Raw genomic sequence first — 57,671 nt, forward strand, 5'->3', positions numbered from 1 at the left:
GACAACGTGTCGATCACCGTCAAGCTGATCAACCCCATCGCCATGGAAGAAGGCCTGCGCTTCGCTATCCGTGAAGGCGGCCGTACCGTGGGCGCTGGCGTCGTGGCCAAGATCATTGCTTAAAGCGTGTTCATAGGGGTATAGCTCAATTGGCAGAGCGTCGGTCTCCAAAACCGAAGGTTGTAGGTTCGATTCCTACTGCCCCTGCCACTTGAATGTGGTCAAAAACAAGCCCGCCAGCATTGGCGGGCTTCGGTGTCTTGGGCGATACCGAAAATTGAAGCAGGAAAATTAAGACATGGCCACTACACAAGTTGAAACTGTCAATACGGGGGCGGACAAGGCCAAGCTCGCTGCAGTCGTGGCGTTGGTGATTGCCTCTGTGGCGGGTTTCTATTTGCTGGGCAAACAGGGGCCGATCGTGCAATGGGCTGCATTGCTGCTGGGCCTCGTTGTTGCAGCGGCTGTCTTTCTGGTTTCCGAACCAGGACGTCAGTTTGTTGCCTTCGCACGAGATGCTTGGCGTGAAGTCAAAAAGGTGGTCTGGCCGACGCGCAAGGAAACACTGCAGATGACTGCTTACGTGTTTGCTTTTGTCGTCATCATGGCATTGTTCTTGTGGTTTACCGACAAAACCCTTGAGTGGGTTTTGTATGACCTGATTTTGGGCTGGAGGAAGTCATGACAAGCGTTGTGGATTTGGCTGGGGCCGATGCCTCTGGTGCTGCGTCTTCCAATCCTGATCTGCGGTGGTACATCGTCCATGCCTATTCGGGGATGGAAAAAGCGGTCGAGCGCAACATTCTTGAGCGCATTGCGCGCTCCGGCATGGAGGGCAAGTTTGGCCGCATTCTGGTTCCCACTGAAGAAGTGGTTGAGATGAAGAACGGTCAGCGCAAAACGACAGAGCGCCGGTTGTTTCCTGGTTATGTGTTCGTCGAGATGGTCATGGATGACGATACCTGGCACCTGGTCAAACACACCAACAAGGTCACCGGATTCGTGGGTGGGGCGAAGAATCGCCCTGCGCCCATCTCGGAAGAAGAGGTGCAGAAGATCGTCAGCCAGATGCAGGAGGGCACCGAAAAGCCTCGGCACAAGGTTGAGTTCATGGTGGGTGAGCTGGTTCGTGTCAAGGAAGGTCCTTTCACGGATTTCAATGGATCGGTGGAAGATGTGAATTACGAAAAGAGCCGTGTGCGCGTTTCCGTGATGATCTTCGGTCGCTCCACCCCTGTGGAACTGGAATTTGGGCAGGTCGAAAAAACCTGATCCATGGAGTTTTGGGCATCACACTTTTCGACTCGGTGTGAATGCATTTGGTGAGTCGTTAACCCCGGGGAGCCTTGTCTTGCCTCAGCAAGTCAGGCGTTATCACCCGCAAGGAGTAAAGCATGGCGAAGAAAATCGTCGGTTTTATCAAGCTGCAAGTGCCAGCTGGTAAGGCCAATCCATCCCCACCCATTGGTCCTGCGCTCGGTCAGCGCGGCCTCAACATCATGGAGTTCTGCAAGGCATTCAATGCGCAGACCCAAGGTGTCGAGCCTGGTCTGCCTCTGCCTGTGGTCATCACGGCTTTTGCAGACAAGAGCTTCACCTTCATCATCAAGACGCCGCCTGCGACGGTTTTGATCAAGAAGGCGATCAAGCTGGAAAAAGGTTCGCCAAACGCCCTGAGCACCAAGGTCGGCAAGATCACTCGCGCACAGCTCGAAGAAATTGCCAAGACCAAGTTGAAGGACATGAATGCTGCCAATGTGGACGCTGCAGTTCGCACGCTGGCTGGCTCTGCGCGCTCCATGGGCGTGACGGTGGAGGGTTTGTAAATGGCCAAGCTGACAAAGAAACAAAAGGCCCTGCAGGGCAAAGTGGACAGCACCAAGCTCTACGCTTTTGCAGAAGCCATCGCCATCGTCAAGGATGCGGCAACTGCCAAGTTCGACGAGTCGATTGATGTGGCCGTGCAATTGGGCATTGACGCAAAGAAGTCCGATCAGGTTGTGCGTGGCGCTGTAGTGCTGCCTAACGGCACCGGCAAAACCACTCGCGTGGCCGTGTTTGCCCAAGGTGCCAAGGCAGAGGAAGCCAAGGCCGCTGGCGCCGACGTGGTCGGCATGGACGACCTGGCCGCCATGGTAAAGGCTGGAGACATGCCTTTCGACGTGGTGATCGCTGCCCCTGACGCCATGCGCGTTGTGGGTACTTTGGGGCAGATCCTGGGTCCCCGTGGCCTGATGCCTAATCCCAAGGTGGGCACGGTGACACCGGATGTCGCCACGGCGGTCAAGAATGCGAAGGCTGGCCAGGTGCAATTCCGCGTCGACAAGGCTGGAATCGTGCATGGCACGATTGGTCGTCGCTCGTTCGACAACGACAAGCTGCAGGGCAACCTGGCTGCACTGATCGATGCGTTGAACAAGGCCAAGCCTGCTTCGAGCAAGGGCCTGTATCTGCGCAAGGTTGCTGTTTCGTCGACGATGGGCCTGGGCGTCCGCGTGGATACCCAGTCCATCGCAGCGTAATTGCAAAAAAATCTTCAGGCCCGTCAGAAGGCCTGATGTGGTGGGCTGAAAGCGCTCTGGTGTTTTCAGGCCATCCAAGACCGTTGGTGTGCAGGATATTCGCACTTAAACCCCTGGGGGCCAACGCAGATGGCGATCCCGCTGCAGATGGAATGTTTTCCTGAACACAGTTGGTCGCTGCAACAAGAGCGCGCATGAGGCCTGTGCCGATTGCGCATTTTAAGGAGTAGACCTTGAGTCTTAATCGCAGTGAGAAAGAAGCGGTCATCAGTGAAGTGACCAGCCTCGCCGCAAAAGCTCAAACGCTTGTGATCGCGGAATACCGTGGCATCACGGTCGCCGACATGACCAAACTGCGTGTTGATGCCCGCAGCAAGGGCGTGACCCTGAGTGTTCTGAAGAACACCCTGGCTCGCCGTGCTGTGGCTGGCAGCGCATTTGACGTGGTGGCAGACCAGATGACCGGTCCGCTGATCTATGGCTTCTCCGAAGACGCTGTGGCCGCCGCCAAGGTGGTGGCCGATTTCGCGAAAACCAACGACAAGTTGGTGATTCGCGGTGGCGCTTTCGGTGGCAAAGCCCTGGATGTCAACGGCGTTAAGCAACTGGCCAACATTCCCTCCAAGGAAGTTCTGTTGGCCCAGATTTGTGGCTTGCTTATGTCCCCCATGTCGCGTACGGCCGTTGTGCTGGGCGCACTGGCGGCGAAAAAAGGCGAAGGCGCTGCCGCACCGGCCGCCGAACCTGTCGCGGCTTGATGGCCGGGCAGTTAACCAACAAAATTGTTAGGAAATCAAAATGGCATTCGATAAAGACGCATTTTTGACCGCGCTGGACAGCATGACGGTTCTGGAACTCAATGACCTGGTGAAGGCCATTGAAGAGAAGTTTGGCGTGAGCGCTGCAGCCATGGCTGCTCCTGCTGCCGCTGGTGGTGGCGCTGGCGCTGCTGCTGCCGAAGAAAAGACGGAATTCAATGTGGTGCTGACCGAAGCTGGCGCCAACAAGGTGTCCGTCATCAAGGCAGTGCGCGAAATCACCGGCCTGGGCCTCAAGGAAGCCAAGGACCTGGTGGACGGCGCTCCCAAGAACGTCAAGGAAGGCATTGCCAAGGCCGACGCCGAAGCAGCCGTCAAGAAGCTGGTGGAAGCCGGCGCCAAGGCCGAACTCAAGTAATTCGATCTTGCTCAAGGGCTGGAGTGTTCCTCAGAGGGCCTCCAGCCTTTGGTGCTTCAGAAAGCACCCGAAAGCGACCTCCTGAAAAGGGGCTTTCGAGTGTCTTCTGACAACCCCGACAGCAGAAGACGCCTTGGTTCGGGTGATGTGCAATGCATCACCGTCCGCCATGGTTGGTAGTGGCCAACCGCCAAGCCCGTGAGGACACATCTCCTTGCGGGTCAGTCGTCGAAGACCCAGGACTCATGTCTTTGCCCGGAGATCTCATGGCCTATTCCTACACCGAACGCAAGCGAATTCGCAAAAGTTTCGGCACCCGCGACAGCGTGCTCGAAGTTCCTTACCTGCTGCAGATGCAGAAGGATGCGTACACCGCTTTCCTGCAGGCTGATAAAGCACCCCAGAAAAGAACCATCGAAGGCCTTCAGGCTGCATTCGACGCTGCCTTCCCCATCGTCTCCCACAATGGTTTTGTGGAGATGAAGTTCATCGAGTACAACCTGGCCAAGCCGGCTTTCGACGTGCGCGAATGCCAGACCCGGGGGCTGACCTTCGCCTCGGCCGTGCGCGCCAAGGTGCAGCTGATCATTTATGACCGCGAGTCCTCGACTTCGCAGTCCAAGGTGGTCAAGGAGGTGAAGGAGCAAGAGGTCTACATGGGCGAAGTGCCGCTCATGACCGACAAGGGCTCGTTCATCATCAACGGTACCGAGCGCGTGATCGTGTCGCAGCTGCACCGTTCACCCGGCGTGTTTTTCGAACATGACAAGGGCAAGACCCACAGCTCGGGCAAGCTGCTGTTCTCCGCGCGCATCATTCCCTACCGTGGCTCCTGGCTGGATTTCGAGTTTGATCCAAAGGACATTCTGTACTTCCGCGTGGACCGTCGCCGCAAGATGCCGGTCACGATCCTGCTCAAGGCCATCGGCCTGAACCCCGAGTCCATCCTGGCGAACTTCTTCGTCAACGACAACTTCCGTCTGATGGACAGCGGTGCGCAGATGGAGTTCGTCTCCGAGCGCCTGCGCGGCGAAGTCGCACGCTTCGACATCACCGACAAGTCCGGCAAGGTGGTGGTGGCCAAGGACAAGCGCGTCACGGCCCGCCACACCCGCGAACTGGAGCAGTCCGGCACCACGCACATCAGCGTGCCCGAAGACTTCCTGATCGGCCGCGTGGTCGCCCGCAACATCGTGGATACCGACACGGGTGAAATCATTGCCAAGGCCAACGACGAGCTGACCGAAGCACTGCTCAAGAAGCTGCGCAGCGCTGGCGTGCAGGACGTGCAGTGCATCTACACCAATGAACTCGACCAGGGTGCGTACATGTCGCACACCCTGCGCATCGATGAAACGGTGGACGAGTTCGCTGCGCGCGTGGCCATCTACCGCATGATGCGCCCCGGCGAGCCGCCAACGGAAGACGCGGTGCAGGCCCTGTTCCAGCGCCTGTTCTACAACCCCGACACGTACGACCTGTCGCGCGTGGGCCGCATGAAGTTCAACGCCAAGATCGGCCGTGACGAATCCACCGGCCCCATGGTGTTGTCCAACGAAGACATCCTGGCCGTGGTCAAGATCCTGGTGGACCTGCGCAACGGCAACGGCGAAGTCGATGACATCGACCACCTGGGCAACCGCCGTGTGCGCTGCGTGGGCGAACTGGCCGAAAACCAGTACCGCACCGGTCTGGCCCGTATCGAGAAGGCCGTGAAGGAGCGTCTGGGCCAGGCCGAGCAAGAGCCGCTGATGCCCCACGACCTGATCAACAGCAAGCCGATCTCGGCTGCGTTGAAAGAGTTCTTCGGTGCCTCGCAGCTGTCCCAATTCATGGACCAGACCAACCCGCTGGCGGAAATCACGCACAAGCGCCGTGTGTCGGCCCTCGGTCCGGGCGGTCTGACCCGCGAACGCGCAGGCTTCGAAGTGCGCGACGTGCACGTGACCCACTACGGCCGCGTCTGCCCTATTGAAACGCCTGAAGGCCCGAACATCGGTCTGATCAACTCGCTGGCCCTGTACGCCCGCCTGAACGAGTACGGTTTCATCGAAACGCCGTACCGCCGCGTGGTGGATGGCAAGGTGACGAACGAGATCGACTACCTCTCGGCCATCGAAGAAGGCAAGTACGTGATCGCGCAGGCCAATGCGCAGCTCGACAAGGACGGCCGCCTGACAGGGGACTTGGTCTCCGCCCGTGAAAAGGGTGAATCCATCCTGTGCGGTGCCGACCGCGTGCAGTACATGGACGTGTCGCCCGCGCAGATCGTCTCGGTGGCCGCCTCGCTGGTTCCGTTCCTGGAGCACGACGACGCGAACCGCGCGTTGATGGGCGCCAACATGTCGCGCCAGGCCGTGCCTGTGCTGCGTCCCGAGAAGCCCCTGGTGGGCACGGGTATCGAGCGTGTGGCTGCTGTGGATTCGGGTACCGTGGTCACTGCCACCCGTGGCGGTATCGTGGACTACGTCGATGCGACCCGCATCGTGGTGCGTGTGAACGACGAAGAAGCCGTGGCCGGTGAAGTGGGTGTGGACATCTACAACCTCATCAAGTACCAACGTTCCAACCAGAACACCAACATCCACCAGCGCCCCATCGTGAAGAAGGGCGACAAACTGGTCAAGGGCGACGTGGTGGCCGACGGCGCATCGACGGACTTTGGCGAAATCGCCATCGGCCAGAACATGCTGATCGCCTTCATGCCCTGGAACGGTTACAACTTCGAAGACTCGATCCTGATCTCCGAGCGCGTGGTGGCGGAAGACCGCTACACCTCGATCCACATCGAGGAGCTGGTGGTGATGGCCCGCGACACCAAGCTGGGCGCCGAAGAAATCACGCGCGACATCCCGAACCTGTCGGAGCAGCAGCTCAACCGCCTGGACGAGTCCGGCATCATCTACGTGGGCGCCGAAGTGCAGCCCGGCGATACGCTGGTCGGCAAGGTCACGCCCAAGGGCGAAACCACGCTCACGCCCGAAGAGAAGCTCTTGCGCGCCATCTTCGGCGAGAAGGCTTCCGACGTGAAGGACACCTCGCTGCGCGTGGACCAGGGCTCGTCGGGCACCGTGATCGACGTGCAGGTGTTCACCCGTGAAGGCATCCAGCGTGACAAGCGCGCCCAGCAAATCATCGACGATGAACTCAAGCGCTTCCGCCTGGACCTGAACGACCAGCTGCGCATCGTGGAGGCCGACGCGTTCGACCGTATCGAAAAGCTGCTGACCGGCCGCGTGGCCAACGGCGGCCCGCAGAAGCTGGCCAAGGGCACGAAGATCGACAAGGCTTACCTGGCTTCCGTCGAGAAGTTCCACTGGTTCGACATCCGCCCCGCGGAAGACGAAGTCGCCACCCAGCTCGAATCCATCAAGAACGCGCTGGAGCAAACCCGCCACAGTTTCGACCTGGCTTTTGAAGAAAAGCGCAAGAAGCTCACGCAAGGCGACGAGCTGCCTGCTGGCGTGCTCAAGATGGTCAAGGTCTACCTGGCCGTCAAGCGCCGCCTGCAGCCTGGTGACAAGATGGCCGGCCGCCACGGTAACAAGGGTGTGGTGTCCAAGATCGTTCCGGTCGAAGACATGCCTTACATGGCCGACGGTACCCCTGCCGACATCGTTCTGAACCCGCTGGGCGTGCCCTCGCGGATGAACATCGGTCAGGTGCTGGAAGTCCACCTGGGCTGGGCCGGCAAGGGCATTGGTCAGCGCATTGGCAACATGCTCCAGGAGCAGGCCAAGGCGTCCGAGCTGCGTACCTTCCTCGAAGAGGTGTACAACTCGCGCGGCCGCAAGGAAGACCTGTCGCAACTGAGCGACGATGACCTGATGGCCATGGCGGAGAACCTGACGAGCGGCGTGCCTTACGCCACCCCAGTGTTCGATGGTGCTTCGGAAGAAGAAATCAAGGACATGCTCAAGATCGCCTACCCGGACGACATCGCGGAGCGCAAGGGCCTGACACCGACCCGCACGCAGGCTTACCTGTTTGATGGCCGCACGGGCGAGCGCTTCGAGCGTCCGACCACCATCGGCTACATGCACTACCTGAAGCTGCACCACCTGGTGGACGACAAGATGCACGCTCGCTCGACCGGTCCTTACTCGCTCGTCACGCAGCAGCCGCTGGGCGGCAAGGCCCAGTTCGGTGGCCAGCGTTTCGGTGAAATGGAAGTGTGGGCGCTGGAAGCCTACGGCGCCGCCTACGTGCTGCAGGAAATGCTGACCGTGAAGTCCGACGACGTGGTGGGCCGTACCAAGGTGTACGAATCCATCGTCAAGGGCGAACACGCCATCGAAGCCGGTATGCCGGAATCGTTCAACGTGCTGGTCAAGGAAATCCGTTCGCTGGGCCTGGACATCGAGCTGGAACGTTCGTGAAGCCTTGCGGGATAGACCGGCGCGCCGCGCCGCTCTGTCCTCAACAGATTAAAAAGGAAAGAGTCACATGAAATCGCTACTCGACCTGTTCAAGCAATTCACGCCGGACGAGCATTTCGATGCCATCCGCATCGGCATGGCTTCGCCCGAAAAGATCCGTTCGTGGTCTTTCGGCGAAGTGAAGAAGCCCGAAACCATCAACTACCGCACGTTCAAGCCCGAGCGCGACGGCCTGTTCTGTGCCAAGATTTTTGGTCCCATCAAGGACTACGAATGCCTGTGCGGCAAGTACAAGCGCCTCAAGCACCGCGGCGTGATCTGCGAGAAGTGCGGCGTTGAAGTCACCCAGACCAAGGTGCGCCGCGAGCGCATGGGTCACATCGACCTCGCCGCGCCCTGCGCCCACATCTGGTTCCTGAAGTCGCTGCCATCGCGTCTGGGCCTGGTTCTCGACATGACGCTGCGCGACATCGAACGCGTGCTGTACTTCGAAGCCTATGTGGTGACCGACCCCGGCATGACCCCGCTGAAGAAGTTCAGCATCATGTCCGAGGACGACTACGACGCCAAGCGCAAGGAATACGGTGACGAGTTCATCGCCAAGATGGGCGCAGAAGGCATCAAGGACCTGCTCGAATCCATCGACATCGACCTGTCGATCGAGAAGCTGCGTGGCGACCTGACCGGCTCTGAAGTCAAGGTCAAGAAGAACGCCAAGCGCCTGAAGGTGCTGGAAGCCTTCAAGAAGTCCGGCATCAAGCCCGAGTGGATGGTGCTGGAAGTGCTGCCCGTGCTGCCCCCGGACCTGCGTCCGCTGGTGCCGCTGGACGGCGGCCGCTTCGCCACGTCCGACCTGAACGACCTGTACCGCCGCGTCATCAACCGCAACTCGCGTCTGCGCCGCCTGCTGGAGCTGAAGGCCCCAGAAATCATCGCGCGCAACGAAAAGCGCATGCTGCAGGAAGCTGTCGACTCGCTGCTGGACAACGGCCGCCGTGGCAAGGCCATGACGGGCGCCAACAAGCGTGCCCTGAAGTCGCTGGCCGACATGATCAAGGGCAAGTCGGGTCGTTTCCGCCAGAACTTGCTGGGCAAGCGCGTGGACTACTCCGGTCGTTCCGTGATCACCGTAGGCCCAACGCTCAAGCTGCACCAGTGCGGTCTGCCCAAGCTGATGGCGCTGGAGCTGTTCAAGCCCTTCATCTTCTCGCGCCTCGAAGCCATGGGCATCGCGACGACGATCAAGGCCGCCAAGAAGGAAGTCGAATCCGGCACCCCCGTGGTGTGGGACATCCTGGAAGAGGTCATCAAAGAGCACCCCGTGATGCTGAACCGTGCGCCTACGCTGCACCGTCTGGGCATCCAGGCCTTCGAGCCCATCCTGATCGAAGGCAAGGCCATCCAGCTGCACCCCCTCGTTTGCGCGGCCTTCAACGCCGACTTCGACGGTGACCAGATGGCTGTCCACGTGCCGCTGTCGGTGGAAGCGCAGATGGAAGCCCGCACGCTGATGCTGGCCTCCAACAACGTGCTGTTCCCCGCCTCGGGCGAACCCTCCATCGTGCCTTCGCAGGACGTGGTGCTGGGCCTGTACTACGCCACCCGTGATCGCATCAACGGCAAGGGCGAAGGCCTGGTGTTCGCCGACACCGGTGAAGTGCAGCGTGCCCTGGACGCTGGCCAGGTCGAGCTGGCCGCCAAGATCACGGTGCGCATGACCGAGTGGACCAAGAACAAGGAAACCGGCGAGTTCGTGCCTTCCACCTCGCTGGTGGAAACCACCGTGGGCCGCGCACTGCTGTCCGAGATCCTGCCCAAGGGCCTGCCGTTCTCCAACATGAACAAGGCGCTCAAGAAGAAGGAAATCTCGCGCCTGATCAACGTGTCCTTCCGCAAGTGCGGCCTGAAGGAGACGGTGGTGTTCGCCGACAAGCTGCTGCAAAACGGCTTCCGCTTGGCCACGCGCGCCGGTATCTCGATCGCCATCGACGACATGCTGGTGCCGCCGCAAAAGGCCGGCATCATCGAGCGCTCCGAGAAGGAAGTCAAAGAGATCGAGCAGCAGTACGTGTCCGGTCTGGTGACGTCTGGCGAGCGCTACAACAAGGTGGTGGACATCTGGGGCAAGGCCGGCGACGAAGTGTCCAAGGTGATGATGGCCCAGCTGTCCAAGCAGAAGGTCATGGACCGCCACGGCAAGGAAGTGGACCAGGAGTCGTTCAACTCCATCTACATGATGGCCGACTCCGGCGCCCGCGGCTCCGCCGCCCAGATCCGCCAGGTGGCCGGTATGCGGGGTCTGATGGCCAAGCCAGACGGCTCGATCATCGAGACACCCATTACCGCGAACTTCCGCGAAGGTCTGAACGTGCTGGAGTACTTCATCTCCACCCACGGTGCCCGCAAGGGTCTGGCCGACACGGCGCTGAAGACCGCCAACTCGGGTTACCTCACCCGCCGTCTGGTGGACGTGACGCAGGACCTGGTCGTGACCGAAGAGGATTGCGGTACGGCCAATGGTTCGCTGATGCGCGCCATCGTCGAAGGCGGTGAAGTGATCGAATCGCTGCGCGAACGTATCCTGGGCCGCACGGCGGCCGAAGACGTGCTGCACCCTGAAACGCGTGCCGTGCTGGTGCCTGCCGGCGTGATGCTGGAAGAAGACCTCATCGAGGAAATCGAAGCCGCTGGCGTGGATGAAGTCAAGGTGCGCACCGCCCTGACCTGCGAAACCCGCTACGGCCTGTGCGCCAAGTGCTACGGTCGCGACCTGGGCCGCGGCGGCCTGATCAACCTCGGCGAAGCCGTGGGTGTGATCGCTGCCCAGTCCATCGGCGAACCCGGCACGCAGCTGACCATGCGCACCTTCCACATCGGTGGTGCCGCTTCGCGCGCAGCCATCGCGTCGAGCGTGGAAGCCAAGTCCAACGGCGTGATCGGCTTCAATGCCACGATGCGCTACGTGAGCAACACCAAGGGCGAGCTGGTGGTGATTGCGCGTTCGGGTGAAATCGTCATCCAGGACGAGCATGGCCGCGAGCGCGAGCGCCACAAGGTGCCCTACGGCGCCACGCTGACGGTGAAGGCAGACCAGACCATCAAGGCTGGCACCATCCTCGCCAACTGGGATCCGCTGACGCGCCCCATCATCACCGAGTTTGCTGGCCAGGTGAAGTTCGAGAACGTCGAGGAAGGCCTCACGGTGGCCAAGCAGGTCGACGAAGTGACCGGTCTGTCCACGCTGGTGGTGATCGATCCGAAGCGCCGTGGTGCCGCCAAGGTCGTGCGTCCGCAGGTGAAGCTGATCGATGCCCAGGGCAACGAAGTGAAGATCCCTGGCACCGACCACTCGGTGACCATCGGCTTCCAGGTCGGCGCCCTGATCCAGGTGCGTGACGGCCAGGACGTGGGCCCCGGCGAAGTGCTGGCGCGTATTCCGGTCGAAGGCCAGAAGACCCGCGACATTACCGGCGGTCTGCCCCGTGTGGCGGAGCTGTTCGAAGCCCGCACGCCCAAGGACAAGGGCACGCTGGCCGAAATGACCGGTACCGTGTCGTTCGGCAAGGAAACCAAGGGCAAGGTCCGCCTGCAGATCACCGACCCCGAAGGCCGCGTGTTCGAGGAACTCGTGCCCAAGGAAAAGAACATCCTGGTGCACGAAGGCCAGGTGGTCAACAAGGGCGAGTCCATCGTGGACGGCCCGGCCGATCCGCAGGACATCCTGCGCCTGCTGGGCATCGAAGAGCTCTCGCGCTACATCGTTGATGAAGTGCAGGACGTGTACCGCTTGCAGGGTGTGAAGATCAACGACAAGCACATCGAGGTGATCGTTCGCCAGATGCTGCGCCGCGTCGTGGTCGAGAACATCGGCGAGTCCAGCTACATTGGCGGCGAGCAGGTCGAGCGCTCCGAGATCCTCAACACCAACGATGCGCTGCAGGCAGCGGGCAAGATTCCCGCGACCTACAGCAACCTGCTCCTGGGTATCACGAAGGCCTCGCTGTCGACCGATTCGTTCATCTCGGCCGCTTCCTTCCAGGAAACCACCCGCGTGCTCACCGAGGCTGCCATCATGGGCAAGCGCGACGAGCTGCGTGGCCTGAAGGAAAACGTGATCGTGGGTCGCCTGATTCCTGCCGGTACCGGTATGGCCTACCACCAGGCGCGCAAGGCCAAGGACGCCATGGACGACGCCGAGCGCCGCGCCATTGCCGAAGCGGAAGCCGCCGAAATGGAGGCTTCGGCAGAAACCTCCGTGACAGAAGGTGCCGCTCCTGACGCGGCTGCCGACTAAGCCCCCGGGCCGTCACTGATGCGCTCCCGCCCTGTCTCCTGACGGGCCGGGAGCGTTTTTTCTGGAACTCTCACGGACCGGGCCGCATGCTGCATGCGGTGCCGGTGTTAGCGCATGTGGTCATCGCCGCTCAGCTGGATAGTCATTGCGATCGCTCTTTTCTGGGCCGTTGGCGCATACAACCGCCTCGTGCGTCTGCGCTCGGCGGTGGTGCAGGCCTTTGGCAGTCTGGATGCCCATCTGGTCCGATGGCTTGCCATGGTGGGGGAGTTCGACGCCGCTCAGGTCACCGCCGGGGCCCTGGACCGCGAGGCGCACAGCACCCTGCAAGGGGCCTCCACACAATTGACAGTCTCTTTGGCCGTGGCGCGGGCGCGACCGTTGCAGGGGGAGCCCGTGGCGGCGCTGTCTGCCGCGTGCGCGGTGCTGGATGCAGTGTGGCTGAATCTGCAGCCTGGCGCTGATGCCGAAGATGCCCGCCGCAAGGTGGCGCATTGGCGTGCCCGGTGGGACGAATTGCGCAAGCCTAACGAACAGGCGGCACAGATCTTCAATGATGCGGTGCTCCATTACAACGCCGCACTCGGGCAGTTTCCTGCATTGATGCTGGCCTGGGCCTTCGGGTTCACTCCAGCGCGCGTACTGTCCATTGCGCCAGAAAGCCATTCATGACACCAGCTGGTTCACACCACCGACCCCGCACCGCGCTTGCGCCTGGAAGCCGCGATTCCTTGCCGCCACGGCGCAGCGCCGACCCCCATGGAGCGTCCGGGGTTGCGCTGTGGGAGCAACTCGCGGGCGTCGCCACGGCGTTGCAGGCCATTTGTGCCGGCCAATCGGGTACGGCGGCGATGGCCGCCGTGGATGCTGGCTTGCGGCCGGGGGTGCAGGCGCTGCTTTTTCAGGTGTTGCGCACGCTGGGCCGGGCACAGGCACTGCGGCGTCAGCTGGTGTCCCGCACGCCGCCCCCCGCTGCCGATGCGTTGCTGTGCACGGCTTTGGCACTGTCGTGGCGGGCCGACGAGGCGCCTTACGAACCCTTCACCCTGGTCAACCAGACCGTGGAAGCGGCCAAACGCAGCATGGCCACCCGTGCGCAGGCCTCTTTCATCAATGCCTGCCTGCGCCGCTTTTTGCGGGAGCGCGAAGCCCTGGTCGCCGCGACCGATGCCGACCCTGTGGTCCGCTGGAACCACCCGCTGTGGTGGGTGAAGAAGCTGCAGAAAGACCACCCGGCGCAATGGCAGCAGATCCTGCAGGCCAACAACGCCCAAGCGCCCATGGTCTTGCGGGTAAATGTGCGAAAAGGCACGGTAGCGCAATACCAGAAAGCGCTAGCTGCTATGAATATTGATTCAGCCGTGGTCGGTGAGCAGGGCCTGATCCTGCGCCAGCCCCTGCCGGTGGCGGAATTGCCGGGATTCGCCCAGGGGATGGTTTCGGTGCAGGATGCCGCTGCGCAGCAGGCAGCACCGTTGCTGCTGCAAGGGCTGGATCTCGCGCAGCCCTTGCGGGTGCTGGATGCCTGCGCCGCGCCGGGAGGCAAGACCGCCCACCTGCTGGAATACGCGGGCGCATCCAGTCCCATCCAGGTGACCGCGCTGGAGGTGGATGCCGTGCGCAGCACACGCATCCACGAAACCCTGGATCGCCTGGGCCTGCGCGCGCAGGTGCTGGTGGCTGATGCGGCGCAGCCGCAGGACTGGTGGCGGCAGCACTGCGCCGGCGCCTTGTTCGATGCGATCTTGCTGGATGCTCCGTGCACGGCATCGGGCATCGTCCGCCGCCACCCGGATGTGCGCTGGCTGCGCCGCGAAACCGATATTGCCCAGCTGGCCGCCCAGCAGGCACGCCTGTTGGCGGCCCTGTGGCCGCTGGTGAAGCCGGGCGGGCGCCTGCTGTACTGCACCTGTTCGGTGTTCCGTGCCGAGGGCGATGCGCAGGTCCAAACGTTTCTTGCGCACAACACCGATGCCCGATTGCTGCCATCCCCAGGGCATTTAATTCCTGGCAATGGAAACAATCGCGGAGCAGTCCCGGACAATGCAACGGGTGAGCACGACGGATTTTTTTACGCACTGTTGCATAAAGCCCCCGGGTGAGCGCCGCATGGTCCGCTCGATCGTCTGTTGGGTGCTGGCCTGGCTGTGCATGCTGGCCGGGCCGCTGCAGGTGCAGGCGCAATCGCATGCGAGCGAAGTGACCGATCTGCGCCTGGAGCGCGCGGACGATGGCGTGTACCTCAGCGCCAGCTTGCAGTTGGCACTGCCCGAACTGGCCGAAGACGCCCTCTACAAGGGCATTCCCATTTTCTTTGTGGTCGAAGCCCAGGTGCTGCGGGAGCGCTGGTACTGGTCAGACCGCCAGGTGGCCACTGCCACCCGCCATCTGCGCCTGAACTATCAGCCCCTGACCCGGCGCTGGCGTCTGAGTACGTCGTCCGTGCCGTTTTCCCACACCGGGCTGGGGGTGGCGCTGGGACAGAATTTTGACGACCTGCGCGATGCCGTGTCGGCCATGCAGCGGATTTCGCGCTGGAAGATTGCGGAGGATGGTGAAATTGACGCAGATGCTGTGCACACCGTCAATTTCCGGTTTCGGCTGGACATGACGCAATTGCCACGTCCCCTCCAGATCGGGGCGGTGGGCAGCGCGGGCTGGAGCCTGGCGGTCGCCCGGAACCAGCGCCTGGCGCCGGAGATCACACGGTGAGTAAGCGCAAACTTTCGGCAGAATCGGCGTCGAATCAGGCGTTGGGTCGGCAGTCGCGGGCGGTGCGCTGGACCGTCGGGGTGGGTGCCGCCATCATGTCGGCCATCGGCATGGTGCTGCTTTTCATGCTGACGCTGGCCACCAACAACCGGGCGCTCTACGAGCGCAATTACGCCTGGCTGTTCGGGGTGAACGTGCTGGTGGCCGTGCTGCTGCTGGCGGTGCTGGTATGGGTAGGCGTGCGGCTGGCCGTGCGGTTGCGGCGCGGGCGCTTTGGCAGCCGCCTGCTGGTCAAGCTGGCCGCCATTTTTGCACTGGTGGGTCTGCTGCCCGGGTTGCTGATCTATGTGGTGTCGTACCAGTTTGTCACCCGGTCCATTGAAAGCTGGTTTGACGTGAAGGTGGAGGGTGCCCTGGTGGCGGGCGTGAATCTGGCACGGGTGTCCCTCGACTCCATGGCCGAAGACATGGCCAGCAAGGCGCGGGCAGCCAGCGTGCAGCTGGCCCAGGTGCCCGATGCCGCAGCCGGGCTGGTGCTGGAGCGCATCCGCGACCAGCTTTCGGCCAGCGACGTGATCTTGTGGAACGCCTCCGGGCATGCCGTTTCCAGCGCTGGCCAGTCGCGTTTCAACCTGAGCCCGGAGCGCCCTGGCGCAGCGCAGCTGCGCATGGTGCGCCAGCAGCGCACCCTGGCACAGATCGAGGGGCTGGACGACATTACCGACCCTGCTGCCACGCAGAGCGCCCGGGTGAAGGTATTTGCGCTGGTCGCAAGCCCCAGCGTGGGCTTGCTGCTGGAGCCGCGTTTTTTGCAGGTCACCATGCCCCTGCCGCCGGCACTGGTGGCCAATGCGCTGGCGGTGCAGGAAGCCAATCGGGAATACCAGGAACGGGCCCTGGCCCGCGAGGGCCTTCGCCGCATGTATGTGGGCACCCTGACGCTGGGCTTGTTCCTGGCCGTTTTTGGCGCCGTCCTTCTGGCCGTATTGCTGGGCAACCAGCTGGTGCGGCCGCTTCTGGTGCTCGCGGAGGGGGTGCGAGAGGTGGCGGCGGGCAATCTCAGTCCCAAGGCCGCGCTGCAAGGCAAGGATGAGCTTGACGGACTCACGCGCTCCTTTGCCACCATGACCCAGCAGATTGCGGACGCGCAGGGGGCGGTGGAGCAGAGCATGGGCGAGGTGGATGCAGCGCGTGCCAAGCTGCAGACCATTCTGGACAATCTCACCGCAGGCGTGGTGGTCCTCGACCAGCAAGGCGTCATCCTGTCCTTCAATCCGGGCGCCACGCGCATCCTGCGCGCCCCCATGGCGGCCTACGCGGGTCAGCCGCTGGCAGCGGTGCCGGGGCTGGCCGCTTTTGCCGCGGCAGTGCAACAGCAGTTCGACGAATTCCTGGGTGATCTCCACCACCACGGACTGGACCATTGGCAGCAGCCGTTTGAACTGCATGGTTCCGCCAGTGGCACTGCGCACCACGCGACAAGCCTGGTCATGCGGGGTGCCGAGCTTCCAGATGCGTCGCGGTTGTTGGTTTTTGACGACATTTCGGAAATTGTTTCGGCACAGCGTGCCCAGGCCTGGGGTGAGGTGGCGCGGCGCCTGGCCCATGAGATCAAGAACCCCCTTACCCCCGTCCAGCTGTCTGCCGAGCGCCTGGAAATGAAGCTCACCGGCAAGCTGCCGGCGCCGGAGCAGGCCATCTTGACCAAGTCGGTCCGGACCATCGTGGAGCAGGTGGATGCGATGAAGCGGCTCGTCAACGAGTTCCGCGACTATGCACGCCTGCCCGCTGCCGAATTGCAAACGCTGGACCTGAACACGTTGGTGACCGACGTGCTCTATCTGTATGGGGCCGAAAACGCCACGGTACCCGTGGAATCCGAGCTGGATCTGCGCTGCCCGCCGATTGCCGGCGACGCACAGCAGCTGCGCCAGGTTGTGCACAACCTGCTGCAAAACGCCCAGGACGCCACCGTGCAGGCTCGTGCGGGGAGCTCCGAGCCGATGCTGCCGGTGCGTATCAGCACCCGCTGGAGCGAGTCATCGCACCGTGTTCGCCTGACCGTGACCGATAGTGGCCCAGGCTTTCCCGCGCACATTCTGCAGCGGGCATTTGAACCCTATGTCACCACCAAACCACGGGGCACCGGACTGGGCCTGGCCGTGGTGAAGAAGATTGCCGACGAGCACGGTGCCCGGATCGAGTTGTCGAACCGGCTTGACGACGGCGTGGTGCGGGGGGCACAAGTGTCGTTATCATTCGCCACTTACCCATCGGTGGTGTCATAACAACACCCACCGCAGCATCCAAGGCGTTTCATACACATGGCAAACATTCTGGTGGTTGATGACGAACTCGGTATTCGTGACCTCTTGTCGGAAATCCTGAATGACGAGGGACACAGCGTGGACCTCGCCGAGAACGCCACACAGGCGCGGGTGGCGCGTGCGGCAGGTGCGTACGACCTGGTGTTGCTGGACATCTGGATGCCGGACACGGACGGCGTCTCGCTGCTCAAGGAGTGGGCCACGGCTGGAGCGCTCACCATGCCCGTCATCATGATGAGTGGACACGCCACCATAGATACCGCCGTGGAAGCCACGCGGATCGGCGCTTTCTCGTTCCTTGAAAAACCCATCACCTTGCAAAAGCTGCTCAAGGCGGTGGAACAGGGTCTGGCACGCAACGCGGCCCAGCAGTTGGCTCCCGTGGCCGCCCAGCAGCCCGCCGTGGCGCCCATGGAGGGCGGCTTTGTGCCGGCTCCGATCGTCACCACCGCCATGCTGGGAGAGTCCGGCCCCCACGCGCATCAGGGGTTCGATCTGGACCGCCCCCTGCGTGAAGCCCGCGACGGCTTTGAAAAGGCCTACTTTGAATTCCATCTGGCCCGCGAAGGCGGCTCCATGACCCGTGTCGCAGAAAAAACCGGACTCGAGCGCACCCACCTGTACCGCAAGCTGCGCCAATTGGGCGTGGATCTCGGTCGCGGAAAGCGGAATTAATCTTGGGGTCGTTGGTGATTTGGTCGGAAATTCAGGTATATAATCTAAGGCTCAGGCCCGGTAGCTCAGTCGGTAGAGCAGAGGATTGAAAATCCTTGTGTCGGCGGTTCGATTCCGTCCCAGGCCACCAAAAATGAAAGCCCTTGGTTCGTAAGAATCAAGGGCTTTTCCTATTGGCGTTCCGGGCCCAGCAGGGGCTGGGGGCACACGCTGGTACCGGCGATGTTGCACGAAGTCGCCGTTCCGTATTTTCCGAGGCGGCCGTCATTCCGGTTCTCTCTCTATCTCTCTATTTTCACGATGGCAGTTCTGACGGACACGACCCTGGGCATTGACTTTGGCACCTCCAACTCGGCAATGGCCGTGCGCCAGGGGGATTCGCCCGCGCGCATGTTGCGCCTGGAAGGCGAGAGCAACACCTTGCCAACAGCACTGTTCTTCAATGCCGAAGACCACAGCACCCACTATGGGCGCGATGCGGTGGAGCAGTATCTTGCCGGCACTGAAGGGCGGCTCATGCGTTCGCTCAAAAGCCTGCTGGGCAGTTCGCTGCTGCAGGACAAGACGGCGGTGCACAACGCGCTGGTGAGCTACCAGGACATCATCAGCCTGTTCCTGCGCATGCTGGCCAGCCAGGTGCGGGACACCCTGGGTGGCATGCCGGGCCGGGTGATGCTGGGGCGGCCCGTGCATTTCGTGGATGGTGACGCCGCGCGGGATCGACAGGCCGAAGATGCCCTGCGGCAGGCGGCGCAGGACGCGGGGTTTGTGAACATCGCGTTCCAGCTGGAGCCCATCGCCGCGGCGCTGGACTATGAGCAGCGCATCGAGCGCGAATCGCTGGTGCTGGTGGTGGACATTGGCGGTGGTACCTCCGATTTCACCGTGGTGCGCCTGGGGCCGGACCGGCGGGCGCGCACCGATCGCAGCCGCGACATTCTGGCCACCACCGGTGTGCATGTCGGCGGCACCGATTTCGACCGGCGCCTGAGCCTGGCACTGCTGATGCCCCTGCTGGGCCTGGGCCACACCGGGCCTGCGGGGCGCGAGGTGCCGAGCCGGGTGTTCTTCGACCTGGCAACCTGGCACCTGATCCAGTGGCTGTATGCGCCGCGGGCACTGCGCGATGCGCAGGCCCTGCGCCCCGACTATGCGCAGCCCCAGCTGCATGATCGCCTGATGACGGTGCTGCACCAGCGTCTGGGGCATCGTTTGGCCAACACGGTGGAGCAGGCCAAGATTGCGGCGTCTGTCGATGCTGCGGAAGCGCCGATGGCGCTGGACTGGGTCGAGCCGGGTCTGAACGCACTCATGACCCCCGACGGCCTGGCCCGCCACCTTGCCGGGCCCTTGCAACAGGTGGTGAACTGCGCCACCGAATGCCTGCAGCGGGCCGGGCTGGTGCCCCAGGATTTGCAGGCCATCTATCTCACCGGGGGATCGTCGGCACTGCGCCCGCTGCGCCAGGCGCTGCGCGTGGCGTTTCCTGACACCCCGCAGGTCGAAGGCGACCTGTTTGGTGGCGTCGCAGCAGGGCTGGCGGTTTGCGCCCCTTGATCCGCAGCGCGGCGGTGGAAGTGCTACTTAAATAGTAGCTGCATGCGCTTGTCAAAAAGCGCTTTAGGCATATCTGATTCAAAAGTGCTTCATTCGTCCCCGCTTTCGGGGGCCCCGCGTTTCCATGCCAGTGCCGTGTCGTACAGGCTGTTGCGGGATGCGCCCGTGACTTCCGCGGCCAGGCGCACTGCGGTCTTGAGGGGCAGTTCCTGCAGCAGCAGGCGCAGAACGCGCAGGCTGTCGCCGTCGTCGGTGGTGGGTGCCGTGGGGTGCAGCAGCACCACGAATTCACCGCGCGACCGCTGGGGCGAGCCTTCCAGCCAGGCCGGCAGATCCCGGGCCGGTTGGGTAGCGATTTCTTCGAATTGCTTGGTGAGTTCGCGCGCCAGTGTGACCGTGCGATCCCCCAGTATCGACAGCGCCTGGGCCAGCTCGCCAATGCGGTGGGGGGCTTCGAGCAGCACCACGCAGCGGGGTTCGCTGGCCAGCTGCTGTACGGCAGCGGCCCGCTCGGCATGCTTCACCGGTAAAAAGCCGGCGAAGAGAAAACCCCCGCTTTCCGTGCTGTGCGCCACGGCGCCCGCCACGCTCAAGGCCGTGGTGATGCTGCTGGCGCCCGGCAGCGGCAGGGCGCGCAGGCCGGCCGCCTGCACGGCGGCCACCAGGCGTGCGCCGGGGTCGCTGACGCCCGGTGTGCCGGCATCGCTCACGTAGGCAATGCGCTGGCCTTGCTGCAGTCGCTGCACCACCGCCAAGGCGGCTTCGGCTTCGTTGTGCTGGTGTACCGCCAGCAGTTGCACGCTGGTCTTGTCGATGCCATAGGCGCGCAGCAGTGCCTGGGTGTGGCGCGTGTCCTCGCAGGCTATGGCATCGGCCAGCTGCAGCACATGCAGCGCGCGCAACGTGATGTCGGCCAGGTTGCCGATGGGCGTGGCCACGACATACAGCGCACCCTGCGGATAATGCTGTGCAGCCGCTGCATCGCGTGCGGCGTTCAGGGCAGATGCGAAAGAGGCGCTCAATGAATTTCCTTGGAAAAAAACCAGCCCGTGCGAGCCCTTCGGGCCCGGATGTCGCCAGCGGCAGCACCACACGGCAGCGGGGCAATGCGGCCGAGGACCAGGCGCTGGCCTGCCTGCAGGCCGGGGGCCTGAAGTTGCTGGAGCGCAATTATCGGACGCCCGGGCGCGGCGGAGGCGAGATTGATCTGGTGATGCGCGATCGCGACGGCACCGTGGTGTTTGTCGAGGTGCGCAGCCGCGCCAGCAATGCCTTCGGTGGGGCCGGTGCCAGCATTGGCGCCACCAAGCAGCGGCGTATCGTGTTTGCCGCACGCCATTACCTGATGCGCATGTCCACGCCACCGCCGTGCCGCTTCGACGTGATCCTGGTGGATGCATCGGTGCAATGGCTCAAGGCGGCCTTCGACGCCCAATAAGCGCGGACCACCCAAAGCCTTGTGCGCCACGCCGACGACTACGGTTTGCTACAAAACTGATAACAGGCCGCGGGTATCATCGGGCTCCCATGCTTGAGCAACGCATCCAACAGCACTTCATCGACAGTGCCGACCTGAAATACCAGGCGGCGCAGGCCCTCAGCACGCCCATCGCCGCAGCCGTGCAGGCCATTCTGGCCTGCGTCACCAGCGGCGGCAAAGTGCTGGCCTGCGGCAATGGCCCTTCGGCCGCCGAGGCGCTGCAGTTTGCGGCATTCTGCGTAGCAGGATTCGAGCGTGACCGGCCCGAACTGGCTGCGCTCGCGCTGACCTGCGACAGCGCCCTGCTCACGGTGGTCGGGGGAAGCAGCGACGTGGACCAGCAATTCGCTCGCCAGGTGCGCGCGCTCGGCCAGGCCGGCGATGTCTTGCTGGCGCTGTCCGTCACGGGCAGCGATGCGAACGTGATCGCAGCCACCGAAGCCGCGCACGAGCGTGACATGACCGTGGTGATCCTCAGCGGTCGCACCGGCGGCAAGCTCGCTGCCATGGTGCGCGAGACCGACGTGCTGATCAGCGTGCCGCACGACCGTGCCGCGCGGGTGCGCGAGGTCCATGCCCTGGTGTTGCACTGCCTGTGTGACGGCGTGGATGCCCAGTTACTTGGAGAACAGGAAATACCGCTATGAAGCTGACCATGAACCGTACGGCCTGCACCTTGCTGGCTGCCGCTGCACTTGCTGCAGGCCTGTCTGCCTGCGCGCCTCTGGTTGTCGGGGGGGCGATGGTGGGTGGCTTGATGGCCACGGACCGCCGCACCACCGGCACCCAGGTGGAAGACGAAGGGATCGAGCTGCGTGCCGCCAACCGCATCCGCGAGGTGCTGGGCGATCGTGCGCATGTCAACGTCACCAGCTTCAACCGCCAGGCCTTGCTGACCGGCGAGGTGCCGACGGCGCAGGACCGTGCCACGGTGGAGAAGATCGTGACGGAGGTGAACAATGTGCGTGCGGTGGTGAACGATCTGGGCGTGATGCCCAACTCTTCGCTGGGCCAGCGTTCCAGCGACACCCTGACCACCGGCAAGGTGCGGGCGAGTTTCGTGGATGCCAAGGATGTTTTTGCCAGCGCCTACAAGGTGGTGACCGAACGCAACGTGGTCTACCTGATGGGGCTGGTGACGCAGCGCGAGGCCACGCGCGCCACCGAAATTGCGCGCGGTGTGAGCGGCGTGAGCAAGGTGGTGCGGGTCTTCGAGATGATCACTGAGGACGATCTGCGCCGCGCCAGCACGACCCAGTCGCCCGCGCCCGTGACCACCGACCAGCCCGCGTCAAAGAGCAACTGACAATTAACGGCGTATGGCGGCAGGCGGCGGCACAGCCCGCCGCCTCGCTGTCAGGTCAGGCGCTTGACCAGGCTGGATGTATCCCAGCGGTTGCCACCCATTTTCTGCACGTCGGCATAGAACTGGTCCACCAGCGCGGTCACCGGCACGCGCGAACCATTGCGGCGGGCTTCGTCCAGCACCAGGCCCAGATCCTTGCGCATCCAGTCCACGGCAAAGCCGAAGTCGAACTGGTCGTCCACCATGGTCTTGCCACGGTTGTCGAGCTGCCAGCTTTGGGCGGCGCCCTTGCCGATCACATCCAGCACCTGCTTCATGTCCAGCCCGGCATTCTTGCCAAAGGCCACGGCTTCGGACAGGCCCTGCACCAGGCCCGCGATGCAGATCTGGTTGACCATCTTGGCCAGCTGGCCCGAGCCGCTGGAACCCAGCAGCGTGAACGCCCGCGAGAAGGCCATGGCCACCGGCCGGGCGGCGTCAAAAGCCGCCTGGTCGCCGCCGCACATCACCGTGAGCTGGCCGTTTTGTGCGCCCGCCTGGCCCCCGGAGACCGGGGCATCGACAAAGTGCAGTCCCAGTGCGCGCGCGGCGGCATGCAGCTCGCGCGCCACTTCGGCCGAGGCCGTGGTGTGGTCCACGAAGACGGCGCCCGGCTGCATGCCGGCGAAGGCGCCGTCCGCGCCCAGCGTCACCGAGCGCAGGTCGTCGTCGTTGCCCACGCAGCAGAACACCAGATCGGCACCCTGGGCGGCCTCACGCGGTGTATTGGCATGTTTTGGGGCTTTTGCGCTGGCGTATTCTGCACACCATGCTATTGATTTTGAAGTGGTGCGGTTGTAGACCGTGACTTCATGGCCCGCCAGGGCGAGGTGGCCGGCCATGGGATAGCCCATGACGCCCAATCCCAGAAAGGCGATTTTGCGGGCGGGGGTGCTGTCGTAGCTGCGGGGGTTGGTGCTTGACATAGAGGTGGTTCCTGTAAAAAAGGTTGCCACAGGGGCAGCGTTTGGAATTGGCGCGGCCCAGGCCATTGGCGTCGTTCCCCTTCCCGCGCGCAGCGCGAGAGAAGGGGGAAGCGGCGCAGCCGCACAGGGGGGGTCACACTATCGCGAAGTGCTCGGTACCCGAGGCCAGGTCGGCTGATTTGGCGCGCTGGCTGTTGAGCTTGATCTGCAGGCGCAGGTCGTTGAGCGAGTCGGCGTTGCGCAGCGCATCCTCGTAGCTGATCACATTGGCCTCGTAGGCATCGAACAGCGCCTGGTCGAAGGTCTGCATGCCCAGGTTGCGGCTCTTTTTCATGACTTCCTTGATCTCGGCGACTTCGCCCTTGAAGATCAGGTCGGCAATCAGCGGGGTGTTGAGCATCACCTCGACCGCCGCTGCCCGGCCCTTGCCGTCCTGCTTCGGGATCAGGCGCTGCGACACCATGGCGCGCAGGTTGAGCGACAGGTCCATCAGCAACTGTGCGCGGCGCTCTTCGGGAAAGAAGTTGATGATCCGGTCCAGTGCCTGGTTGGCGCTGTTGGCGTGCAGGGTGGCCAGGCACAGGTGGCCGGTTTCGGCAAAGGCCACGGCGTGTTCCATGGTCTCGCGGTCGCGGATTTCGCCCATCAGGATCACGTCGGGGGCCTGGCGCAGCGTGTTCTTGAGCGCCGCTTCCCAGCTGTCGGTGTCCAGGCCCACTTCGCGCTGCGTGACCACGCAGTTCTTGTGCGGGTGCACGAATTCCACCGGGTCTTCCACCGTGATGATGTGGCCGAACGAGTTTTCGTTGCGCCAGTCCACCATGGCGGCCAGCGTGGTCGATTTGCCCGAACCCGTGGCACCCACCAGGATGCACAGGCCGCGCTTGGTCATGGTCACTTCCTTGAGGACCTGGGGCACGCCCAGGCCGTCAATGGTGGGCAGCGTGAGCGGAATGGTCCGCAGCACCATGCCGACCTTGCCCTGCTGGATGAAGGCGTTCACGCGAAAGCGGCCAATGCCGGCGGGCGAGATGGCAAAGTTGCATTCCTTGGTGCGCTCGAAGTCGGCCACCTGCTTGTCGCTCATGATGGCGCGCGCCAGCGTGAGGGTGTGGGTGCCGGTCAGCGGCTGGGGTGACACCTTGGTGACCTTGCCGTCCACCTTGATGGCGGGCGGAAACTCTGCCGTGATGAACAAGTCGCTGCCATTGCGGCTCACCATCAGCTTGAGCAAGTCGTTGATGAATTTACTGGCCTGATCGCGTTCCATCAAAGATCCTTCCGGGGTGCTGTGCCTGCAGGGCGGGGGGTCATTTCTGGTTGTCGCTCAGCCGGGCGCTCACGACCCGCAGGCGCAGCGACAGCTTGCGCGCCAGCAGCGCAATCAGGCTGGCGGCCAGCTGGGGATCCTTGGTCATCATGTCGTCCATGGCCTCGGCGCTCAGCACGGCGATTTCACTGTCGATGAGGGTGGTACAGGCCGAAAAGCGGATGCCGCTGTCGAGCAGCGACATTTCACCCAGGATGTCTCCGGGCCGCGTCTCTGCCAGGCGCAGCTGCTCGCCCCAGGGCTGAAGGCGGTCCACCGCGATGGCGCCGGTGAGCAGCACCACCATGAAGTTGCCGTATTCCTCCTGCCGGATGACGTCGCGGTTGGCTGGAACGGCGGCAAACTCGAAAAAACGCTCCATGCGCTCCACCGCGTCCGTGTCGAGGTGGGCCATGTATTTGTCCTTGGCCCACAAGGCCTGCAGCAGCTTGCCGCCGCGGCTGGGGGGCAGGCGCTTGGCGCCCACTTCCACGGCACGCGCCTCCCAGGGCACCAGCATGGAGGCGTCCACGCCCTGGCTGGCGAAGGCCGTGGAGAACAGCACGGAGTCGGTCTGATCTTCCGGAGGCTTGTCCCCGCGGGTGTTACGGCGCAGAAGGCTGAGAATGCCTTTCATAAATGGCTCCAGTGTGCGGCGTCTGCTGCCGCTTTGTCAGAAGGATGTGTGGGGGCAGCCGGAGTGCGATCAACCCGGGAAGTTCTCGGGGATCTTGGCCTTGCTGCGGGCTTCCGCGGGGCTGATGATGTTGCGCCGCACCAGATCGGTGAGGTTCTGGTCGAGTGTCTGCATGCCCACGCTGTTGCTGGTCTGGATGGTCGAATACATCTGCGCCACCTTGGCCTCGCGGATCAGGTTGCGGATGGCGCTGGTGCCCAGCATGATCTCGTGCGCGGCCACGCGGCCCGAGCCGTCTTTCAGCTTGCACAGCGTCTGTGAAATCACGGCCTGCAGCGATTCGGACAGCATGGCGCGGACCATTTCCTTTTCTTCGGCGGGGAACACGTCGATGATCCGGTCGATGGTCTTGGCGGCACTCGACGTGTGCAGCGTGCCAAAGACCAGGTGGCCCGTTTCGGCGGCCGTCATGGCCAGGCGGATGGTTTCGAGGTCGCGCATTTCGCCCACCAGGATGGCGTCGGGGTCTTCACGCAGTGCGGACTTGAGCGCGGCGGCGAACGACAGCGTCATGGGCCCCACTTCACGCTGATTGACCAGGCACTTCTTGGATTCGTGCACGAATTCGATCGGGTCTTCCACCGTGAGGATGTGGCCGTATTCGGTTTCGTTGAGGTAGTTCACCATGGCTGCCAGCGTGGTGGATTTGCCCGAGCCCGTGGGCCCGGTCACCAGCACCAGGCCGCGCGGCTTGAGCGCCAGGTCGCCGAAGATCTTGGGGGCGTTGAGCTGCTCCAGCGTGAGGATCTTGCTGGGAATGGTGCGGAACACGGCAGCGGCGCCGCGGTTCTGATTGAAGGCGTTGACCCGAAAGCGCGCCAGGCCATCGATCTCGAACGAGAAGTCCACCTCCAGAAACTCTTCATACGTTTTGCGCTGCGAGTCGCTCATGATGTCGTACACCATGGCGTGGACGGTCTTGTGGTCCAGCGCGTCCACATTGATGCGCCGTACATCCCCGTGGACCCGGATCATGGGCGGCAAGCCCGCGGACAAGTGCAGGTCGGATGCCTTGTTCTTGACGCTGAATGCGAGCAACTGGGTAATGTCCACGGGTTCCCTCTCTTTGGTACGCTTGTTTCTCATTATGACCACGATTGCTACCAACCTCCAACAGGTACGGGGCCGCATTGCGCAGGCCTGTGCCGCCGCCGGCCGGGCTCCCGACAGCGTCTCGCTGCTGGCCGTTTCCAAGACATTTGGGGCCGAATCGGTGGTGCAGGCCACCGCCGCCGGCCAGCGGGCATTCGGTGAAAACTACATCCAGGAGGGGGTGGCAAAGATCGCCGCGGTGGGGCGGGCATGCGCGCCCGCGCTGCAGTGGCATTGCATTGGCCCCATCCAGAGCAACAAGACCCGCCTGGTGGCCGAGCATTTCGACTGGGCGCACACCGTGGACCGGTTCAAGACCGCCGAGCGCCTGTCGGCCCAGCGGCCGGACCACCTGCCACCGCTGCAGATCTGTATTCAGGTGAGCATCGACGGCGGCCCCACCAAGTCGGGCGTGGCACCGGCGGATACCCTGGAGCTGGTGCGTGCTGTGGCAAAACTGCCACGCCTGCGGGTGCGCGGGCTGATGAGCATCCCCGACCATGCCCCTGATTTCGAGGCGCAACTCGCAAAACACACAAGCGCCAGAAGGCTTTTTGACCAGATATTGGCCCTGGGGGAGCCCGGGCTCGAAGGTTTTGACACCCTTTCCATGGGCATGACTGCCGATCTGGAGGCCGCCATCCAGGCGGGCAGCACCCTGGTGCGGGTAGGCACGGGCATCTTTGGCGGCCGGACCTATCCGGCACCCTGATGCAGCGCCGAATGCCTGCACTGCGGCCCGTGCTAAGCTGATTTGCTCACTCCACGGACACCGCCCATGGGCGGTGTGCAGCCATCACAACCCGTCAATGGAGATCTTTTCATGCCCGGATTGCTGCCCGACATCGACCCCGATGGCCTGCTCGAATTTTCGGTGGTCTACACCGACCGCGCGCTCAACCACATGTCCAGGCGCTTCACCGGCGTGATGCAGGACATCCTGTCCATTCTCAAGGAGGTGTACCACGCCCCCACCGCCGTGATCGTGCCCGGCAGCGGCACCTTTGGCATGGAAGCCGTGGCGCGCCAGTTCGCCAACCGCGAAAAAGTGCTGATCGTGCGCAACGGCTGGTTCAGTTACCGCTGGAGCCAGATTTTCGACGCCGACAAGGGCCTGGGCGGTGGCGCCGTGGTCTGCAAGGCCCGCCCGCAGGGCAGCGGACCGCAGGCGCCCTGGGCACCATGCCCGGCCGATGAGGTGGCGGCCGCCATCCGCGCCGAAAACCCCAAGGTGGTGTTCGCGCCCCATGTGGAAACGGCCAGCGGCATCATCCTGAGCGACGACTACATCCGCACGCTGACGGCCGCTGCGCACGAGGTGGGCGCGCTCTTCGTGCTCGACTGTGTGGCCTCGGGAGCCATGTGGGTGGACATGCAGGCCACGGGCGTGGACGTGCTGATTTCCGCGCCGCAAAAGGGCTGGAGCGGCTCGCCCTGCTGCGCCATGGTGATGCTGAGCGAACGCGCGCGCCAGGCTATCGACGACACCAGCAGCAGCAGCTTCTCGTGCGACCTCAAGAAGTGGATGCAGATCGCCGAGGGTTACGAAAAGGGCCAGCACGCCTACCACACCACCATGCCCACCGACGCCCTGGTGCGCCTGCGCGACGTGATGCAGGAGACGCGTGCCTACGGCTTTGCCAAGGTGCGCGAGGAACAGATCGAGCTGGGCGCCAAGGTGCGCGCGCTGCTCGAATCGCGCGGCTTCCCCAGCGTGGCGGCCGAAGGCTTCAAGGCGCCCGGCGTGGTGGTGAGCTACACCACCGATCCCGGCATCCAGAACGGCAAGAAATTCATGGAGGCGGGCCTGCAGACCGCCGCCGGCGTGCCGCTGCAGTGCGACGAAGGGCCGGATTTCAAGACTTTCCGCATCGGCCTGTTCGGACTGGACAAGTGGCACGACGTGGAGCGCACGGTGGGACACCTGTCCCGGGCGCTGGACCAGATGGCGGCCGCTGCCTGACAGGGAGCGGTTGAAGTTGGCTGGTTGGCACGGATGAATCCAGGTACCAACCCCGCAGTCCTCGCCTTGCGCCGTGCCAAGCGCCAGGCCTTGGGCCTTTTGCTGCTGGTGACGGCCGTGTTCATCGCCACCAGCGTGGTCGAGCGCGGGCTGCTGCTGAACTGCGTGAAAGCCATGGCCGAGGCGGCCATGGTGGGCGCGTTGGCCGACTGGTTTGCGGTGGTGGCGTTGTTTCGCCGGCCGCTGGGCCTGCCCATCCCGCACACGGCGGTGATCGCGCGCAACAAGGACCGCATCGGCGCCAACCTGGCCGCCTTTGTGCGCGACCGCTTCCTCGATCCGCCCTCGCTGGTGGCGCTGATGCGGCGCCACGATCCCGCCGCGCGGCTGGCCCAATGGCTGGGCGATGCGGGCAACGCCAGCTTGCTGGGCCAGCAGGCGGCGCGGCTGCTCAGCGCCGCCCTCGACACCGTGCAGGATGCGCAGATGGAGCGCTTCATCCGCAAGGCGGCGCGCGCCCTCATCGGGCGGGTGGATCTGTCGGGCACCCTGGCCACGGTGCTGGGGGCGCTCACCCACAACGGGCGCCACCAGGCGCTGCTCGACGATGCACTGGGCCGGCTGATCGTGGTGCTGCAGGAGGAGGGCACGCGCCAGCTGATTGCCACCACCATCGTGCAGTGGCTCAAGAAAGAGCATCCGCTCAAGGAAAAAATGCTGCCCACCGACTGGCTGGGCGACAAGGGCTCGGCCATGATCGCCAACGCGCTCGAGGCCGTGTTGGCCGACGTGGCGCAGAACCCGCAGCACCAGTTGCGCGAACAGTTCGACGCGGCCGTGCAGCGGCTGGTGCACAGGCTGCAGACCGATCCGGACTGGGCGCGCAAGGGCGAGGAGATCCGGCGCTACCTGCAGACCAATGCGACGCTGGGCCGCTATGTGCAGGACCTGTGGCTGGGCATGCGCGCGGCCCTGCAGCGCGACCTGGCCGACGAGCACTCGGCCGTGGCGCGCAACGTGCATGCCATGGGCGCGTGGTTTGGCCGCTCGCTGGCGGGTGATGCGGCATTGCGCCAGTCGCTCAACCTGCGGCTGGAAAGCTGGGTGCAGGGGCTTGCACCGGATGTGTCGCAGTTCATTGCGCAGCACATCGAGGACACGGTGCGCCGCTGGGATGCCGAGGAGATGGCGGCACTGATCGAGTTGAACATCGGCAAGGATCTGCAGTACATCCGGATCAATGGGACGGTGGTGGGTGGGTTGATTGGGTTGGTGCTGTTTGGGGTGTCGCATGCGGGGGAGGTTTGGCGGGCGGTGGTAGGTGGTTGAGGTTGGCCTGCAACCGCTACTGATCACCGATTACCTTTACCCAATGCCCGTTCGGGCTGAGCCCGTCGAAGCCGGGGCGCAACACCCCCAGCCGTTCGGGTTGAGCTTGTCGAAACCTGGGCGCGCTCGCATGCTCGCGGAATGGGCCGCATGTCTGTGCAAAGGGCGGAGGCCGGGAGTCGCCCGGCATGCGAGTAACTTTCTTTCGCGTCGCCGAAAGAAAGTCACCAAAGAAAGGGCGACCCCCAGTCTGCGACCCCTTCGCGGTGCGAAGGGGCAACCTGCGTCGGTGCGGTTGCGGGGTGCGCCGTGGAACTCGCTTTGCGCTGCGCGCACTTGCGCGCATGCTCACCCCGCAACCGCCCCGCCGCAGGCGCAGCCAGCAGGGGTGGGGGGCCAAACAGCCGAACAGCCAAACTTCCGAACAGCCACACGGGCCATCGCGTTGCTCGGCCGCGACTGGGCTGCGCGCGTCGTTCTAGCGTGCTGCCTCATCCGCAGCCATGTTGGCTGCGTGTTCTTCCTGCAAATGCTGGGCAATCTGCGCCCAGGCGTAGCAACTGGCGATGTGCGTGGCCGTCACCGCACAGAGAGCGGTGAATGCGCTTGACTGAAACCCGATTGAATGGCTTCTTTGTGGTTGCGTTAGATCCGCAAACGCAATCTAGCGCTTGTTTTCCCGGCTACACAAGCAACTGCTGAATTCTTCGTAGATAGTCCTGCGCGGCTGACAATTCGACGCCGATTTTTCCGGCCAAAGTACGTGCTGATTGCGTGTAGCGGGAGTTGGTTACGACCATCGCATAGTCGGCTTCGTAGTACTCCTTTGCCGCAAAAACCTCTTGCACGGCTGCGTTTCCAACCACACCTGTGTACTTCTTGGCCTGAATAACGATCTTGATTCCATCGACCAGAAGAACTACGTCGGCCCCCTGATCGCCGGTTGCCGGTGTTGGCTCGATTCGCGCGGTAGGGTAGGCCGCTGAGATTTCCTCAATCAGTTTCTTCTCGAATTCGATGCCGATTTGCGAAGTGTTTTGTGCGCTGGGTCGAGAGAGGATTCGAACCGCCCCCATCAGAGCCCAAAGGAAGCGGGCGCCAGCCACGCCCATCTCCTCCGCGCGATAGTCTCTGAGATACCGGGGCGTAGGTTCGGGAAAGAAATCAGATGGTGCAATACCGATAAGGTGCAGTTTCGCAAACTGCCGCGTGAATCCGCGCCAAGCGGAGAGCTTAAGTCCGCCAAGTTGCGGGTTGTGGTCACGCTCGGCTTGGGACAGCTCCTCGATGTGGGACTCCACGATACTGAAGTTATCGGCTATCAGTCCGATGAAGCGGTTGGCTCCTTGAATGTAGCGCGATCGCTGCATTACAAACTCGCCCATGTAGTAGTCCACGCTTCGCGGATAGCTATTCCAGCGTGTCCGCGTCTTCTCATCGATGATTTTCTGGAACTCGCGCAGGTCGAATAGACCTTCTATCTTCTTTTGCAACTGCGCAAAGACGCTCTCGTCGAGCACGCTCTTGTGATCCAAGCTCGGGAGGTCAAAGTAAGCGCTCAACGCCATGAGAAAAACAGCGTTCCCCTCGCGTTGCAGGGTTGATACCTTCTCTTGAAGTTGAAAAAGTTGGCTGGCCCATTCGACTTTGCCCTTCTCAACGTCATCCCACCATGCGTCCGAGTTCACCAACTCGGCGTCGATCACGGCCTGCGTTTTAGCCAATGGTTGCGCTGGCGGGGCTACCAATTCTGCTGGTGGTTTTAGGCGCTGCGACTCAGACGAAGGCACAGGAACGGGTATCGCTTCGACAGAGATTGACTCAAGGACCTGCGCGGCTTCCATAGTGATAGCCGAGGGAATACTTCGTGAGTTGCCAATTGGTTCGAAGTCCGGCCCATCACTCAGCGGCTTCGTTTGATCATTGTGGTTAGACCTTTGGGACAGCCAGCGTGTCAAAAAACGCATTCAACAAACTCCTGATGGCACCATTGCGAAGCGCAACTTCTTAGGCTCCAACGATAACAGGCACCAGCTAGACCAATGGTTCTTGTGGGTCGCGAGCGGCCTGGATCGCCCGTCAAACCTCGCCTGCCCCAGATCCCAGAGATTTGACGCCTCCACATCAGCACAACAAGGGGCCGAAGGCCCTGCGCGACTCCTCAAAACCTCGGCAAATCCGGATGCCTGATCTGCCCCCCGCGCACCAGCATCTTCCCGTACTCCGCACACCGGTTCAGCGTGGGAATCACCTTGCCCGGGTTCAGCAACCCCGCCGGGTCAAACGCGTGCTTGAGCCCGAACATCTGCGCATTCTCGGCGGCAGAAAACTGCACGCACATGCTGTTGAGCTTTTCCACGCCCACGCCATGCTCGCCCGTCACGGTGCCGCCCATGGCCACGCTGGTTTCCAGGATGTCGGCGCCAAACAGCTCGCAGCGGTGCAGCTGGTCGGCATCGTTCGCATCGAACAGGATCAGCGGATGCAGATTGCCGTCGCCCGCGTGGAACACGTTGGCACAGCGCAGCTGGTATTTCTTCTCCATGGCCTGGATGGCCAGCAGGATGTCGGCCAGGCGCTTGCGCGGGATGGTCGAGTCCATGCACATGTAGTCGGGGCTGATGCGGCCGCTGGCGGGGAAGGCGTTCTTGCGGCCGCTCCAGAAGCGCAGGCGCTCGGCCTCGTCGCGGCTCACGCTGATGGCGGTGGCGCCCGCAGCGCGCAGCACTTCGCTCATGCGGCCGATTTCCTCTTCCACCTCTTCGGGCGTGCCGTCGCTTTCGCACAGCAGGATGGCTTCGGCCGTGAGGTCGTAGCCTGCGTGCACAAAGTCTTCCACGGCGGCGGTCATGGGCTTGTCCATCATCTCCAGGCCCGCAGGGATGATGCCGGCGGCGATCACGGCGGCCACCGCATCGCCCGCTTTGCGCACGTCGTCAAAGCTGGCCATGATGCAGCGCGCCAGCTGGGGTTTGGGGATCAGGCGCACCGTCACTTCGGTGGTCACGGCCAGCATGCCCTCGCTGCCGATCACCGCGGCCAGCAGGTCGTAGCCGGGGGCATCCAGCGCCTCGCTGCCAAATTCGACGGGCTCGCCCTCCACCGTGAAGCCTTTGACCTTGAGTACGTTGTGCACCGTGAGGCCGTACTTCAGGCAGTGCACGCCGCCCGAGTTCTCGGCCACGTTGCCGCCGATGGTGCAGGCGATCTGGCTACTGGGGTCGGGGGCGTAGTAGAGGTTGTAGGGCGCAGCCGCCTCGCTGATGGCAAGGTTGCGCACGCCGCACTGCACCACGGCCGTGCGGCTTTCGGGGTTGATGTCGAGGATGCGGTTGAACTTGGCCAGCGACATCGTCACGCCCAGGGCGTGCGGCATGGCGCCGCCCGACAGGCCCGTGCCCGCGCCGCGCGCCACCACGGGCACCTGCAGCTGGTGGCACACCTGCAGCACGGCCTGCACCTCGTCATAGGTTTCGGGCAGGCACACCACCAGCGGGCGCTGGCGGTAGGCGGTGAGGCCGTCGCATTCGTAGGGTGTGGTGTCTTCGCTGTGCCAGAGCAGGGCGTGTGCGGGCACAACACGGCCCAGGGCCTGGACGACTTCGGTCTGGCGCGCGGCGCGCTCTGCAGGGGTGGGTGCCGCAGTGGTGGAAGAGGCGGTGTTCATGCTCGCCACTGTAGGGGATGGCGGGGTATCAGGGCGTGAGCTTTTCTGCAGGCGTTTGTGAAAAGCATCGGGTTGCTCATTTATCAATAGCTGCTGGCGCTTATGAATGAAGCACCAGAGGCTTGTTTGGCTTGAAATTTGATCAAGCCATGGTTTTGCGCAGCCATTCGGCAAACGCCGCGCACTCCCACCGGTCCATGGTGCCGGTGCGCCAGCACAGGTAGTGCGCATGGGGGCTGGCGGTGTCGGTGGCGAACAGGCGCACCAGCGTGCCGTTTTCCAGCCAGGGGGCCCCGAGCTTGAGGCGCACCAATGCCACCCCCATGCCGGCGGCGGCGCCGTCGCACATCAGGCCGATGTCGTTGAACTGCGAGCCCTCGCTGGGTTCGGCCCAGTCGAGGCCGGTGGCGGCAAACCAGGTGCGCCAGGGCTCCAGGGGGCTGCGCAGCAGCGGCACGCCTTCGAGGTCTTCGGGGTGGTCGAACGGGCCGTGCTCGCGCACGAAGGCGGGCGAGGCCAGGGGCGTGACCACGTCCCGCGCTATCTCCGCGTGCTCGACATCGGCATAGTGGCCGGCGCCAAAGCGCACCATCAGGTCGGCGTCCTCGGCCACCACGTCGAGCAGCGGAATGGACACCTGCAGCGCCAGGTCGATCTCGGGGTAGGCCTCGGTGAACTGGCGCAGGCGCGGGATCAGGATGGCGCGCGCGAACGTCGGCGTGACGGCCAGCTTGAGCCGCCTGCGCCCTGGCGCGGTCGCCTGCCCCGGAAAGCGCTGCAGCGCTGTGAGCCCCTCGCGCACATGGGCGAGATAGGCGCTGCCCTCTGTGGTCAGCGAAAAATCGGCCCGGCCGAACAGCTGCGCGCCCAGGATCTGTTCGAGCTGCTTGACCCGGTGGCTCACGGCGCTGGGCGTCACGCACAACTCGTCGGCCGTCTGGGTCACGCTGCGCAGGCGTGCCAAGGCCTCGAAGGTCAGCAGGCACTGGATGGGCGGTATGCGCCGGGCTGCGCTGCTGAGGAAGGAGGACGGGGCGGTGGTGGCCATCGGTGCTGGGCCGGCCGGTCAGCGGAAGATGACGGTCTTGTGGCCGTTCAGCAGCACCCGGTGCTCGCTGTGCCACTTCACGGCGCGGGCCAGTACCTGGCTTTCGGTATCGCGGCCCCGGGCGGTGAGGTCTTCCACCGTGTCGGTGTGATCGGCGCGGGCCACGTCCTGCTCGATGATCGGGCCTTCGTCCAGGTCGGCCGTCACATAGTGGGCGGTGGCGCCGATGAGTTTCACGCCCCGGTCATGCGCCTGGTAGTAAGGCTTGGCACCCTTGAAGCTGGGCAGGAAGCTGTGGTGGATGTTGATGGCCCGACCCGTCAATTTTTGGCACAGGTCAAGAGAAAGTACCTGCATGTAACGCGCCAGAACCACCAGCTCGGCCCCTTCGGCCTCGATAATCTCCAGCTGCCTGGCCTCGGCCTGGGGCTTGGTGGCGGCAGTCACCGGGATGTGGTGGAACGGCACGTTGTAGCTGGCCGCGAGCTGGTAGAAGTCGCGGTGGTTGCTGATGATGGCGCGGATATCGATGGGCAGCAGGCCACTCTTCCAGCGGAACAGCAGATCGTTGAGGCAATGGCCTTCCTTGCTGACCAGGAGCACGGTTTTCATGGGCGTGGCCGTGGCATGCAGGGTCCAGCGCATCTGGTGGGGCTCTGCAAAGCTGGCCAGGCGCGCCTTGAGGGTGGCGTGGTCGTGCTGGTCGCAGGCGAACTGCACGCGCATGAAGAACAGGCCGGTGGCGTGGTCGTTGTACTGGGCGGCTTCTTCGATGTTGCCGCCGTGCTCCAGCAGGAAGCCCGAGACAGCATGCACCAGCCCCAGGCGATCGGGGCAGGACAGGGTAAGAATATAGGCGTTGGTCATAGCCGCAACATTGTCGCAGCTAGGCCGGCAGGTGATGGAAGAAAGCGATTCATGCGCCATCCGGTGGGCATGGCGCTGGTGACCATGCGGCGTCTGCGCGAACTGGGCCTGCGGGTGCTGGTCGAGGGCGCCGAAACGGCCGAGCAGCTGGCATTTTTGCGCGAGCGCGGCGGCGAGGCCGACGGCTTTTCCGGCCGGCGAGCCGGTGCGGGCTACTTCTGCGGACGCAACACGGCGCATGCGTCCTGCGGCGGCAGCGGCGCGGTGGTGATGGCGATGTCTACTCCTGTTTTTGGAGCTGCTAGCGCCGGACCCGTATGCGCTGATAGCACTTGGGATGTCAAACTGCCCGGCCAGTGGGTGGGAATGCCCCGGTGGCGCAGCACATGCTCGCCGCCGGCCACCAGCAGCACGGTCTGGCCTGGGCGCACCGCCTCCTGTGCCGTGCGGGCCAGGCTGGCGTCGCGCGCGATCTGGATGCGGGCCATGGCAGGCAGGCGCGCGGCGGGCAGCAGGCCGCAATGGCCGTCCTGCAGCGCATCGAGCAGTTGCTGGCGGGCGGTGGCAGACAGGTGGTTGTCCCAGCGGGTTTCCTGCATGGCCGCGGCCATTGCGCTGCGCGGCAGGTTGCCCCCCAGCACGGGCACTCCGGCACGCACGGCGGCCATGACCACGGGGCCATAGGTGGACCAGGGCCAAGCGGCGTCGTGCCACTGCAGGGCCGCCTGTACTTTCTCTTCGGTGGCATCCTGCGGCAGCGCCGCGGTGCTGTGGCCGCGCTCGGCCATTTCCAGCACCAGGGCCGCCAGCCGGCCGCGCGTTGCCAGCCACAGCACCGTGTCGCGCTGCAGTCGCTGGTGGTCGGGGGCGTCATGCTGCTCGCCGAGCAGCAGTATGTCGGTGGGCGCGGCGCCTTCCAGCGGCGCCGGCCACAAGGCGCCAGGCACCACGGCAGGGGAACTGGCGCAGCCGGCGAGGGCCAGGGCGGCGAAAGCGGCTCCCAGAGGCCGAAAAAAGCGGGAAAACGTGGACGGCATGGCGCCATGCTACGCATCTTCAACTTGATTTACGTCAAGACAAGACCTGCCCACCCTTCCTACACTGCGCCTATGCGCACCAAGTCCCCGCTGACCTTCAAACTGCTGGCCATGGGCGGGGGCTTTCTGCTGGTGGCCCTGGCTTCCATTGGCTTGACGCTGTGGGTGACCTGGAAACTCGAAGGCGGCGCGGCGGCCGTCAACGAGGCCGGGCGCCTGCGCATGAACATGCTGCGCATGGTGCTGGTGCAGCAGACGGCGTCCCCCGAAGAGGTGCAAAGGCATGCGCGGCAGTTCGACGCCAGCCTGGAGTTGCTGCGCACGGGCGATCCCTCGCGCCCCCTGTTCGTGCCCTGGGGGGATGACACGCGGACACGCTTTGAACGCATCCGCAACACCTGGTTGGGCTTGCGCACCGAGTGGTCCCTGGGTTTGCCGCCGGACCGTGCCCGGTCCCTGGCCCAGGCCGACCGCTTTGTGCAGCAGGTGGACGGTTTCGTCGAGGCCATAGAAGTCCAGATCGCGGGCTGGACGGCCGCGTTGCATGTCTTTCAGCTCTTCATGATGGCCGTGGCGATTGCCGCAGCGGTGACCTTCATGGCGGTGAGCTATCTGTTGGTGATCAACCCGCTGGCGCAATTGCAGCAGGCGCTGGGGCGCTTGCGCCAGGGTGAGTGGGGAGTGCGGCTACCCCTGGGGGAAGAGGACGAATTTGGCCAGCTTTCGGCGGGCTTCAACCTGATGGCCCATGCCTTGCAGGTCTCGCACGAGGACCTCGAGCAAAAGGTGCGCGAGAAGACCGCCAGCATCGCCGTGCAGAACCAGCGCCTGGCGGCGCTTTATGAGGTGAGCGCGCTGGCTTCCACGGCGACCGCTCTGGAAGCGCTGGCGCAAGGCTTTGTGCAGCAGATCCGCCGGGTGGCGGGCGCCGATGCAGCCGCAGTGCGCTGGTCCGACGAGGCCAACGAGCGCTATGTGCTGCTGGCCGGCGACGGCATGCCGCACGCCATGACCGAAAAGGAACATTGTCTGCACACGGGCACTTGCATGTGCGGCCAGCCGCAGAACCAGGCCTATACCCGTGTCATACCGATCGTTGCATCCACCCCGCTGGTGTTTCCACATTGCCGCGATGCCGGCTACCAGACCCTGGTGGCCATACCGGTACAGATGCAGCAGCGGGTGCTCGGCGAGGTCAATCTGTTTTTCCGACCGTCGGTGGCGCTGACGGATGAAGTGCGTGATCTTCTGGAAGCCATGACGCGCCATCTGGCCAGCGCCATGGAGGGCTTGCGCGCCACTGCCCTGGAGCGCGAGGCCGCCGTGGCGCAGGAGCGCAGCCTGCTGGCGCGCGAGCTGCACGACTCGATTGCCCAGTCGCTGGCTTTCCTCAAGATCCAGACGCAGCTGTTGCGCGATGCCGTGGCCAAGGGCGATATCGTGGCGCGGGACCGCAGCATGGGCGAGCTCGATGTGGGCGTGCGCGAGTGCTATGCCGATGTGCGCGAATTGCTGGTGCACTTTCGCACACGTACCAGCGAAGAAGACATCGAGACGGCACTGCGCTCGACCCTTTCCAAGTTCGAGCACCAGACCGGCATCGCCACTGCGCTCACCATGGCGGGCCACGGCCTGCCCCTGCCGCCCGATGTGCAGATCCAGGTCCTGCACATGGTGCAGGAAGCCCTGTCGAACGTGCGCAAGCACGCGGGCGCGACCCGGGTGGAGTTGCGCGTGCAACGGCATCCCCGCTGGCGCTTCGAAGTGCAGGACAACGGGGTGGGGTTTGATGTTCGGGCGGTGCCGCCCGACTCCATGCATGTCGGTCTGGGCATCATGCGCGAGCGCGCGCAGCGCATTGGCGCGGCGGTGCAGGTCGATTCGTCTTCCGGTGCGGGCACGCGCGTGTGCATCGAGCTTCCCACCCTGTCCGCAGCGCAGGAGCCGCGCGAGCCGCCCATGCTGCCTGTTGCCCGTTTCGTTCATTGATGCCTATGCCAAATCTGCCGCCCGTGACCTTGCTCGTCGTGGACGACCACAACCTGTTTCGCCGGGGCTTGGTGGCCTTGCTGGGGCAGGACCCGCGCCTGCAGGTGGTGGGCGAGGCGGGCGATGCCGCGCAGGCGATGCGCCTGGCCCCCGCCCTGCGCCCGGACGTGATCCTGCTCGACAACCATTTGCCCGGGGTGACGGGGGTGGATGCCATCCAGGGGCTGCGTGAAGTGTCTCCGGCCTCCCGCGTGCTCATGCTCACCGTGAGCGAAGATTCACAGGATCTGGCCACCGCGCTGCGCAACGGTGCGCAGGGGTATCTGCTCAAGACCATCGACGGCGATCTGCTGGCGCAGGCCATTCACCGCGCTGCCGCCGGCGAGCCCGTGGTCAGCCCCGAGTTGATGGGCAAGCTGGTGGCTGCTTTCCAGTCGCAGGGGGCGCCAGAGGCGAACGACGCCCTTGCGGCGTCGACTTCCGACAAGGCGTCGGCGGTGGCGCCGCAGGGCACGCCTCTTTCTCCGCGCGAGGAAGACGTGCTGCGCGAGATTGCACGGGGCTCCAGCAACAAGGAAATCGCCCGGGCGCTGGATATTGCCGAAACCACCGTCAAGATCCATGTGCAGCACATTCTGCGCAAACTGGGACTGAGCTCGCGCGTGCAGGCCGCCGTGTACGCCTCTGACCGCCAGCGGTAGCGCGCAAGCCCCGACATCCCTGTTTCAGGGGACTAGTCCTTTCGAACGATGGGGTGGCGCTCCCATCATCCTTTTGCCGTGCTGACCCGTCCTGAAGAGGGATAGGCAAAACCCTGCCTTCGCGGGACCATGCATGCCATACAGAAAACAGAGGGAACAACCCATGGCAAATGCAGCGTTTTCGGCGGGCGACAGTCCGCAACGCACCCGGCAGGCTTGGTCCGTGCTCTTGGTCAGCACGCTCGCCTTCACCGTCTGTTTCATGGTGTGGATGATGTTCGGGGTGATCGGCATTCCCATCAAGAAAATGCTGAACCTGAGCGCCACGCAGTTCGGCCTGCTCACGGCCATGCCGGTGCTTACCGGCTCGCTGGTGCGCGTGCCGCTGGGCATCTGGACCGACCGGTTTGGCGGGCGGATCGTGATGGCCGCGCTCATGGCAATAACGGTGCCGGCCATCTGGCTCATGAGCTATGCCACCGAGTACTGGCATTTCCTCACGATCGGCCTGTTTGTGGGCCTGGCGGGCGGCTCGTTCTCGGTGGGCACGCCCTATGTGGCGCGCTGGTTTCCCAGGAATCGGCAGGGCACGGCGATGGGGGTGTATGGTGCGGGCAATTCCGGTGCGGCCGTGAACAAGTTCGTGGCCCCGGTGCTGCTGGTGGCGTTTGGCTGGGCCATGGTGCCGCAGGTGTACGCCGCCATCATGCTCGGCACCTTGGTGCTGTTCTGGCTGTTCAGCTACAGCGACCCGGCCCACCTGGTGCCCAGCAACGTCAAGTTCACCGACCAGCTCAGGGCGCTGAAGGACCCCAAGGTCATCAAGTACTGCCAGTACTACAGCATCGTGTTTGGCGGCTATGTGGCGCTGTCGCTGTGGATGGTGCAGTACTACGTGGGTGAATACGGCCTGGACATCCGCGTGGCAGCGCTGCTGGCGGCCTGCTTCTCGCTGCCGGGCGGTGTGCTGCGCGCCATTGGCGGTGTGCTCAGTGACAAGTACGGTGCCCACAGCGTCACCTGGTGGGTGATGTGGGTGAGCTGGATCTGCCTGTTCCTGCTGAGCTATCCGCAGACCGATTTCACCATCCTCACGGTCAATGGGCCCACCACGTTCCACCTCGGCCTGAACGTCTATGCGTTCACGGCGCTGATGGGGGTGCTGGGCGTGGCGTTCGCCTTCGGCAAGGCCAGCGTCTTCAAGTACATCAGCGACGACTATCCGAAAAACATCGGTGCCATCAGCGGCATTGTGGGGCTGGCGGGTGGCCTTGGTGGCTTCGTCCTGCCCATCATGTTCGGCGCTCTGATGGACTTCACCGGCGTCCGCTCCAGTGCGTTCATGCTGATGTATGGCGTGGTCTGGGTCTCGCTGATCTGGATGTATTTCACCGAAGTGCGCCGCACCCCCGTCATGGGCTCGCAGGACGCCGCCGCACCTGCGGCTGCCCGCTGATTTATCTCAAGGAACCTCACCATGTCTGCCACCACCACCAGCGGGCGCCAGGGGCGCCTGCTCACTCTCTGGACGCCGGAGGACAAATCCTTCTGGGAGCGCGAAGGCGAGGCCGTCGCCAAGCTCAATCTCTGGATCTCGGTGCCCGCGCTGTTTCTGGCCTTTGCCATCTGGCAGGTCTGGAGCGTGGTGGCCGTGAGCCTGCCGGGCCTGGGCTTCAAGTATTCGACCAATCAGTTGTTCTGGCTGGCGGCAGCGCCCGCGCTTTCGGGCGCCACGCTGCGCATCTTCTACTCGTTCATGGTGCCGCTGGTGGGTGGCCGCCGCTGGACGGCGATCTCCACCGCCTCGCTGCTGATCCCCGCCATCGGCATCGGCTTTGCCGTGCAGGACAACACCACGGCCTACCCCACCATGCTCATCCTGGCGCTGCTGTGCGGCCTGGGCGGTGGCAACTTCAGCTCCAGCATGGCCAACATCAGCTTCTTCTTCCCGAAGGAGCGCAAGGGCTCGGCGCTGGGCGTGAATGCCGGCCTCGGTAACCTGGGCGTTTCGGTGGTGCAGTTCCTGAGCCCGCTGGTCGTGACGGCCGGCATCTTCGGTATCTTTGGCGGCGAAGGCCAGACCATCGTGAAGAACGGCAACACCGTGCAGGTGTGGACGCAGAACGCCGCCTTCATCTGGGTGCCATGGATCGCCATCACCGCGCTGGCCGCCTGGTTCGGCATGAACGACATTGCCGATGCGCGTGCTTCGTTCGCCGCGCAGGCCGCCATCTTCAAGCGCAAGCACAACTGGCTGATGTGCGTGCTGTACCTGGGCACCTTCGGCTCGTTCATTGGCTACGCCGCAGGCTTTCCGCTGCTCATCAAGAGCCAGTTCCCCGGCATCAACCCACTGGCCTACGCCTGGCTGGGCCCGCTGGTCGGCGCCGTGGTGCGGCCTTTTGGCGGCTGGCTGGCCGACAAGCTCGGTGGAGCCCGCGTCACGCTGTGGAACTTCATCGTCATGGCCATTGCCGTGATGGGTGTGACGGTGTTCCTTCCCTCGGCAGGCAACGAGGGCCAGTTTTCCGGTTTCTTCGTGTGCTTCCTGGTGCTGTTTCTCACCACCGGCATCGGCAACGGTTCCACCTTCCGCATGATCCCCGTGATTTTCCTGACCGAAGCCATGCGTGGTGTGGACAAGAACGATGCTGCCGCCGTGGCCAGCGCCAACAAGGAAGGCAACACCCTGGGCGCCGCCACGCTGGGTTTCACCGCTGCCATGGCCGCCTACGGCGGGTTCTTCATTCCCAAGAGCTATGGCAGCTCCATCGCCCTGACCGGCGCGCCCAACGCTGCGCTGTGGTGCTTTGCTGTCTTCTACGCCATCTGCATCGTAGTCACCTGGTGGTACTACGCGCGCAAGCACGCCGAGATGCCTTGCTGATGGCTGCCTGAGCCATCAGCAATCCCCCCAATAGAACAAGGAGCCCCCGATGAGCCATTTTCTGGATCGACTCACGTACTTCTCGCAACCCCGCGAAACCTTTGCCCAAGGCCATGGCCAGACCAACGGTGAAGACCGCACCTGGGAAGACGCCTACCGCGACCGCTGGGCGCACGACAAGATCGTGCGTTCCACCCACGGCGTGAACTGCACGGGCTCCTGCTCGTGGAAGATCTACGTCAAGGGCGGCATCGTGACCTGGGAAACCCAGCAGACCGATTACCCCCGCACCCGCCCCGACCTGCCCAACCACGAGCCCCGTGGCTGCGCACGCGGCGCCAGCTACAGCTGGTACCTGTACAGCGCCAACCGCGTGAAGTACCCCATGGTGCGCGGCCGCCTGCTCAAGCACTGGCGTGCCGCCATCGCGCTGGCCAAGAGCCCGGTTGACGCCTGGGCCAGCATCGTCGAGAACAATGCCGCGCGCAGCGAATGGCAAAAGCAGCGTGGCCTCGGTGGCTTCGTGCGCAGCACCTGGGACGAAGTCAACCAGATGATTGCCGCGGCCAACGTCTACACCATCAAGAAGCACGGCCCTGACCGCATCATCGGCTTCTCGCCCATCCCCGCGATGTCGATGATTTCGTACGCCGCTGGCTCGCGCTACCTGAGCCTGATCGGCGGCGTGTGCATGAGCTTCTACGACTGGTACTGCGACCTGCCACCCTCCAGCCCGCAGGTGTGGGGCGAGCAGACCGACGTGCCCGAGTCGGCCGACTGGTACAACAGCTCGTACATCATTGCCTGGGGTTCCAACGTGCCCCAGACGCGCACGCCGGATGCGCACTTCCTGACCGAGGTGCGCTACAAGGGCACCAAGGTCGTGGCCATCACCCCTGACTACTCCGAGGTGGCCAAGCTGGGCGATCTGTGGATGCACCCCAAGCAGGGCACCGATGCCGCCGTGGCCATGGCCATGGGCCATGTGATCCTCAAGGAGTTCTACTTCAAGGATGGCGGCAAGGGCCGCAGCACCTACTTTGACGACTACGCGCGCCGCTACACCGACCTGCCGCTGCTGGTCGTGTTGAAGGAAAAGACGCTGCCCGATGGCCGCACGGTGATGGTGCCGGACCGCTATGTGCGCGCCAGCGACTTCCCCGGCCAGCTCGACCAGTCGAACAACCCCGACTGGAAGACCGTCGGCTACGACGAGCTGGGCCAGGTCACGCTGCCCAATGGCTCCATCGGCTTCCGCTGGGGCGCCGATGGCCGTGCGGACCAGGGCCTGTGGAACCTGGAGAACAAGGAAGCCCGCACCGGCAACACCGTCAAGCTCAAGCTCTCGGTGATCGAGGATGGTGCGCAGGCCCACGACGTGGCCACCGTGGCCTTCCCGTACTTTGGCGGCGTGCAGACGCCCAATTTCACGGCCAACGAACAAGGCAGCGACGTGATGGTGCGCCCCGTGCCCGTGACGCACCTGGAACTGTCCGGCCACGAGGCCCAAGGCAAGGTGATGGTCGCCACGGTGTTCGACCTGCTGGCCGCCAACTACGGCATCGACCGTGGCCTGCCCGGTGAAGAGCCCGGTGGCAGCTACGACGCCGACCGCCCCTACACCCCTGCCTGGCAGGAAAAGATCACCGGCGTTCCGCGCGACCAGATCATCACCGTGGCGCGCCAGTTCGCCGACAACGCCGACAAGACCCATGGCAAATCCATGGTCATCATCGGCGCGGCCATGAACCACTGGTACCACTGCGACATGAACTACCGCGGCATCATCAACATGCTGATGCTGTGCGGCTGCATCGGCCAGAGCGGCGGCGGCTGGGCGCACTACGTGGGCCAGGAAAAGCTGCGGCCCCAGACCGGCTGGACGGCGCTGGCCTTTGCCCTCGACTGGATCCGCCCGCCCCGCCAGATGAACAGCACGAGCTTCTTCTACGCCCACACCGACCAGTGGCGCTACGAGAAGCTGGGCATGGAGGAAATCCTCTCGCCCCTGGCCGACGCCAGCGCCTACCATGGCGCTCAGATCGACTACAACGTGCGCGCCGAGCGCATGGGCTGGCTGCCTTCGGCGCCCCAGCTCAAGACCAGCCCGCTGCAGGTGGCCAAGGACGCCGCAGCCTTGGGGCTGGACGCCAAGGACTACGTGGTCAAGTCCCTGAAGGACGGCAGCCTGCAGATGAGCTGCGAGGACCCGGACCATCCCGACAACTGGCCGCGCAACATGTTCGTGTGGCGCTCCAACATCCTGGGCTCTTCGGGCAAGGGGCATGAATACTTCCTCAAGCACCTGCTGGGCACCACCCACGGGGTGCAGGGCAAGGACCTGGGCAAGGACGAAGCCAAGCCCGAGGAAGTGCAGTGGCACGCCAACGCGCCCGAAGGCAAGCTCGACCTGCTGGTCACGCTCGACTTCCGCATGAGCACGACCTGCCTGTACTCCGACATCGTGCTGCCCACGGCCACCTGGTACGAGAAGAACGACCTCAACACCAGCGACATGCACCCCTTCATCCACCCGCTGTCCACCGCCGTGGACCCGGCCTGGCAGGCCAAGAGCGACTGGGAGATCTACAAGGGTTTCGCCAAGGCCGTGAGCGAGGTCAGCGTGGGCCACCTGGGCGTCGAGAAGGACGTGGTGCTCACGCCCATCATGCACGACACGGCCGGCGAAATGGCCCAGCCCTATGGCGTGCGTGACTGGAAGAAGGGCGAGTGCGAACTCATCCCCGGCAAGACTGCGCCGCAGGTCACGGTGGTCGAGCGCGACTACCCCAACCTCTACAAGCGCTTCACCGCCCTGGGCCCGTTGATGGACAAGGCCGGCAACGGCGGCAAGGGCATTGGCTGGAACACGCAGACCGAAGTCGGCCAGCTCGGCGACCTGAACGGCCGCGTGAAGGAGGAGGGCGTGACGCAGGGCATGCCGCGCATCGTGAGCGACATCGACGCCACCGAAGTGGTGATGATGCTGGCCCCCGAGACCAACGGCCATGTGGCCTGCAAGGCCTGGGAAGCCCTGGGCAAGCAGACGGGACGCGACCACGTGCACCTGGCGCTGCACCGCGAGGACGAGAAGATCCGTTTCCGCGACATCCAGGCACAGCCGCGCAAGATCATCTCTTCGCCCACCTGGTCGGGCCTGGAGAGCGAGAAGGTCAGCTACAACGCCGGCTACACCAACGTGCACGAGTACATCCCATGGCGCACCCTCACGGGCCGCCAGCAGTTCTACCAGGACCATCCCTGGATGCGCGATTTCGGCGAAGGCTTCGTGAGCTACCGTCCGCCAGTGCACCTGAAGACGCTGCATGAAGTCGAGGGCAAGAAGCCCAACGGCAACAAGGAAATCCAGCTGAACTTCATCACGCCGCACCAGAAGTGGGGCATCCACAGCACGTACAGCGACAACCTGATGATGCTCACGCTGAACCGGGGCGGCTCGGTGGTGTGGCTGAGCGAAGACGACGCCAGGAGCGCCGGCATCGTGGACAACGACTGGGTGGAACTCTTCAACGCCAACGGCGCCATTGCGGCCCGCGCGGTGGTGAGCCAGCGCGTGAACCCCGGCATGGTGATGATGTATCACTCGCAAGAGAAGATCATCAACACCCCCGGCTCCGAGATCACCGGCACCCGCGGCGGTATCCACAACTCGGTCACGCGCATCGTGCTCAAGCCCACCCACATGATCGGCGGCTACGCCCAGTACAGCTACGGCTTCAACTACTACGGAACCATCGGCACCAACCGCGACGAGTTCGTGCTGGTGCGCAAGATGGACCGCGTGGACTGGCTGGACGACGAAGTGTCCGACACCGGCGCGCACGCCTGAAGCCGAAGACAAGGAGAAACACGATGAAAATTCGCGCACAAATCGGCATGGTGCTGAACCTGGACAAGTGCATCGGCTGCCACACCTGTTCCGTCACCTGCAAGAACGTCTGGACCAGCCGCCCCGGCGTGGAATACGCCTGGTTCAACAACGTCGAGACCAAGCCCGGCATTGGCTACCCCAAGGAATGGGAAAACCAGGACCGCTGGAACGGTGGCTGGGTGCGCAGCCCCGACGGCTCCATTGCGCCCCGCCAGGGCGGCAAGTGGAAGCTGCTCATGCGCATCTTCGCCAACCCCAACCTGCCGCAGATCGACGACTACTACGAGCCCTTCACGTTCGACTACGACCACCTGCAGGCCGCGCCCGAAAGCAAGGCCGCACCCACGGCCCGCCCGCGCAGCCTGATCACCGGCCAGCGCATGGAGAAGATCGAGTGGGGGCCGAACTGGGAAGAAATCCTGGGCGGCGAGTTCAGCCGCCGCAGCCAGGACAAGAACTTCGACGATGTGCAAAAAGACATCTACGGCCAGTTCGAAAACACCTTCATGATGTACCTGCCGCGCCTGTGCGAGCACTGCCTGAACCCGGCGTGCGTGGCATCGTGCCCCTCGGGCTCGATCTACAAGCGCGAGGAAGACGGCATCGTGCTGATCGACCAGGACAAGTGCCGCGGCTGGCGCATGTGCGTCAGCGGCTGCCCCTACAAGAAGATCTACTACAACTGGCAGTCGGGCAAGGCAGAGAAGTGCATCTTCTGCTATCCCCGCATCGAAGCGGGCCAGCCCACCGTGTGCTCCGAGACCTGCGTGGGCCGCATCCGGTATCTGGGCGTGCTGCTGTACGACGCAGACCGCATCCAGGAAGCCGCCAGCGTGGAGCGCGACCGCGACCTGTACCAGGCCCAGCTCGACATCTTCCTGGATCCGAACGATCCGGACGTCATCAAGCAGGCCCGCATCGACGGCATCCCCGACAGCTGGATGGAGGCCGCCCGCAACAGCCCCGTCTACAAGATGGCGGTGGACTGGAAGGTGGCCCTGCCGCTGCACCCCGAGTACCGCACGCTGCCCATGGTGTGGTACGTGCCGCCCCTGTCGCCCATCACGGCCGCGGCCAATGCGGGCCATGTGGGGGCGAACGGCGAGATTCCGGACGTGTCGCAACTGCGCATTCCCGTGCAGTACCTGGCGAACCTGCTCACCGCCGGCGACACCGGCCCCGTGGTGCGGGCGCTCGAGCGCATGCTGGCCATGCGCACCTACCAGCGCGACAAGCATGTGGAGCAGCGCCAGAACCTGGCCGTGCTCAAGCAGGCAGGCCTGTCGATGGCCGAAGTCGAGGAGATGTACCAGGTGATGGCGATTGCCAACTACGAGGACCGCTTCGTGATCCCGTCGGCTCACCGCGAATACGCCGAGAACGCGTTCGACATCCGGGGCGGCTGCGGCTTCTCGTTCGGCAACGGCTGCTCGGACGGCGCGACGGAAGTCAGCATGTTCGGCGGCAAGAAGCCCCGCACGATCCCGATCAAAGCGACTGTTTGAGTGCGACGGAAGGAATCACCATGTTCAAGAAGAACCCGACCTCCGTGCGCCTGACCCTGCGCGCCCTGGGCTACCTGCTGAGCTACCCCGATGCGCAGCTGCGCAGCGTGATGCCGCAGCTCATCGACGCACTGCAATCCGAACAGGCCCTCACACCCGAGCGCATGGACGAGCTGAAGGCCGTGTGCCAGCACCTCGCCGCGCTGGACCCGCTGGAAGCCGAGGCCCGCTACGTGGACAACTTCGACCGGGGCCGCCAGACCTCGCTGCACCTGTTCGAGCATGTGCACGGCGACTCGCGCGACCGGGGGCCGGCGCTCATCGACCTGATGCAGACCTACGAACAGGCCGGCCTGCAATTCGAGGCCGACGAGTTGCCCGACCACCTGCCCGTGGTGCTGGAGTTCGCCTCCACCCAGCCACCCGCAGTGGCCAAGGAGTTTCTGGGCGAAATGGCCCACATCCTCAACGCACTGTTCAGTGCGCTCGTGGCGCGCAACAGCCCCTACGCCAGCGTGATCGCCGCGGTGCTCGAAGTCTCGGGCCAGCGCGTGCAGTCGGTCGCGCTCACGCCCGAGCCGCCCATGGACGAGGTCTGGGCCGAGCCCGAAGCGTTTGGAGGTTGCAGCACCCAGGGCCAGTCCAAGCCTGACCAGCCGCAACCCCTGCATTTTGTTCGTACTCCCCGCGCCGAGCGGGCCCCCGAAGGAGTCTCAGCATGACTACCCCCTGGCTCGATACCCTGTTGTTTGGCATCTATCCCTACATCTGCCTGGCCGTTTTCTTCATTGGCAGCTGGGCGCGGTTCGATCGCGACCAGTACACCTGGAAGAGCGACTCCTCGCAGCTGCTGCGCACCGGCAGCCTGCGCTGGGGCAGCAACCTGTTCCACATCGGTGTGCTGTTCCTGTTCTTCGGGCATACAGTGGGCATGCTCACCCCGCACTTCCTGTACGAGGCATTCATCAGCGCGGGCAACAAGCAGCTGATGGCCATGGTGTCGGGCGGTATCGCCGGGCTCTTGGGCTTTGTGGGGGTCTCCATCCTGCTGCACCGCCGCTTGTCGGACCCGCGCATCCGCGCCACGTCGAAGACGAGCGACATCGTCCTGCTGCTGCTGCTGTGGCTGCAACTGGCCCTGGGCCTGGCCACGATTCCGCTGTCGGCCAAGCACCTGGATGGTTCCATGATGATGTTGCTGGCGGAATGGGCGCAGCGCATCGTCACCTTCCGCTCGGGCGGGGTGGAGCTGCTGGCAGATGCCGGCTGGATCTTCAAGGCGCACATGGCGCTGGGCATGAGCATCTTCCTGATCTTCCCGTTCACCCGACTGGTGCATGTGTGGAGCGGCTTCGGCACGCTGGCCTATGTGCTGCGTCCCTACCAGGTGGTGCGTGCGCGCCGCTTGAACCTGCCCGCCGGCCACATGCAGTCGCAAGACCGCCGCGCCTGAAATCCACCGACCCCAAGGAGCACACCATGAGCGGATGTGGAACCGGGGGCTGCGGCTGCAGCTCCACCGACAACAGCGCAGCGGCAACAGCCAGCACGCTGAGTCCCACGCAGGCAGCGGCTTACGAAGCCCTGGCTGCGACGATGACCGACGCGCCCCTGCAGGCCGCGCAGGCGCCCGAGGTGGACGCGGTGGTGGCCGAGGTGGCACGCGTTAATGGCGTGGCCCTCAATGCGCCGCACGAGCTGCTGGACGAAGAATCCCTGCGCCAGCGCGCCTGCACCGAGCTGCTGCGCCAGGCTGCGCAGCAGGCCGGGCTGCTGCCCGCGAGCGATGTGCCGGGTGTCGAAGGCGCCATCAGCGTCCAGGCCTCCAACGCCATCGAGCAATTGCTGGAACGTGAGCTCAACATCCCCGACCCGTCGGAAGAAGCCTGCCGCCGCTACCACGAGGCCCACCCCGCTGCGCACGCCCAGGGCGAGCGCGTCCAACTGCGCCATGTGCTGTTTGCCGTGACGCCGGGTGTGGACGTGAAACAGCTGCGCCTGCGGGCCGAGGCCATGCTGATCGACTTGCGCTGCGCAGACGACGGCGGTGCCAAGTTTGCCGAGGCTGCCGCCCAATGGTCCAACTGCCCCAGCGGCCAGCAAGGGGGCGATCTGGGCTGGCTGACCCGTGCCGACTGCGCCCCCGAGTTCGCCCGCGAGGTGTTTGGCAGTGCCGAAATCGGCGTGCTGGCCCGCCTGGTGCACAGCCGCTTTGGACTGCATGTGGTGGAGGTGGTGGCCCGCGACCCGGGACAGCAGCCCTCGTTCGAGGAAGTCCGCCAGGCCATCGCGCTCACCCTGCGCCAGCAGGCCTGGGTGAATGCACTGCGCCAATACCTGCAGCTGCTGGCAGGCGCTGCTGTGGTGGAAGGCGTGGCGCTGGATGCGGCCGATTCGCCGCTGGTGCAGTAACCGCAGCGCGTTTCACCCGATCTCCATGCCCGACGAGCTGCTTGATCGCCTGCGCCGTTTTCATGACGACGCCTTCCCCCAGTACCGCGAGCAGTTCCAGACGCTGGTGGACGAGGGGCAGCACCCCACGACCCTGTTCATCGGCTGCTCAGACTCGCGCCTGGTGCCCTACCTGCTGACCGGGGCGGGCCCGGGGGAGCTGTTTCTGGTGCGCAACGTGGGGGCGTTCATTCCACCTTATGACGGATCGCACGGCCACCATGGCACCACGGCGGCGATCGAGTTCGCCGTGCTCAACCTGCACGTGCACCGCATCGTGGTGTGTGGCCACAGTCACTGTGGGGCTATCAAGGCCATGTATGGTGAGGTTTCACCCGAGGCTCCCAACCTGAACCGCTGGCTGGACCTGGGGCGCGAGGCCTTGCTGCCCGTGCAGCCAGGCCCCGAGGTGTTGCGCCGCACGGAACAAAGGGCGGTGGTGCTGCAGTTGGAGCGGCTGATGGAATATCCTATGGTCCGTAGCCGAGTGCAGGCAGGCCAGATCAGCCTGCACGGCTGGCACTATGTGATCGAGGAGGGGGAAGTGCATGTGTTCGATGTCAAGACCGGGGGCTTCGTGCCCGCGTCGCTGGCGGACAACAGTGGTACGGGGCCGTACCACCCCTATGTGGAGCATGACGGGCAGGTTCTTTTGGACGCGCTTTGATTCCCTTCTTGATGGAACGCAAGGCCTGCAGGCAGCGAATACCAATCATTCCAAACCATGAAGCGCGAATCCAATCCCCCCATGAATACCACCTTTTCCTTGCAGCCCATCAGCCTGGATGTGCTGCGCGAGAAATACCTCAAGCCCGGTGAAACCAGCGCCGAAGACCTCTACCGCCGTGTGGCCCGTGCCCTGGCCTCGGTAGAAGCGCCCGAGTTGCGCGAAAAGTACGAAGCCCTCTTTTGGGACAACCTGCATGCGGGCGCCATCGGCGCGGGCCGCATCATGAGCGCGGCCGGCACCGACATCCAGGCCACGCTGATCAACTGTTTCGTGCAACCCGTGGGCGATTGCATCCAGGGCGTGGACGATGAGGGGTTTCCGGGCATCTATGAAGCCCTGCGCGAAGCCGCCGAGACCATGCGTCGCGGCGGCGGCGTGGGCTATGACTTCTCGCGCATCCGGCCCAAGGGTGCCCAGGTCAAGGCCACGGCATCGGTAGCGTCGGGCCCCTGCAGTTACATGAACGTGTTCGACCAGTCGTGTTCCACCGTGGAAAGCGCGGGCGCGCGGCGCGGCGCGCAGATGGGGGTGCTGCGCATCGATCACCCCGATGTGCAGGAATTCATCACCGCCAAGCGCACGCCCGGGCGCTGGAACAATTTCAACGTGTCGGTGGGGGTGTCGGATGCCTTCATCGAGGCAGTGCAGCAAGGCCAGCCCTGGGAGCTGGTGCACCGCGCGCGCCCTGGCACCGCCGCCATGGCCCAGGGCGCCCACCAGCGCGCCGATGGCATGTGGGTCTATGCCACCGTGCAGGCCCGTGCGCTGTGGGACACCATCATGAAGTCGGCCTACGATTTTGCCGAGCCGGGCATCCTGTTCCTCGACCACATCAACGAGGACAACAACCTCAATTACTGCGAAGACATCGCTGCCACCAACCCCTGTGGCGAGCAGCCGCTGCCTTCCTATGGTTGCTGCGACCTCGGCCCCGTCATCCTGACCCGGTTCGTGCGCCATCCCTTCGGCTTTGACGGCCTGCCGTCGTTTGACTTCGAGGCCTTTGAAAAAGTGGTGGCCCTGCAGGTGCGCGCGCTCGACAACGTGCTGGACGTGACCTTCTGGCCCCTGCCGCAGCAGCGCGACGAGGCCATGGCCAAGCGCCGCATCGGCGTGGGCTTTACCGGCATGGGCAATACGCTGGCCATGCTGTGCCTGCGCTACGACATGCAGGAAGGCCGCGCCATGGCGGCGCGCATTGCGCAATCGATGCGCGATGCGGCGTACCTGGCGTCGGTGGAACTGGCCCGCGAAAAGGGCGCCTTCCCCAAGTTCGAGGCCGAGCCCTATCTCGCCGCCGGCACCTTCGCCAGCCGCCTGCCCGAGCCGATCAAGGACGCCATTCGCACGCATGGCATCCGCAACAGCCACCTGCTCTCCATTGCCCCCACGGGCACCGTGAGCCTGGCTTTTGCCGACAACGCCTCCAACGGCATCGAGCCACCGTTCTCCTGGATGTACAAGCGCAAGAAGCGCGAGGCCGACGGCAGCACCAGCGAGTACTCGGTGGAAGACCACGCCTGGCGGCTGTACCGCGATCTGGGCGGTGACGTGGATGCCTTGCCCGACTATTTCATCTCGGCGCTGGCCATGCCGGCCGAGGGGCATATCGCCATGATGGAAGCCGTGCAACCCTTCGTGGACACGGCCATCTCCAAGACCGTGAACATCCCGGCCGACTACCCCTACGACGACTTCAAGGACCTGTACCTGCAGGCCTGGCGCGCCCGTCTGAAGGGGCTGGCCACCTACCGGCCCAACGCCATCCTGGGCTCGGTGCTCGAAACCCATGCGGCACCCGAGCCGGCGGCAGCGCCCGCCCCGGTGGCACCGTCCTTCGATCCCATGCGCTCGGTGATCGAGAGCCGGCCCAAGGGCGGCCTCTCGGCCGTGGCCGAGAAGGTGGAGTACTGGACGCAGGAAGGCCACAAGACGCTCTACCTCATCGTGTCGTTCCTGCCCGTGCCCACGGGCGTGGGCAACAGCACGGTGGACCGCGCCATCGAGTTCTTCATGCCGGTGGGCCAGAGCGGTGAATCGCAGCAGTGGATCACAGCCAGCATGCGCCTGCTGTCCCTGGCGGCCCGGGGCGGCTTTCTGGAGCGGGCCCTGTCCGACATGCGCAAGGTGGCCTGGGACCGCGGCCCCGTGCGCCTGGGCACGCACCAGAAGGACGATGGCACCCGCGTGCCCATGTGGCATGACTCCGAGGTGGCGGCCATGGCCTATGCCATCCAGAACATCCTGGCGCGGCGCGTGACCGATCCGGTGCAGCAGCAGCTGCCGCTGGAAGAGCCTGCGCCGCAGGTCAGCGGCATGCCACCCGCCATGGCCGGCAAGAAATGCACCGAGTGCGGCGCGCATGCCGTGATCCGCAAGGACGGCTGCGACTATTGCACCCAGTGCGGCCACCTCGGAACCTGTGGGTGACCTCCCGGCCCGTCATTGCGGTGCGAGCGGTGTCGCGCAAGCCCTCGCCCGAGGCGCTGGCGCAGATGGACAAGCATTGGCGTGTCCGTTACCTGATGCTGGCACCCCATCGCCTGGGCTTTTTTCTGGCCATGGTGGTGCTGGTGGCGTCGGGCCTGTGGTGGGCGCTGGTGCAGCTCGACCGGTCCACCGCCTGGCTGGGCCTGCACTATGCGGTGTCGCCCACGCTGGTGCATTCGGCCGGGATGGCGTTCGGCTTCATTCCACTGTTCTTTTCGGGCTTCCTCTTCACCGCCGGTCCCAAATGGCTGGGGGTGGAGCCCCCGCTGGCGCAGGACCTGCGCGTGCCGCTGGTGTCGCAGGCGGCGGGCTGGCTGCTGTGGCTGGCGGGCGCGCACCTGCATGCCGGTCTGGCCTGGGCGGGGCTGGCGCTGGCCTGCGCCGGTCTGGTCTGGATGACCATGCAGTTCTGGGGGCGCATCAGGCGCAGCCGGGCGCCGGACCAGCTCCATGCCCGTGTCATCGGCACGGCCTGCGTGGTGGGCTGCGTCAGCCTGGCAGGGCTGTGGCTGAGCCTGGTCCTTGAGGCCCACGCCGCAGCGCGGGCCTGGATTTTCACGGGGCTCTGGGGTTTTGTGGTGGTGGTCTACGTCACGGTGGCGCACCGCATGATTCCGTTTTTCACCTCCAGTGCCATGCCCATGGTGGAGGCATGGCGCCCGTTCTGGGTGCTGTGGCTGATGCTGGCGGCGGCAGCGCTGCAGGTGCTGGCGGCGTGGCTGGAACTGGCGGGCGTGCCGTCCGGCGCGGCGGGCACGGCATGGCTGCTGGTGCATGGCACGCTGCAGCTGGCCGTGGGCGGTGTGCTGGTCTGGCTGGCCTGGGTATGGGGGCTGGTGCAAAGCCTGAAGAACAGGCTGCTGGCCATGCTGCACATCGGTTTTCTGTGGCTGGGCATTGCGTTTTTGCTGGGTGGGCTGTCGCAGTGGCTGGCGGGCACGCTGGGTATCGGGGCGCTGGGCCTGGGGGCCTTGCATGCGCTCACCATGGGCTGCCTCGCTTCGCTGATGCTGGCCATGGTCACGCGCGTGTCCTGCGGACACAGTGGCCGCGCCCTGGTGGCCGACCGCATTGCCTGGTCGCTCTTCTGGTGTTTGCAGGCGGCGACGGTGCTGCGCATCGCGGCGGCCGTGCCGGGCGTTGCCGGCCTGCCCTGGCCCTGGCTGCTGCCCTTGGCCGCCGGCCTGTGGGCCGCAACCATGGGCATCTGGGGGCTGCGGCTGGGCCGCTGGTACGGTTGTCTGCGTGCCGATGGGCGCCCGGGCTGAATCCAGAGCCAGGACATGACCGATCTTCCTTTGCCCCTGGCTGCGTCCCCTGCCGCATTGGACGAGGCGGCGGTGGTGGCCATGGCTGCAGCACTGATCCAGTCCCGCCAGACCATCCTGCCCAAGCGCCTGGGCGCGCCAGGCCCCGGGCCTGCCGAGCTGGCCGCCATCCTGAATGCGGCGGCCCATGCGCCGGACCATGGCCAGCTGCTGCCCTGGCGCTTTGTGCTGGTGCCCGAGGCTGCGCGCGCCGCACTGGCCGAGGTGTTTGCGCAGGCACTGCTGGAGCGTGACCCCTGCGCCACGTCCGAGCAGTGCGCGCAGGCGCGCGAAAAGGCCTACCGGGCCCCGGTATTGATGCTGGTGGTGGTGGATGGTGAGCGTGGCGACCCCGAAATCGATGCGGCCGAGCGGCTGGTGTCCGCCGGCTGCGCCGTACAGAACATGCTGCTGACGGCTACCGCGCAGGGCTATGGCTCGGCGCTGACCAGCGGCAAGGCGCTCAAGGCGGCCAGCCTGCGTGCGCTGTTTCAGCTGGCGGCTTCCGAGCAGGCCCTGTGCTTCATCAGCATCGGCACCGTGCTGTCCCGCAAATCGGCGCGTGCGCGGCCCCTGGCGAGCGCCTACGTCAGCACACTGGACCCGGACCGGGGCGTGGTGCCCGGGTTCTGACGCTGGTCAACTTCTTTCATTGCGAGATTTTTCATGGACATTTCCAGCTTCGACGATCTGCTGCAGGCCGCGCGCCTGCAGCCCGAACCCCAGCGCCTGTTGTTTGTGTTTGCGGCGGTCGAATTGCCCGACGATGCCACCCCCGCCCAGCGCGCGCGCTTTGAAGCCGGGCAGGGCGGCGCCCTGGTGCCATTGATGTGTGTGGACAAGACGCCGCAAGAGCTGCCCTCGTTTGCCGCGCTGGTGGACGAGGCGCGCCAGTTCACGGCCCCCGGCCACGACTGGGCGATGGTGTTCGCGGCGGCGCTGTCGGGCAGGCTGAACCAGGCGCCCAGCAGCGCCGATGCCGAGGCGCCCCTGCAGCGCATGGTCGATGCCATCAAGGGCGGCGCGCACGGCGCCTACATTCCGTTTGACCGGCAGGGGCAGCCGGTGCGCTTCGGGTAGCCGTGGCCATGGCGAAGTCCTCGTCGGCCTTGCCTGGTTTCAACGCGCCCTCTGTGGGGTTCGAGCAGCCCTTTGCCATGCTGGAGGCCTGCCACGAGCGCGTGCAGCGCACGCTGACGCTGCTGCAGCGGCTGCGTGCCCATGTGCTGGAGCATGGTGCGGATGTGTCTGCCCAGCAGGCCGCGCGCGACGTGCTGCGCTACTTCGACATCGCGGCGCCCCTGCACCATGAAGACGAGGAGCTGCACGTGTTTCCGCTGCTGCTGGCACAAGCTGCCCCCGACGTGGTGGCGCTGGTGCGGCGCCTGCAGCACGACCACCGCTGCATGGCCACCGACTGGGCTGCCGCACGCCTGGCGCTGCAGGCCCTGGTGGAGGGCCGGCAAGCCGGGTTCAGCGAGGCCGATGGCGCGGCATTCGAACGCTTCATCGGCCGCTACGACCGCCATATTGCGGATGAAGAAACCCTGGCCTACCCCGCGGCGCAGGCCCTGCTGGCTGCACCGGCCCTGGAGGCCATGGGCCGCGAGATGGCGGCCCGGCGCAGAGTGCCAGCATCCGGACATTAACGCTTCTAAAAGAATAGCTGCTAGCGCTTTTTGGATAACCTCTGGCGCCTGATTTGGCTATAAATTGCCTCGCAAACGGCGATGTCCCCCATGCCCCAAGGCAGGGGCCCGCCAGAAGCGGGCAGCGCTGTGGCAGGGGATACTGGCCGGCTTGTATGCGCAGTCACCTGCTTTTTATCGCCCGTGTGGCAACCACCCTGGCCCTGGCCTGGGCCGCAGCCGCCGCGTGCGTGGCGCTGCACACCCCGCTGCCCTGGATGATCGGCCCGCTGCTGGCCACCGCGCTGCTGTCCATGGGCGGTGCGCCCACCGAAAGCTGGGCGCCGCTGCGCAACGCCGGGCAGTGGTCGATTGGTAGCGCGCTGGGGCTTTATTTCACGCCCCAGGTGGTGGCGCTGGTGGCCAGCCTGTGGTGGGCCATTGCGCTGGGCATCGTCTGGGCGCTGCTGCTGGGCTGGCTGTTTGGCGCCTGGCTGTACCGGCTGCATGCGCCGCGCATGCATGGCGTGCCGGCGTCGATGCTGCGGGCCACCAGCTATTTTTCGGGCGCCATTGGCGCGGCTTCCGAGATGACGCTGCTGGCCGAGCGCGAAAATGCCCGCACCGACCTCGTGGCCGCCAGCCACAGCCTGCGCCTGCTGATCGTCACCGTGACGATCCCGTTTGCGCTGCAGTGGAGCGGCCTGCACGGTCTGGACATCCTGCCGCCCACCGTGCGCCTGGTGAGCTGGCCTGGGCTGGTACTGCTGGCGCTGCTCACCGGGGCCGGTGCGCTGGCCACGGACCGGCTGGGCCGCGCCAACCCCTGGTTCATGGGCGCGCTGCTGGTGTCGATGGGCTTGGCCATGGCGGGCCTGACGCTGTCGGCCGTGCCCCAGGGGCTGGTCAACGCGGCGCAGCTGGTGATCGGCGTGAGCCTGGGCGTGCGCTTTCGGGCCGATTTTCTGCACACCGCGCCGCGCTGGCTGGCCTCGGTGGCGCTGGGCACGCTGGCGCTGATGGGGGTGTGCGCCCTGTTCGCCGGGGCGCTGGCCTGGGCCACCGGGCTGCCCTGGGTGACCCTGCTGCTGGGCACCTCACCCGGCGGCATTACCGAAATGGCCATTACGGCCAAGGTGCTGCAGCTCGGTGTGCCGGTGGTGACGGCGTTTCAGGTGTGCCGCCTGATTGCGGTGCTGATGCTGGTGGAGCCTTTGTTTCGGCGCATTTATCCGCCAGCAGAAAAACCAGCAAGCCTTGCAGAAGAAAGCAGTGCGTAAAAACTGGCGCACCCCCAGACCAGGGATGCCCAGCAAGGGCCGCCCCGCAACGAGGGGGTGTCCCTGCTAATGCACGACGACCGGGTTCTGCGCCAGACCGGCGTAGCGGTCCAGGGCGTCCTCCACCTCTTCCTGGGTGGGGGTGTCGCGTTGCCAGGCCAGGATCTGCTGCTGGAACATTTCGGCCCAGGATCCGTCCAGATACACCTCCTTGCCCGAGCGCTTGTCCACAATCTCAAAGCCGTGACGGGCCAGTTGGGGCTTTGGCGGTGCCGTGTCGTTCAGTGGACCCTCTTTTTGCTCCACGGCATCGGGCAGCATGTGGACCACCACAAAGGAGTCAGAGTCGTAGAGCATGTGCATGGCGTTCCCCCAGTCGATATAGGAATCAGATGACAGCGAGCGGTCA

General features: G+C 64.5%; 48 protein-coding genes and 2 tRNA genes. 39 read left to right on the forward strand and 11 right to left on the reverse strand.

The annotated features are described in order from the left end of the window. From BLW02_RS05720 to BLW02_RS05800, 17 genes are all read left to right on the forward strand, one after another. Positions 1-123 (forward strand): EF-Tu C-terminal domain-related protein (locus BLW02_RS05720; RefSeq protein WP_462938461.1); only part of this gene is annotated, 123 nt, incomplete at its 5' end. 11 nt (positions 124-134) lie between these two features. Continuing rightward, a tRNA-Trp gene (locus BLW02_RS05725) sits at positions 135-210 on the forward strand. Positions 211-298: 88 nt separating this feature from the next. Further along, complete coding sequence (gene secE / locus BLW02_RS05730; protein WP_026436685.1) at positions 299-685, forward strand: preprotein translocase subunit SecE; 387 nt, start codon at positions 299-301, stop codon at positions 683-685. Next, entirely contained in the window at positions 682-1,272 is a 591-nt protein-coding gene (nusG, locus tag BLW02_RS05735; RefSeq protein ID WP_026436686.1) for a transcription termination/antitermination protein NusG, read from the forward strand. The genes secE and nusG overlap by 4 nt, the downstream gene beginning before the upstream one ends. Positions 1,273-1,394: 122 nt before the next feature. Then, a complete protein-coding gene (gene rplK, locus BLW02_RS05740) occupies positions 1,395-1,826 on the forward strand; it encodes a 50S ribosomal protein L11 (RefSeq protein WP_092697426.1) in 432 nt (143 codons plus the stop codon). After that, positions 1,827-2,522, forward strand: coding sequence for a 50S ribosomal protein L1 (rplA, locus tag BLW02_RS05745; RefSeq protein ID WP_092697427.1), 696 nt, complete (start codon positions 1,827-1,829; stop codon positions 2,520-2,522). Positions 2,523-2,755: 233 nt separating this feature from the next. Further along, a complete protein-coding gene (rplJ, locus tag BLW02_RS05750; protein ID WP_007850048.1) occupies positions 2,756-3,280 on the forward strand; it encodes a 50S ribosomal protein L10 in 525 nt (174 codons plus the stop codon). Positions 3,281-3,320: 40 nt separating this feature from the next. Beyond that, the gene (gene rplL / locus BLW02_RS05755) at positions 3,321-3,698 is read left to right on the forward strand and encodes a 50S ribosomal protein L7/L12 (RefSeq protein WP_008907085.1); all 378 of its coding nucleotides are present in this window, start codon (positions 3,321-3,323) and stop codon (positions 3,696-3,698) included. Between the two features lie 266 nt (positions 3,699-3,964). Continuing rightward, the gene (rpoB, locus tag BLW02_RS05760) at positions 3,965-8,077 is read left to right on the forward strand and encodes a DNA-directed RNA polymerase subunit beta (protein ID WP_092697428.1); all 4,113 of its coding nucleotides are present in this window, start codon (positions 3,965-3,967) and stop codon (positions 8,075-8,077) included. A gap of 67 nt (positions 8,078-8,144) precedes the next feature. Continuing rightward, a complete protein-coding gene (gene rpoC / locus BLW02_RS05765; protein WP_092697429.1) occupies positions 8,145-12,371 on the forward strand; it encodes a DNA-directed RNA polymerase subunit beta' in 4,227 nt (1,408 codons plus the stop codon). A 189-nt stretch (positions 12,372-12,560) separates the two neighbouring features. Beyond that, complete coding sequence (locus BLW02_RS05770; protein ID WP_342029662.1) at positions 12,561-13,043, forward strand: LemA family protein; 483 nt, start codon at positions 12,561-12,563, stop codon at positions 13,041-13,043. Continuing rightward, complete coding sequence (rsmB, locus tag BLW02_RS05775) at positions 13,040-14,473, forward strand: 16S rRNA (cytosine(967)-C(5))-methyltransferase RsmB (RefSeq protein ID WP_092697431.1); 1,434 nt, start codon at positions 13,040-13,042, stop codon at positions 14,471-14,473. Before BLW02_RS05770 ends, rsmB begins: the two co-directional genes overlap by 4 nt. Positions 14,474-14,480: 7 nt before the next feature. Further along, positions 14,481-15,083 (forward strand): DUF4390 domain-containing protein, encoded by a 603-nt coding sequence (locus tag BLW02_RS05780; protein WP_092697432.1) that lies wholly within the window; start codon positions 14,481-14,483, stop codon positions 15,081-15,083. Beyond that, complete coding sequence (locus BLW02_RS05785; RefSeq protein WP_092697433.1) at positions 15,080-17,371, forward strand: sensor histidine kinase; 2,292 nt, start codon at positions 15,080-15,082, stop codon at positions 17,369-17,371. The genes BLW02_RS05780 and BLW02_RS05785 overlap by 4 nt, the downstream gene beginning before the upstream one ends. A 36-nt stretch (positions 17,372-17,407) precedes the next feature. Continuing rightward, complete coding sequence (locus BLW02_RS05790; RefSeq protein WP_092697434.1) at positions 17,408-18,085, forward strand: response regulator; 678 nt, start codon at positions 17,408-17,410, stop codon at positions 18,083-18,085. Positions 18,086-18,139: 54 nt separating this feature from the next. Continuing rightward, positions 18,140-18,215, forward strand: a tRNA-Phe gene (locus BLW02_RS05795). Positions 18,216-18,385: 170 nt separating this feature from the next. Continuing rightward, complete coding sequence (locus BLW02_RS05800) at positions 18,386-19,642, forward strand: Hsp70 family protein (protein WP_159433770.1); 1,257 nt, start codon at positions 18,386-18,388, stop codon at positions 19,640-19,642. An 89-nt stretch (positions 19,643-19,731) separates the two neighbouring features. Here BLW02_RS05800 and rsmI read toward each other — a convergent pair whose 3' ends face one another. Then, on the reverse strand, positions 19,732-20,664 hold the full coding sequence (rsmI, locus tag BLW02_RS05805) for a 16S rRNA (cytidine(1402)-2'-O)-methyltransferase (protein WP_092697436.1): 933 nt from the start codon (positions 20,662-20,664) through the stop codon (positions 19,732-19,734). On the opposite strand from rsmI, the gene BLW02_RS05810 reads away from it, so the two are divergent. The 3 genes from BLW02_RS05810 (at position 20,664) to BLW02_RS05820 (ending at position 22,428) form a co-directional block, all read left to right on the forward strand. Next, the gene (locus BLW02_RS05810; RefSeq protein WP_092697437.1) at positions 20,664-21,080 is read left to right on the forward strand and encodes a YraN family protein; all 417 of its coding nucleotides are present in this window, start codon (positions 20,664-20,666) and stop codon (positions 21,078-21,080) included. The two genes, rsmI and BLW02_RS05810, sit on opposite strands and share 1 nt — an antisense overlap. A gap of 89 nt (positions 21,081-21,169) precedes the next feature. Beyond that, complete coding sequence (locus BLW02_RS05815) at positions 21,170-21,769, forward strand: SIS domain-containing protein (RefSeq protein ID WP_092697438.1); 600 nt, start codon at positions 21,170-21,172, stop codon at positions 21,767-21,769. Continuing rightward, positions 21,766-22,428: a BON domain-containing protein gene (locus BLW02_RS05820; RefSeq protein ID WP_092697439.1), complete on the forward strand. Its 663-nt coding sequence runs from the start codon at positions 21,766-21,768 to the stop codon at positions 22,426-22,428. Before BLW02_RS05815 ends, BLW02_RS05820 begins: the two co-directional genes overlap by 4 nt. Before the next feature lie 50 nt (positions 22,429-22,478). Here BLW02_RS05820 and BLW02_RS05825 read toward each other — a convergent pair whose 3' ends face one another. The 4 genes from BLW02_RS05825 to BLW02_RS05840 form a co-directional block, all read right to left on the reverse strand. Then, on the reverse strand, positions 22,479-23,393 hold the full coding sequence (locus BLW02_RS05825; protein ID WP_092697440.1) for an NAD(P)-dependent oxidoreductase: 915 nt from the start codon (positions 23,391-23,393) through the stop codon (positions 22,479-22,481). A gap of 133 nt (positions 23,394-23,526) precedes the next feature. Further along, the gene (locus tag BLW02_RS05830; protein ID WP_092697441.1) at positions 23,527-24,663 is read right to left on the reverse strand and encodes a PilT/PilU family type 4a pilus ATPase; all 1,137 of its coding nucleotides are present in this window, start codon (positions 24,661-24,663) and stop codon (positions 23,527-23,529) included. Between the two features lie 40 nt (positions 24,664-24,703). Beyond that, positions 24,704-25,339, reverse strand: coding sequence for a Crp/Fnr family transcriptional regulator (locus BLW02_RS05835; RefSeq protein ID WP_092697442.1), 636 nt, complete (start codon positions 25,337-25,339; stop codon positions 24,704-24,706). Between the two features lie 69 nt (positions 25,340-25,408). After that, complete coding sequence (locus tag BLW02_RS05840) at positions 25,409-26,452, reverse strand: type IV pilus twitching motility protein PilT (RefSeq protein WP_092697546.1); 1,044 nt, start codon at positions 26,450-26,452, stop codon at positions 25,409-25,411. A 34-nt stretch (positions 26,453-26,486) separates the two neighbouring features. On the opposite strand from BLW02_RS05840, the gene BLW02_RS05845 reads away from it, so the two are divergent. The 3 genes from BLW02_RS05845 to BLW02_RS05855 all read left to right on the forward strand — a co-directional run bounded on the left by BLW02_RS05845 (position 26,487) and on the right by BLW02_RS05855 (position 29,783). Then, positions 26,487-27,203, forward strand: coding sequence for a YggS family pyridoxal phosphate-dependent enzyme (locus BLW02_RS05845; RefSeq protein WP_092697443.1), 717 nt, complete (start codon positions 26,487-26,489; stop codon positions 27,201-27,203). Positions 27,204-27,314: 111 nt separating this feature from the next. Beyond that, a complete protein-coding gene (locus tag BLW02_RS05850; RefSeq protein ID WP_092697547.1) occupies positions 27,315-28,454 on the forward strand; it encodes an aminotransferase class V-fold PLP-dependent enzyme in 1,140 nt (379 codons plus the stop codon). A gap of 33 nt (positions 28,455-28,487) precedes the next feature. Then, complete coding sequence (locus tag BLW02_RS05855; RefSeq protein ID WP_092697444.1) at positions 28,488-29,783, forward strand: DUF445 domain-containing protein; 1,296 nt, start codon at positions 28,488-28,490, stop codon at positions 29,781-29,783. 683 nt (positions 29,784-30,466) lie between these two features. Here the strand turns inward: BLW02_RS05855 and BLW02_RS05860 are convergent. The 5 genes from BLW02_RS05860 to BLW02_RS05880 form a co-directional block, all read right to left on the reverse strand. Then, positions 30,467-31,750: a restriction endonuclease gene (locus BLW02_RS05860; protein WP_092697445.1), complete on the reverse strand. Its 1,284-nt coding sequence runs from the start codon at positions 31,748-31,750 to the stop codon at positions 30,467-30,469. 194 nt (positions 31,751-31,944) lie between these two features. Then, positions 31,945-33,450: an FAD-linked oxidase C-terminal domain-containing protein gene (locus BLW02_RS05865; RefSeq protein WP_092697446.1), complete on the reverse strand. Its 1,506-nt coding sequence runs from the start codon at positions 33,448-33,450 to the stop codon at positions 31,945-31,947. Positions 33,451-33,592: 142 nt separating this feature from the next. Continuing rightward, a complete protein-coding gene (locus tag BLW02_RS05870) occupies positions 33,593-34,498 on the reverse strand; it encodes a LysR substrate-binding domain-containing protein (protein WP_092697447.1) in 906 nt (301 codons plus the stop codon). Between the two features lie 18 nt (positions 34,499-34,516). Then, positions 34,517-35,365, reverse strand: coding sequence for a formyltetrahydrofolate deformylase (purU, locus tag BLW02_RS05875; RefSeq protein WP_092697548.1), 849 nt, complete (start codon positions 35,363-35,365; stop codon positions 34,517-34,519). 212 nt (positions 35,366-35,577) lie between these two features. Continuing rightward, positions 35,578-36,402, reverse strand: a complete 825-nt coding sequence (locus BLW02_RS05880) for a ChaN family lipoprotein (protein WP_092697448.1) — start codon at positions 36,400-36,402, stop codon at positions 35,578-35,580. Between the two features lie 72 nt (positions 36,403-36,474). Between BLW02_RS05880 and BLW02_RS05885 the strand changes: the two genes are divergently transcribed. The 16 genes from BLW02_RS05885 to BLW02_RS05960 all read left to right on the forward strand — a co-directional run bounded on the left by BLW02_RS05885 (position 36,475) and on the right by BLW02_RS05960 (position 57,262). Continuing rightward, positions 36,475-38,391 carry a type IV pili methyl-accepting chemotaxis transducer N-terminal domain-containing protein gene (locus BLW02_RS05885; RefSeq protein ID WP_092697449.1) on the forward strand — a complete coding sequence of 639 codons (1,917 nt, stop codon included), beginning with the start codon at positions 36,475-36,477 and terminating at the stop codon, positions 38,389-38,391. Further along, positions 38,391-39,092: a response regulator gene (locus tag BLW02_RS05890; protein WP_208859696.1), complete on the forward strand. Its 702-nt coding sequence runs from the start codon at positions 38,391-38,393 to the stop codon at positions 39,090-39,092. Before BLW02_RS05885 ends, BLW02_RS05890 begins: the two co-directional genes overlap by 1 nt. A gap of 163 nt (positions 39,093-39,255) precedes the next feature. Next, a complete protein-coding gene (locus BLW02_RS05895) occupies positions 39,256-40,548 on the forward strand; it encodes an MFS transporter (protein ID WP_092697451.1) in 1,293 nt (430 codons plus the stop codon). A 21-nt stretch (positions 40,549-40,569) separates the two neighbouring features. Further along, entirely contained in the window at positions 40,570-41,979 is a 1,410-nt protein-coding gene (locus BLW02_RS05900) for a NarK family nitrate/nitrite MFS transporter (RefSeq protein WP_092697452.1), read from the forward strand. A gap of 49 nt (positions 41,980-42,028) precedes the next feature. Further along, a complete protein-coding gene (locus BLW02_RS05905) occupies positions 42,029-45,829 on the forward strand; it encodes a nitrate reductase subunit alpha (RefSeq protein WP_092697453.1) in 3,801 nt (1,266 codons plus the stop codon). A gap of 23 nt (positions 45,830-45,852) precedes the next feature. Continuing rightward, positions 45,853-47,376, forward strand: a complete 1,524-nt coding sequence (gene narH / locus BLW02_RS05910; RefSeq protein WP_092697454.1) for a nitrate reductase subunit beta — start codon at positions 45,853-45,855, stop codon at positions 47,374-47,376. 20 nt (positions 47,377-47,396) lie between these two features. Beyond that, positions 47,397-48,098 carry a nitrate reductase molybdenum cofactor assembly chaperone gene (narJ, locus tag BLW02_RS05915; protein WP_092697455.1) on the forward strand — a complete coding sequence of 234 codons (702 nt, stop codon included), beginning with the start codon at positions 47,397-47,399 and terminating at the stop codon, positions 48,096-48,098. Continuing rightward, complete coding sequence (gene narI, locus BLW02_RS05920) at positions 48,095-48,829, forward strand: respiratory nitrate reductase subunit gamma (RefSeq protein ID WP_092697456.1); 735 nt, start codon at positions 48,095-48,097, stop codon at positions 48,827-48,829. The genes narJ and narI overlap by 4 nt, the downstream gene beginning before the upstream one ends. A 26-nt stretch (positions 48,830-48,855) precedes the next feature. Continuing rightward, positions 48,856-49,788: a peptidylprolyl isomerase gene (locus tag BLW02_RS05925; protein ID WP_244273628.1), complete on the forward strand. Its 933-nt coding sequence runs from the start codon at positions 48,856-48,858 to the stop codon at positions 49,786-49,788. Between the two features lie 25 nt (positions 49,789-49,813). Further along, positions 49,814-50,494: a carbonic anhydrase gene (locus BLW02_RS05930; RefSeq protein WP_092697458.1), complete on the forward strand. Its 681-nt coding sequence runs from the start codon at positions 49,814-49,816 to the stop codon at positions 50,492-50,494. Positions 50,495-50,551: 57 nt separating this feature from the next. Further along, on the forward strand, positions 50,552-52,987 hold the full coding sequence (locus BLW02_RS05935; RefSeq protein ID WP_092697459.1) for an adenosylcobalamin-dependent ribonucleoside-diphosphate reductase: 2,436 nt from the start codon (positions 50,552-50,554) through the stop codon (positions 52,985-52,987). Then, positions 52,984-54,315 (forward strand): NnrS family protein, encoded by a 1,332-nt coding sequence (locus tag BLW02_RS05940; RefSeq protein WP_244273629.1) that lies wholly within the window; start codon positions 52,984-52,986, stop codon positions 54,313-54,315. The genes BLW02_RS05935 and BLW02_RS05940 overlap by 4 nt, the downstream gene beginning before the upstream one ends. A 15-nt stretch (positions 54,316-54,330) precedes the next feature. Beyond that, positions 54,331-54,987, forward strand: a complete 657-nt coding sequence (locus BLW02_RS05945; RefSeq protein ID WP_092697460.1) for a nitroreductase family protein — start codon at positions 54,331-54,333, stop codon at positions 54,985-54,987. Positions 54,988-55,020: 33 nt separating this feature from the next. Continuing rightward, positions 55,021-55,434, forward strand: a complete 414-nt coding sequence (locus BLW02_RS05950; RefSeq protein WP_092697461.1) for a ribonucleotide reductase subunit alpha — start codon at positions 55,021-55,023, stop codon at positions 55,432-55,434. 8 nt (positions 55,435-55,442) lie between these two features. After that, positions 55,443-56,003: a hemerythrin domain-containing protein gene (locus tag BLW02_RS05955; RefSeq protein WP_244273630.1), complete on the forward strand. Its 561-nt coding sequence runs from the start codon at positions 55,443-55,445 to the stop codon at positions 56,001-56,003. A 155-nt stretch (positions 56,004-56,158) separates the two neighbouring features. Beyond that, on the forward strand, positions 56,159-57,262 hold the full coding sequence (locus BLW02_RS05960) for an AbrB family transcriptional regulator (RefSeq protein WP_092697462.1): 1,104 nt from the start codon (positions 56,159-56,161) through the stop codon (positions 57,260-57,262). A 66-nt stretch (positions 57,263-57,328) separates the two neighbouring features. Here BLW02_RS05960 and BLW02_RS05965 read toward each other — a convergent pair whose 3' ends face one another. After that, positions 57,329-57,625, reverse strand: coding sequence for a BTH_I0359 family protein (locus tag BLW02_RS05965; RefSeq protein WP_026436262.1), 297 nt, complete (start codon positions 57,623-57,625; stop codon positions 57,329-57,331). Positions 57,626-57,671: the final 46 nt, after the last annotated feature.

Origin of the sequence: Acidovorax soli (assembly GCF_900107605.1) — a bacterium.
Lineage (GTDB): Bacteria > Pseudomonadota > Gammaproteobacteria > Burkholderiales > Burkholderiaceae_C > Acidovorax > Acidovorax soli.

Bases quoted from the DNA above. Each gene is read 5' to 3' on its own strand.
- secE (WP_026436685.1), top strand. From the start codon at position 299: ATGGCCACTACACAAGTTGAAACTGTCAATACGGGGGCGGACAAGGCC.
- nusG (WP_026436686.1), top strand. From the start codon at position 682: ATGACAAGCGTTGTGGATTTGGCTGGGGCCGATGCCTCTGGTGCTGCG.
- rplK (WP_092697426.1), top strand. From the start codon at position 1,395: ATGGCGAAGAAAATCGTCGGTTTTATCAAGCTGCAAGTGCCAGCTGGT.
- rplA (WP_092697427.1), top strand. From the start codon at position 1,827: ATGGCCAAGCTGACAAAGAAACAAAAGGCCCTGCAGGGCAAAGTGGAC.
- rplL (WP_008907085.1), top strand. From the start codon at position 3,321: ATGGCATTCGATAAAGACGCATTTTTGACCGCGCTGGACAGCATGACG.
- rpoB (WP_092697428.1), top strand. From the start codon at position 3,965: ATGGCCTATTCCTACACCGAACGCAAGCGAATTCGCAAAAGTTTCGGC.
- rpoC (WP_092697429.1), top strand. From the start codon at position 8,145: ATGAAATCGCTACTCGACCTGTTCAAGCAATTCACGCCGGACGAGCAT.
- rsmB (WP_092697431.1), top strand. From the start codon at position 13,040: ATGACACCAGCTGGTTCACACCACCGACCCCGCACCGCGCTTGCGCCT.
- BLW02_RS05780 (WP_092697432.1), top strand. From the start codon at position 14,481: ATGGTCCGCTCGATCGTCTGTTGGGTGCTGGCCTGGCTGTGCATGCTG.
- BLW02_RS05790 (WP_092697434.1), top strand. From the start codon at position 17,408: ATGGCAAACATTCTGGTGGTTGATGACGAACTCGGTATTCGTGACCTC.
- BLW02_RS05800 (WP_159433770.1), top strand. From the start codon at position 18,386: ATGGCAGTTCTGACGGACACGACCCTGGGCATTGACTTTGGCACCTCC.
- BLW02_RS05810 (WP_092697437.1), top strand. From the start codon at position 20,664: ATGAATTTCCTTGGAAAAAAACCAGCCCGTGCGAGCCCTTCGGGCCCG.
- BLW02_RS05815 (WP_092697438.1), top strand. From the start codon at position 21,170: ATGCTTGAGCAACGCATCCAACAGCACTTCATCGACAGTGCCGACCTG.
- BLW02_RS05820 (WP_092697439.1), top strand. From the start codon at position 21,766: ATGAAGCTGACCATGAACCGTACGGCCTGCACCTTGCTGGCTGCCGCT.
- BLW02_RS05825 (WP_092697440.1), bottom strand. From the start codon at position 23,393: ATGTCAAGCACCAACCCCCGCAGCTACGACAGCACCCCCGCCCGCAAA.
- BLW02_RS05830 (WP_092697441.1), bottom strand. From the start codon at position 24,663: ATGGAACGCGATCAGGCCAGTAAATTCATCAACGACTTGCTCAAGCTG.
- BLW02_RS05835 (WP_092697442.1), bottom strand. From the start codon at position 25,339: ATGAAAGGCATTCTCAGCCTTCTGCGCCGTAACACCCGCGGGGACAAG.
- BLW02_RS05845 (WP_092697443.1), top strand. From the start codon at position 26,487: ATGACCACGATTGCTACCAACCTCCAACAGGTACGGGGCCGCATTGCG.
- BLW02_RS05850 (WP_092697547.1), top strand. From the start codon at position 27,315: ATGCCCGGATTGCTGCCCGACATCGACCCCGATGGCCTGCTCGAATTT.
- BLW02_RS05855 (WP_092697444.1), top strand. From the start codon at position 28,488: ATGAATCCAGGTACCAACCCCGCAGTCCTCGCCTTGCGCCGTGCCAAG.
- BLW02_RS05860 (WP_092697445.1), bottom strand. From the start codon at position 31,750: ATGCGTTTTTTGACACGCTGGCTGTCCCAAAGGTCTAACCACAATGAT.
- BLW02_RS05865 (WP_092697446.1), bottom strand. From the start codon at position 33,450: ATGAACACCGCCTCTTCCACCACTGCGGCACCCACCCCTGCAGAGCGC.
- BLW02_RS05870 (WP_092697447.1), bottom strand. From the start codon at position 34,498: ATGGCCACCACCGCCCCGTCCTCCTTCCTCAGCAGCGCAGCCCGGCGC.
- purU (WP_092697548.1), bottom strand. From the start codon at position 35,365: ATGACCAACGCCTATATTCTTACCCTGTCCTGCCCCGATCGCCTGGGG.
- BLW02_RS05880 (WP_092697448.1), bottom strand. From the start codon at position 36,402: ATGCCGTCCACGTTTTCCCGCTTTTTTCGGCCTCTGGGAGCCGCTTTC.
- BLW02_RS05885 (WP_092697449.1), top strand. From the start codon at position 36,475: ATGCGCACCAAGTCCCCGCTGACCTTCAAACTGCTGGCCATGGGCGGG.
- BLW02_RS05890 (WP_208859696.1), top strand. From the start codon at position 38,391: ATGCCTATGCCAAATCTGCCGCCCGTGACCTTGCTCGTCGTGGACGAC.
- BLW02_RS05895 (WP_092697451.1), top strand. From the start codon at position 39,256: ATGGCAAATGCAGCGTTTTCGGCGGGCGACAGTCCGCAACGCACCCGG.
- BLW02_RS05900 (WP_092697452.1), top strand. From the start codon at position 40,570: ATGTCTGCCACCACCACCAGCGGGCGCCAGGGGCGCCTGCTCACTCTC.
- BLW02_RS05905 (WP_092697453.1), top strand. From the start codon at position 42,029: ATGAGCCATTTTCTGGATCGACTCACGTACTTCTCGCAACCCCGCGAA.
- narH (WP_092697454.1), top strand. From the start codon at position 45,853: ATGAAAATTCGCGCACAAATCGGCATGGTGCTGAACCTGGACAAGTGC.
- narJ (WP_092697455.1), top strand. From the start codon at position 47,397: ATGTTCAAGAAGAACCCGACCTCCGTGCGCCTGACCCTGCGCGCCCTG.
- narI (WP_092697456.1), top strand. From the start codon at position 48,095: ATGACTACCCCCTGGCTCGATACCCTGTTGTTTGGCATCTATCCCTAC.
- BLW02_RS05925 (WP_244273628.1), top strand. From the start codon at position 48,856: ATGAGCGGATGTGGAACCGGGGGCTGCGGCTGCAGCTCCACCGACAAC.
- BLW02_RS05930 (WP_092697458.1), top strand. From the start codon at position 49,814: ATGCCCGACGAGCTGCTTGATCGCCTGCGCCGTTTTCATGACGACGCC.
- BLW02_RS05935 (WP_092697459.1), top strand. From the start codon at position 50,552: ATGAAGCGCGAATCCAATCCCCCCATGAATACCACCTTTTCCTTGCAG.
- BLW02_RS05945 (WP_092697460.1), top strand. From the start codon at position 54,331: ATGACCGATCTTCCTTTGCCCCTGGCTGCGTCCCCTGCCGCATTGGAC.
- BLW02_RS05950 (WP_092697461.1), top strand. From the start codon at position 55,021: ATGGACATTTCCAGCTTCGACGATCTGCTGCAGGCCGCGCGCCTGCAG.
- BLW02_RS05955 (WP_244273630.1), top strand. From the start codon at position 55,443: ATGGCGAAGTCCTCGTCGGCCTTGCCTGGTTTCAACGCGCCCTCTGTG.
- BLW02_RS05960 (WP_092697462.1), top strand. From the start codon at position 56,159: ATGCGCAGTCACCTGCTTTTTATCGCCCGTGTGGCAACCACCCTGGCC.
- BLW02_RS05965 (WP_026436262.1), bottom strand. From the start codon at position 57,625: ATGCACATGCTCTACGACTCTGACTCCTTTGTGGTGGTCCACATGCTG.